The 57,671-nt window shown below is 33.6% G+C and carries 49 protein-coding genes (1 of these 49 running past the window's edge); 43 read left to right on the top strand and 6 right to left on the bottom strand.

The annotated features are described in order from the left end of the window. Positions 1-589 carry the 5' portion of a DegV family protein gene (locus tag T335_RS0113735; protein ID WP_026478059.1) on the bottom strand. Its footprint begins 239 nt before the window's first position, so only the first 589 of its 828 coding nucleotides appear in the window; its start codon is at positions 587-589; its stop codon lies beyond the left edge, outside the window. 669 nt (positions 590-1,258) lie between these two features. Between T335_RS0113735 and T335_RS0113725 the strand changes: the two genes are divergently transcribed. The 12 genes from T335_RS0113725 (at position 1,259) to T335_RS0113670 (ending at position 11,516) form a co-directional block, all read left to right on the top strand. Continuing rightward, entirely contained in the window at positions 1,259-2,164 is a 906-nt protein-coding gene (locus tag T335_RS0113725) for a Rossmann-like and DUF2520 domain-containing protein (RefSeq protein WP_026478058.1), read from the top strand. Continuing rightward, positions 2,157-2,987, top strand: a complete 831-nt coding sequence (gene panB, locus T335_RS0113720) for a 3-methyl-2-oxobutanoate hydroxymethyltransferase (RefSeq protein ID WP_026478057.1) — start codon at positions 2,157-2,159, stop codon at positions 2,985-2,987. The genes T335_RS0113725 and panB overlap by 8 nt, the downstream gene beginning before the upstream one ends. A 14-nt stretch (positions 2,988-3,001) precedes the next feature. Continuing rightward, on the top strand, positions 3,002-3,850 hold the full coding sequence (gene panC, locus T335_RS0113715) for a pantoate--beta-alanine ligase (protein ID WP_330371240.1): 849 nt from the start codon (positions 3,002-3,004) through the stop codon (positions 3,848-3,850). Between the two features lie 5 nt (positions 3,851-3,855). Further along, a complete protein-coding gene (gene panD / locus T335_RS0113710) occupies positions 3,856-4,239 on the top strand; it encodes an aspartate 1-decarboxylase (protein ID WP_026478055.1) in 384 nt (127 codons plus the stop codon). A 640-nt stretch (positions 4,240-4,879) separates the two neighbouring features. Next, positions 4,880-6,268, top strand: a complete 1,389-nt coding sequence (locus T335_RS0113705) for an MATE family efflux transporter (RefSeq protein WP_026478054.1) — start codon at positions 4,880-4,882, stop codon at positions 6,266-6,268. A gap of 87 nt (positions 6,269-6,355) precedes the next feature. Then, positions 6,356-6,613 (top strand): YkuS family protein, encoded by a 258-nt coding sequence (locus T335_RS0113700; RefSeq protein WP_026478053.1) that lies wholly within the window; start codon positions 6,356-6,358, stop codon positions 6,611-6,613. Between the two features lie 275 nt (positions 6,614-6,888). Further along, on the top strand, positions 6,889-7,914 hold the full coding sequence (locus tag T335_RS0113695) for a molybdopterin-binding protein (RefSeq protein WP_026478052.1): 1,026 nt from the start codon (positions 6,889-6,891) through the stop codon (positions 7,912-7,914). A gap of 54 nt (positions 7,915-7,968) precedes the next feature. Further along, positions 7,969-8,685, top strand: coding sequence for an HAD family hydrolase (locus T335_RS0113690; protein WP_026478051.1), 717 nt, complete (start codon positions 7,969-7,971; stop codon positions 8,683-8,685). A 70-nt stretch (positions 8,686-8,755) separates the two neighbouring features. Then, a complete protein-coding gene (locus tag T335_RS0113685; protein ID WP_026478050.1) occupies positions 8,756-9,073 on the top strand; it encodes a hypothetical protein in 318 nt (105 codons plus the stop codon). Between the two features lie 22 nt (positions 9,074-9,095). After that, a complete protein-coding gene (mobA, locus tag T335_RS20800; RefSeq protein WP_034328563.1) occupies positions 9,096-9,692 on the top strand; it encodes a molybdenum cofactor guanylyltransferase in 597 nt (198 codons plus the stop codon). A gap of 35 nt (positions 9,693-9,727) precedes the next feature. After that, the gene (locus T335_RS20795; RefSeq protein WP_051569321.1) at positions 9,728-11,116 is read left to right on the top strand and encodes an urease accessory protein UreH domain-containing protein; all 1,389 of its coding nucleotides are present in this window, start codon (positions 9,728-9,730) and stop codon (positions 11,114-11,116) included. Positions 11,117-11,153: 37 nt separating this feature from the next. Further along, positions 11,154-11,516 (top strand): Asp23/Gls24 family envelope stress response protein, encoded by a 363-nt coding sequence (locus T335_RS0113670; RefSeq protein WP_242837305.1) that lies wholly within the window; start codon positions 11,154-11,156, stop codon positions 11,514-11,516. A gap of 92 nt (positions 11,517-11,608) precedes the next feature. On the opposite strand, the gene T335_RS21710 is transcribed toward T335_RS0113670, so the two are convergent. Together T335_RS21710 and acpP are read right to left on the bottom strand one after the other, a co-directional pair. Beyond that, a complete protein-coding gene (locus T335_RS21710; RefSeq protein ID WP_026478048.1) occupies positions 11,609-12,148 on the bottom strand; it encodes a hypothetical protein in 540 nt (179 codons plus the stop codon). A gap of 156 nt (positions 12,149-12,304) precedes the next feature. Continuing rightward, entirely contained in the window at positions 12,305-12,532 is a 228-nt protein-coding gene (acpP, locus tag T335_RS0113660; RefSeq protein WP_026478047.1) for an acyl carrier protein, read from the bottom strand. Positions 12,533-13,114: 582 nt separating this feature from the next. Here acpP and T335_RS0113655 point away from each other — a divergent pair. The 12 genes from T335_RS0113655 to T335_RS0113600 all read left to right on the top strand — a co-directional run bounded on the left by T335_RS0113655 (position 13,115) and on the right by T335_RS0113600 (position 28,600). Next, complete coding sequence (locus T335_RS0113655) at positions 13,115-13,615, top strand: hypothetical protein (protein ID WP_026478046.1); 501 nt, start codon at positions 13,115-13,117, stop codon at positions 13,613-13,615. A 73-nt stretch (positions 13,616-13,688) separates the two neighbouring features. Beyond that, positions 13,689-15,881: an ABC transporter substrate-binding protein gene (locus T335_RS0113650; protein WP_026478045.1), complete on the top strand. Its 2,193-nt coding sequence runs from the start codon at positions 13,689-13,691 to the stop codon at positions 15,879-15,881. A 20-nt stretch (positions 15,882-15,901) separates the two neighbouring features. Continuing rightward, positions 15,902-16,786, top strand: coding sequence for a carbohydrate ABC transporter permease (locus tag T335_RS0113645; protein WP_330371239.1), 885 nt, complete (start codon positions 15,902-15,904; stop codon positions 16,784-16,786). A gap of 11 nt (positions 16,787-16,797) precedes the next feature. Next, positions 16,798-17,646 carry a carbohydrate ABC transporter permease gene (locus T335_RS0113640; RefSeq protein WP_034328560.1) on the top strand — a complete coding sequence of 283 codons (849 nt, stop codon included), beginning with the start codon at positions 16,798-16,800 and terminating at the stop codon, positions 17,644-17,646. 19 nt (positions 17,647-17,665) lie between these two features. After that, on the top strand, positions 17,666-18,967 hold the full coding sequence (locus T335_RS0113635) for an efflux RND transporter periplasmic adaptor subunit (protein ID WP_026478042.1): 1,302 nt from the start codon (positions 17,666-17,668) through the stop codon (positions 18,965-18,967). Between the two features lie 30 nt (positions 18,968-18,997). Further along, positions 18,998-20,341, top strand: a complete 1,344-nt coding sequence (locus T335_RS0113630) for an ABC transporter permease (RefSeq protein ID WP_026478041.1) — start codon at positions 18,998-19,000, stop codon at positions 20,339-20,341. A 227-nt stretch (positions 20,342-20,568) separates the two neighbouring features. Beyond that, entirely contained in the window at positions 20,569-21,498 is a 930-nt protein-coding gene (locus tag T335_RS20785) for a cation diffusion facilitator family transporter (RefSeq protein WP_051569320.1), read from the top strand. Positions 21,499-21,662: 164 nt separating this feature from the next. After that, positions 21,663-23,282 carry a Na/Pi cotransporter family protein gene (locus T335_RS0113620; protein WP_026478040.1) on the top strand — a complete coding sequence of 540 codons (1,620 nt, stop codon included), beginning with the start codon at positions 21,663-21,665 and terminating at the stop codon, positions 23,280-23,282. Positions 23,283-23,471: 189 nt separating this feature from the next. Then, positions 23,472-23,909: a YhcN/YlaJ family sporulation lipoprotein gene (locus T335_RS0113615; RefSeq protein WP_026478039.1), complete on the top strand. Its 438-nt coding sequence runs from the start codon at positions 23,472-23,474 to the stop codon at positions 23,907-23,909. Between the two features lie 67 nt (positions 23,910-23,976). Continuing rightward, a complete protein-coding gene (locus T335_RS0113610) occupies positions 23,977-24,792 on the top strand; it encodes a cyanophycinase (protein ID WP_026478038.1) in 816 nt (271 codons plus the stop codon). A 39-nt stretch (positions 24,793-24,831) separates the two neighbouring features. Next, positions 24,832-27,498: a cyanophycin synthetase gene (gene cphA, locus T335_RS0113605; protein ID WP_026478037.1), complete on the top strand. Its 2,667-nt coding sequence runs from the start codon at positions 24,832-24,834 to the stop codon at positions 27,496-27,498. Between the two features lie 373 nt (positions 27,499-27,871). Further along, on the top strand, positions 27,872-28,600 hold the full coding sequence (locus T335_RS0113600) for an HAD family hydrolase (RefSeq protein WP_026478036.1): 729 nt from the start codon (positions 27,872-27,874) through the stop codon (positions 28,598-28,600). Positions 28,601-28,622: 22 nt separating this feature from the next. Here T335_RS0113600 and T335_RS0113595 read toward each other — a convergent pair whose 3' ends face one another. After that, a complete protein-coding gene (locus T335_RS0113595; RefSeq protein ID WP_026478035.1) occupies positions 28,623-29,672 on the bottom strand; it encodes an FAD:protein FMN transferase in 1,050 nt (349 codons plus the stop codon). 276 nt (positions 29,673-29,948) lie between these two features. On the opposite strand from T335_RS0113595, the gene T335_RS0113590 reads away from it, so the two are divergent. Continuing rightward, positions 29,949-31,712 (top strand): FMN-binding protein, encoded by a 1,764-nt coding sequence (locus T335_RS0113590; RefSeq protein ID WP_026478034.1) that lies wholly within the window; start codon positions 29,949-29,951, stop codon positions 31,710-31,712. 122 nt (positions 31,713-31,834) lie between these two features. Here T335_RS0113590 and T335_RS0113585 read toward each other — a convergent pair whose 3' ends face one another. Then, entirely contained in the window at positions 31,835-32,305 is a 471-nt protein-coding gene (locus tag T335_RS0113585) for a GNAT family N-acetyltransferase (protein WP_026478033.1), read from the bottom strand. 151 nt (positions 32,306-32,456) lie between these two features. Between T335_RS0113585 and T335_RS0113580 the strand changes: the two genes are divergently transcribed. The 3 genes from T335_RS0113580 to T335_RS22855 all read left to right on the top strand — a co-directional run bounded on the left by T335_RS0113580 (position 32,457) and on the right by T335_RS22855 (position 34,217). Beyond that, the gene (locus T335_RS0113580; RefSeq protein ID WP_026478032.1) at positions 32,457-33,299 is read left to right on the top strand and encodes a L,D-transpeptidase family protein; all 843 of its coding nucleotides are present in this window, start codon (positions 32,457-32,459) and stop codon (positions 33,297-33,299) included. Between the two features lie 252 nt (positions 33,300-33,551). Next, the gene (locus tag T335_RS20780; RefSeq protein WP_034328558.1) at positions 33,552-33,920 is read left to right on the top strand and encodes an FMN-binding protein; all 369 of its coding nucleotides are present in this window, start codon (positions 33,552-33,554) and stop codon (positions 33,918-33,920) included. A gap of 165 nt (positions 33,921-34,085) precedes the next feature. Continuing rightward, the gene (locus T335_RS22855) at positions 34,086-34,217 is read left to right on the top strand and encodes a hypothetical protein (protein WP_278246901.1); all 132 of its coding nucleotides are present in this window, start codon (positions 34,086-34,088) and stop codon (positions 34,215-34,217) included. A gap of 426 nt (positions 34,218-34,643) precedes the next feature. On the opposite strand, the gene T335_RS0113565 is transcribed toward T335_RS22855, so the two are convergent. Further along, positions 34,644-36,773: an HD domain-containing phosphohydrolase gene (locus tag T335_RS0113565; RefSeq protein ID WP_026478031.1), complete on the bottom strand. Its 2,130-nt coding sequence runs from the start codon at positions 36,771-36,773 to the stop codon at positions 34,644-34,646. Positions 36,774-37,287: 514 nt separating this feature from the next. Here T335_RS0113565 and pdhA point away from each other — a divergent pair. The 15 genes from pdhA (at position 37,288) to carB (ending at position 57,028) form a co-directional block, all read left to right on the top strand. Further along, complete coding sequence (gene pdhA / locus T335_RS0113560; protein WP_026478030.1) at positions 37,288-38,376, top strand: pyruvate dehydrogenase (acetyl-transferring) E1 component subunit alpha; 1,089 nt, start codon at positions 37,288-37,290, stop codon at positions 38,374-38,376. After that, positions 38,376-39,359, top strand: coding sequence for an alpha-ketoacid dehydrogenase subunit beta (locus T335_RS0113555; RefSeq protein WP_026478029.1), 984 nt, complete (start codon positions 38,376-38,378; stop codon positions 39,357-39,359). The genes pdhA and T335_RS0113555 overlap by 1 nt, the downstream gene beginning before the upstream one ends. Positions 39,360-39,373: 14 nt before the next feature. Next, positions 39,374-40,660 carry a dihydrolipoamide acetyltransferase family protein gene (locus tag T335_RS0113550; RefSeq protein WP_026478028.1) on the top strand — a complete coding sequence of 429 codons (1,287 nt, stop codon included), beginning with the start codon at positions 39,374-39,376 and terminating at the stop codon, positions 40,658-40,660. 11 nt (positions 40,661-40,671) lie between these two features. Then, the gene (gene lpdA, locus T335_RS0113545) at positions 40,672-42,045 is read left to right on the top strand and encodes a dihydrolipoyl dehydrogenase (RefSeq protein ID WP_026478027.1); all 1,374 of its coding nucleotides are present in this window, start codon (positions 40,672-40,674) and stop codon (positions 42,043-42,045) included. A 329-nt stretch (positions 42,046-42,374) separates the two neighbouring features. Further along, on the top strand, positions 42,375-43,589 hold the full coding sequence (locus tag T335_RS0113540; protein ID WP_026478026.1) for a response regulator: 1,215 nt from the start codon (positions 42,375-42,377) through the stop codon (positions 43,587-43,589). Between the two features lie 391 nt (positions 43,590-43,980). After that, entirely contained in the window at positions 43,981-44,250 is a 270-nt protein-coding gene (locus tag T335_RS0113535; protein WP_026478025.1) for an HPr family phosphocarrier protein, read from the top strand. Positions 44,251-44,824: 574 nt separating this feature from the next. Then, on the top strand, positions 44,825-46,774 hold the full coding sequence (locus T335_RS0113530) for a type I glutamate--ammonia ligase (protein ID WP_026478024.1): 1,950 nt from the start codon (positions 44,825-44,827) through the stop codon (positions 46,772-46,774). Positions 46,775-47,192: 418 nt separating this feature from the next. Next, a complete protein-coding gene (locus tag T335_RS20775; protein ID WP_034328555.1) occupies positions 47,193-47,597 on the top strand; it encodes a YtxH domain-containing protein in 405 nt (134 codons plus the stop codon). 35 nt (positions 47,598-47,632) lie between these two features. Further along, positions 47,633-48,085, top strand: coding sequence for a hypothetical protein (locus tag T335_RS0113520; RefSeq protein ID WP_026478023.1), 453 nt, complete (start codon positions 47,633-47,635; stop codon positions 48,083-48,085). Positions 48,086-48,370: 285 nt separating this feature from the next. Further along, positions 48,371-49,417, top strand: a complete 1,047-nt coding sequence (gene argC, locus T335_RS0113515; RefSeq protein WP_026478022.1) for an N-acetyl-gamma-glutamyl-phosphate reductase — start codon at positions 48,371-48,373, stop codon at positions 49,415-49,417. A 17-nt stretch (positions 49,418-49,434) separates the two neighbouring features. Further along, positions 49,435-50,655, top strand: coding sequence for a bifunctional ornithine acetyltransferase/N-acetylglutamate synthase (argJ, locus tag T335_RS0113510; protein WP_026478021.1), 1,221 nt, complete (start codon positions 49,435-49,437; stop codon positions 50,653-50,655). A gap of 28 nt (positions 50,656-50,683) precedes the next feature. Further along, entirely contained in the window at positions 50,684-51,538 is an 855-nt protein-coding gene (argB, locus tag T335_RS0113505) for an acetylglutamate kinase (RefSeq protein ID WP_026478020.1), read from the top strand. 14 nt (positions 51,539-51,552) lie between these two features. Beyond that, complete coding sequence (locus T335_RS0113500; protein WP_026478019.1) at positions 51,553-52,752, top strand: aspartate aminotransferase family protein; 1,200 nt, start codon at positions 51,553-51,555, stop codon at positions 52,750-52,752. After that, complete coding sequence (carA, locus tag T335_RS0113495; RefSeq protein WP_026478018.1) at positions 52,752-53,837, top strand: glutamine-hydrolyzing carbamoyl-phosphate synthase small subunit; 1,086 nt, start codon at positions 52,752-52,754, stop codon at positions 53,835-53,837. Before T335_RS0113500 ends, carA begins: the two co-directional genes overlap by 1 nt. A gap of 11 nt (positions 53,838-53,848) precedes the next feature. Continuing rightward, positions 53,849-57,028: a carbamoyl-phosphate synthase large subunit gene (gene carB, locus T335_RS20770; RefSeq protein ID WP_034328554.1), complete on the top strand. Its 3,180-nt coding sequence runs from the start codon at positions 53,849-53,851 to the stop codon at positions 57,026-57,028. Positions 57,029-57,671 lie beyond the last annotated feature (643 nt).

Here is a 57,671-nt window from a genome sequence, read left to right as displayed (position 1 = left end):
GTTTTCCATCCTTAAGGGCAATAATTGGTTTAATATTCAGTAGAGAACCTATTAATGCACTGGTATTGGAAAGTCTACCACCTTTTTTTAGGTAGTCAAGGGTACCAACAGTAAGATTAATGCCCATTCTTTTCTTTTGAGCCTCTAATTTTTCAACGATCTCATTACGAGATAGACCTTCCCTAGACATCTCTAATGCCATTTCAGCTAAAACCATTAAGTTACCAGCCGTAGCTTCAGAGTCGATTACTGATACCTTGTCTCCATCTATAAGAGAGGCGGCAGTTACTGCACTATTATAAGTACCGCTTAGTTTAGAAGAAATGGTTAGGACAATAACCTCTTTTCCTTCTTTTAAAGCTTCTTCATATACTGTTTTAAAAGTTCCAACTGATGGTTGGGAAGTAGTAGGAAAACTAGCAGAATTAGCTAAACGATTAAAGAATTCTTGAAACTCTCCAGGGTAGCCTTCGTCAGATATAACACCTTCAAAATTTACCGACAAAGGTACAATGGCAATATCGTTATCTTCTGCAAATTGTTTGTTTATGTAAGCTGTACTGTCGGTAACAATTTTAATCTTAGACATATAAAACAACTCCTTTTTCATTTATCTTATATCATTAAATGGATTGATTAATTTTATTCTTAAAGATGAGCGTTAATCAATTTCTTTTTTAAATATTGAAAGGGTATAATATTTCTAAATACAACTTTCCCTTTATAATATAATACCAGGTACTAATACCAGTTGTAAAGAATTTAATTAAAAATTTCAAAAATACTTCTTAGCAAATATTATTTATCATTTCAGATTTTTTTATAGTACATAGGAAATTAGGGTCTTTTAAAGGTTATAATCGCCATTATTTTCTGTAATGTATTTTAACACAACCCTAACACTAAATCTTTGGTAGGAAGGCTTTGTTCTAAAGTAAGTAGACCTTTATAATTTAAGTTTTTATGCCACTTCTGCTGTCTATATATTTCATAAATACAACTTGTTTTTCAAAAAACCTTATGATAAACTGGTCTTAGGATGGCAACCAAATGGTGCTGTACCTTGTTGTTTTATTGATATTAAAAATAAATATAATGCATTTCTGCTCTGAGCCTTGTGGACCGAGACAGAAGAAAAAGAAGGGATTTCTGTGATTTTTTATGCCTTTTTCTATGTCTTTTTTTCTAAGGACTTAGAAAAGGGCATTATCTATTTTTTGAACAATTACAGAGTTGAAAATCAGAAAGGAGGAATTTAATGAAGATTGGTTTTATAGGAGCAGGCAAGGTAGGTAAAAGCTTTGGTAAATACTTAAGTAACAAAGGAATAGCAGTTGAGGGTTATTATAGCAGAAGCTTAAAGTCAGCAGAAGAGGCTACCAAATATGTAGAAGGAAAAGTTTTTACGAGTTTAATGGAGATTACTCTATCTTGTTCAATGATTTTCATTACAACTCCTGATGATGAAATAAAAAATGTAGCCCAAAATATAGCTAATGAATTTGACAAAAACAACATGATTATTGAAGGGAAAATGTTTATTCATATGAGCGGAGCCCATAGCTCTAAAAGTATGGCAATCATTAAAGAAAGATATCCTAATAATTATCTTTTTTCAATACATCCTTTACAGGCCTTTGCTGATGTTACAACTGCAGTAGCAGATTTGAAAAATACAATCTTTAGTGTTGAAGGGGATCAAGAAAAGCTCTCGGTAATAACAGCACTGATTAAAACTTTGGAAAACAAATTTTTTGTGATTAAAGGAGAAGATAAGGCTCTTTATCATGCAGCTGCTTGTGTTGTCTCCAATTACTTAGTAACACTAATGGATTTTGGACTAGAACTTCTTGAAATATCAGGAATAGAAGCTACTGAAGGATTCGATGCCCTTTACCCTTTAATTATGGGTAGTCTTGGGAATATTAAAAAATTAGGTACAAGAGATGCCTTAACAGGTCCCATAGCTAGGGGAGATATAAATACAATTAAAAATCATATTAAGGCAATAGAAGATAAGGCTCCCCATTTACTATCTATATACCAACATTTGGGGGCAGAAACGACTAAATTAGCAGAGGTTAAAAAGTTAAAGAATCCAGATCATACGTCAAGTATTGAACATTTAAATTTATTATGGAAAGAGGGAAAATTACATGAATAAATTTACAACAGCATCCTTTATCAAAGCTAAAGAAGAAGGGCATAAGATATCTATGTTAACAGCCTACGACTACTCAACAGCTAAACTTTTAGAAGAAGCTGGAGTGGATAGTATTTTAGTAGGAGATTCTTTAGGAATGGTAATGTTAGGCTACGAGCATACCCTTCAGGTAACTTTAGAGGATATGATCCACCATACAAAGGCAGTAGCTAGAGGTGTAAAAAGAGCATTAGTGATAGGTGATATGCCTTTCTTGTCTTATCATGTAAGTGTAGAAGAAACCATTAAAAACGCTGGTAGATTGATACAAGAAGGAAATGCCCATGCAGTCAAATTAGAGGGTGGAAAAGAGATTATTGATAAGATAGAAGCTCTGGTTAAAGCTCAAATTCCCGTGTGCGGACATTTAGGTCTAACGCCTCAATCGGTTAATATGATGGGGGGATATAAGGTACAGGGGAAGGATGAGGCTCAAGCAAAGAAAATTATTGAAGATGCAAAACTGTTAGAAGCTGCAGGGGTTTTTGCCATCGTTTTGGAATGTATACCTGAAAAGCTGGCTCAATTAATTTCCGAATCCATTAATGTACCCACTATTGGAATTGGAGCAGGGAAGTATTGTGATGGTCAAGTACTGGTGATACAAGATATGTTAGGTATGTACAATAACTTAACACCAAAATTTGTGAAAAAATATGCCGATTTAGGTAGCTCTATTAAAGAAGCGGTAATCTCCTATTGTGGGGAAATCCAAGAAGGGGTTTTTCCAGAAAAGAAGCATACCTTTACAATTGATGATGAGACAATGAAAAAACTATATTAAGGAGTAAAAATGATATGATTAAAGTAATTACGACGATAGAAGAGATGAAAAAGATCATAAAAGATGAAAAGGCGCAGGGAAAATCTATTGGTTTTGTCCCTACCATGGGCTACTTGCATGATGGACACATTTCTTTAGTCAAGAGGGCCAAAGCAGAGAATGACGTGGTGGTGGTAAGTATCTTTGTTAATCCTACACAATTTGGGGTAAATGAAGATTACGATGTATATCCCAGAGATTTAGAGGGAGATAAGGCAAGGTCAGAGGAAGGGGGAGCCCAATATATATTCCATCCTACTGTAGAGGAAATGTACCCCTATGGTTACCAGACTTTTGTAGAAGTCTTTGGTATAACCGATAAGCTTTGTGGAGCCTCAAGGCCTGGGCACTTTAGAGGAGTAACAACTGTTGTTAACAAATTATTTCAAATAGTATCCCCCCATAAAGCCTACTTTGGGCTAAAGGATGCTCAGCAGGTAGCCGTTATAGAAAAAATGGTAAGAGACTTAAATATAGAGATAGAGGTTGTTCCTTGCCCTATCGTTAGAGAGTCAGATGGATTAGCCATGAGCTCTAGAAATGTTAATCTTAGCGAAACTGATCGGCAATCTGCCTTGGTGTTGTCAAAAAGTTTATTTAAGGCTAAAGAAGCAATAGAAGCTGGTATTCAAGATGCTAAGGCAATCTATTTAATTATAGAAAAGAACATTTCTGAAGAAGTCAGTGTTCATATAGACTACATTAAAATAGTAGATTTTGATACTTTAGAGGATGTAACAGTCATAGAAGGTAGAGTTTTAATAGCTTTAGCTGCAAAGGTAGGCAAGGTAAGATTAATAGATAATATAATTATGGAGGCGTAATAAAAATGATGTTAAACTTTTTTAAATCTAAACTGCATAGGGCAACTGTAACAGAGGCCAACCTAAACTATGTAGGAAGCATTACCATAGACGAGGAGCTGTTGGAAGCTTCAAAGATCTATCCTAATGAAAAGGTACAAATCGTTAACAATAATAATGGTGCTCGCTTTGAAACCTACGTAATAAAGGGGGAAAGAGGAAGTGGTGTTGTATGTTTAAATGGAGCTGCTGCTAGGCTAGTTCAACCGGGAGACCAAGTCATTATCATTGCTTATTGTATGATTGATGCCAACGAGGCAGAAACCTTTAAACCAACAGTAGTAATATTAGGTGAAGATAATAAAATCGTTGAAATGAAATATGAAGAAAAACCAGGTGTAAGTTTATAGGGAATTGTAAGTTTATAGGAATGCAGAAAAGGGTATTTTAAAAGATACCCTTTTTTAAATTTCTATCTAAGGGATTAAGAACTTAAGAAATGGGATAAATTCTTAAAAGATTTACATACAGAGGTTTACATATAAGTGTAGGGAAATGAAAAAAATAAATATTAAATCTTTCAATAAAACCAGATAAAGATAAAAAAATCTCAGTATATATAACTGAGGAAATTGCATAATACCATAACAATGAATTTATATTCGATTTATGCAAAAATAAAAACTAAGTCACCCATTGTGAAAAGCAGATGGCCGAAATCTTAGATTTCGAGGCAGTCGCTTTGTTATAACGAATAGTAAAGTTCTACTTTGATATTATATAAAAAAGAACTTTACGTAAATGAGTTTCAACAACGTCAACCTTTAAATCTTCCTATGAAATACTTTGTTCTAAACTTTAATACTAACTACAAATGTTTATAATATTGAACTGTTAGTATGAAAGTTTCTAACATCATTTATATTACCCGTTGAACACTAAGCAGCGAAGTTTTTATTTTGCATTAATATAAATATAATATCAAATTATGCAATTTCCTCAACTAATAAGGATTAACTTATGAAAAAAGTGATGGTTAGGAGAAACGTAATGAATAGAAACAATAATCTTGATTTATTAGAAGGGAAAATAAGTAGTACCTTTCTTCGTTTAGCAATGCCAATATTGTTCGCCATGATGATGCAGACCCTATTTAATATAGTAGATACCTATTTTGTGTCAAGATTAGGAACTGATGCAATTGCTGCTATGGGACTAACTTTTCCTATTTTTATGCTCAGTGTCTCCCTAGGATCAGGGCTGTCTATTGGGATTAGCTCATTGGTAGCAAGAAGCATCGGTGCAGGAGAGCCTAAAAAGACCAATAATGTTGCTATTAACGGTCTATTTTTGGCTGGTTTCATAGGTGTATTATTTTTATGTTTGGGTATGGTAGTTGTAGACCCAATGCTAACCTTTGTGGGGGCAGAGGGAGAAGTATTTAGACTCGCATGGAACTATATCATGATAATTGTGATTGCTATGCCTATTAAATTTTTATTTTTTGCAATAGATGGGATTTTTAGAGGGGAAGGAAAAACGAATTTATCTATGTATACTTTAGTAGGGAGTTCAATTATGAATATCATCCTCGACCCGTTATTAATCTTTGGTATTGGCATTTTCCCAGCATTAGGTATTGCAGGAGCCGCCTTAGCAACCGCCCTCTCTTGGTTTGTTGGTTTAACCGTGGGTATCATTTTTCTATTGAAAAAGAAAAGTGATATTCAGATTAGGATGGAAAACTTTAAATTTAGGTGGGACCTCCTACTGGAAATGCTTCAGGTAGGGCTACCTTCTACAGTTGCCCAAGGTTCTATTGCCTTCACAATGGTTTTTGTCAATCGTTTCGCTATGGATTTCTCTCAAGAAGCCGTTGCTGCCTATGCCCTCGGTTTTAGGATAGATTCAATTGGTATACTGCCGGGGGTTGCCTTTGGGGCAGCAACCATTGCTATGCTAGGACAAAATTTTGGGGCTAAAAAATTCCAACGGATGAGAATGATCTATCGTCAAGCATTGGTGGTAGTAATAGTAGCGATGGGAATTATGGCTACTTTTGTTTTTGCTTTTCCAAGTCAATTATTAAATATTTTTTTGGATGCCAGTGAAGGGAAGACAGAAATTGTTTTAAGGCATGGAATTGAGTATCTAAGAATTATGGCCGTTAGCTATATTTTTGTAGGGATAGGAATGGTGTCAAATTCAGCCTTTCAAGCGATAGGAAAAGGCTTACCTACCTTCATAACAACAGCCATACGCTTTTTTGTTCTGGCAATACCCCTTACCTATGTATTAGCCTATTTAGTAAACTTAGAAATTACAGGGATTTGGATTGGTTTAGCTATTTCTAATTTGTTTTTTGGTATTTTTTCGAAATTATGGTTTGATTCTTATTACAGAAAGACCTATGAAAAGAATAATCTTTCAGACTCATAATTTCAATTAGTAACCATAGGTTAGGAAACATAGAAATGAGCTCTCTTGTTCATAATAAGTAGGAGAAAAAAACATGGAGGGATGGCTTTGAAAAAAAGAGTTGTTATTGAAAATCGATTACAGGATGTTAAAAATTATTTTGCTGATAGGGGATATGATGTAAGGGCCTTACATTTTAATAATGAAATCCATGATATAGACCCCAATCTGTATGATGCAATAATTGTAAATGACATGAATAACGCTAATCTGTCCAGTCAAACAAAAAAATCCGGTAAGGTAGTAGAAGCAATGGGATTGGTTCCCCACCAAGTCTACGATAAAATGACAGAAAGGGTACGATAAGATAATTTAAATTGATTATTAAAAAAACAGTAAATCTGTTTGATAATATGTTCCGATATGCTCCCCTTATAGTAGGTAGACAAAGGAGGTCTCTTACTTAAGGGGAGCATATTACATTATTACTAGTACCTCCCAAAGTTGGTTTTTTAAAAATTCAAAAATTTTAAATGCCGAAGAGACGTAATATTACCAATATGATATAATAGTTGAAACAGTTCCCGTAAATGTAAGCATTTTAACCAACGATAGGTAGAAAAATGTATTGGAGGGGTTCAATGAAGATTATTCCAACAGAAAAAGCAATTGGTAAGGTAATTGGTCATGATATAACAGAAATTGTACCAGGAATATTTAAAGGAGTCGCCTTTAAAAAAGGACATGTGATACAAGAAAATGATATCGAAAAACTATTGAAGATAGGAAAAGAACATATTTATGTACTTGAGATAGAAGAAGGCCAATTACATGAGGACGAAGCGGCAATCATATTGGGTAAGTTATTGTGTGGTGCAGGAGTAAACTTTACATCTCCTCCTAGTGAGGGAAAGATAAATTTCATTGCTCAATATAAGGGGCTTCTAAAGGTAGATCGAAATCTTTTGGAAGAAGTAAATGATTTAGGCGAAATTAGCATTGCAACGATTCATGGTAATCGTAGTGTTGAAGAAGAAGGATTAATTGGTGGATGTCGAGTAATTCCATTGATTATTTCTAAGGAGAAGATTAAAGAAATAGAAAGTATTCTAAAGGATGCGCCCCCCATCTTACAGATAAAACCCTTTCAAAAATTAAAGACGGCGTTAATTATTACAGGTAGCGAGGTATATAAAGGAAGAATTGAAGATCGCTTCGGACCAGTTATTGAAGAGAAGCTTAAAAGTTATGACTCAAGTATATTTTATAAAAAAATTGTGCCTGATGAGCTAGATTATATTAAGGAGACAGTCTTAGAGGCAAAAGGGCAGGGGGCAGAGCTAATTATTGTGACAGGAGGAATGTCTGTAGATCCCGACGATAAGACCCCTGGTGCCATCAAGGCTAGCGGTGCAAATATTGTAACCTACGGTACACCAGTTTTACCAGGAGCAATGCTTATGTTTGCTTATATAGAAGGAATACCGCTTTTCGGCTTACCAGGATGTGTTATGTTTGCCCATACAACCGCCTTTGATATTCTTCTTCCACGGGTTTTTGCTGGGGAAGAGATCAAAAGACGTGATATTTCTCAATTAGGCTATGGAGGACAATGCCTAAAGTGTGATGTGTGTACTTTTCCAAATTGTCACTTTGGCAAGAGTTAAAATAATTTAGTTTTCATTTAGATAAACATAGAAATCACTAAGGAGGAACATAAATTGATTAATACAATATTATTTGACTTAGATGGTACTTTGTTACCAATTAATACAGAGGACTTTTTGCAAAGATATTTCTATGAGTTGGGGGTTAAATTTAAAGATTATTTCTCACCTCAGGAGCTCAGTGAAATGATTTTAGCATCTACTTACTATTCAATCAAAAACAACGAGGTAGATAAAACCAATGAAACTGTCTTTTTTGAAGATTTTTTTACAAAGACAAGCTACCCCAAGGAAACCATTATTCCTATTTTTGAAGATTTCTATGAAAATGACTTTAGAAAGATTAAAGATACGGTTCAACAGAATCAGTTTGTTATTAAGGCTATAGAAAAGCTGAAGAAAAAGGGGTATTCCCTTGTAGTAGCCACAAACCCAATTTTTCCTAAGTCCGCAGTTGTTCAAAGACTCCATTGGGCAGGGTTAGATGAAAAGGATTTTCAGTTACTTACCTCATTTGAGATGATGCATCATTGTAAGCCAAAACTAGAGTATTATAATGAAATACTAACTAAAGTAGGTAAAAGTCCAGATCAATGTATGATGGTTGGCAATGACGTTGAAGAAGACATGATAGCTAAAAAATTGGGTATACAAACATATCTCATCGAAGATTACATGATTAGTCGCAATGAAGAAAAGGAAAATATTGATTTTAGAGGTAATTATGAAGCTTTTTATAGTTTTGTAGATGCCTTGCCATCGGTAAAATAAGTCTAAGGAGAAAAAAATAAGAATATTATCTAACATAGAATAAATATTATTTGGAATAGGAGGGAAGTAGTTGTCTAATTGTGGTGGTTGCAGTAAAAAGATTCAGGAGGCTACGAAGAAGTGTCCTTTATGCCATCGGGAATCTGACTATCTTCATTATTTGGTGGTTAAATCAGTTGTTAAAGAAGATTTAAAGAAGTTGGTCATTAGTGAAAAGTACTATACCTGCAAAAACAGTGAATGCGAAGTTGTTTTTTTCAATGGAGTAGAAGATGTAGTCTATTTACTACAGGATATTGATTTATCTTCGGATTTTAATGGAGTAACGAAAACAAAGAAACCCCAATGTGGGGGATGTAGTGGAAAATGTCAAAGGCCCAACATTTAAAAATGCTATTGAGGTGTAATTCATGAAGAAACAAATGACAGCTGTGATTTTAGCAGGGGGAGCCAGTAGTAGAATGGGAGAAAACAAGGCTCTAATCAAATTAGGGAATAAAACAATGATTGAGCGTGTTGTGGAACCCCTAAGACCTTTGTTTGAAGAAATTCTGATTGTTACAGATACACCAGAAGTATATTCCTTCTTGGGGAAGGTTTCATTTACCGATGATCTATTTGAAACTAATTATAAAAGTTCATTACTAGGGATTTATTCGGGTTTAAAGGTGGCAAAATATTCAAGTATCTTTGTTTTTGGATGTGATATGCCCTTTTTAAATCAAGCACTAATTACCTATATGCAAAATCAATATCAAGGTGAGGATCTGGTGATTCCTTACCTCAAACCCTATTACGAACCCCTCCATGCAATATTTAGTAAAAGCTGCTTACCCTTAATAGAAAAGGCTTTAGTGAATAAAACATACAAAATAGTGAGTCTAATATCACAATTAAAAGTGAGAAAAATTTTAAAAGGTGAAGTGTTGAAGTTTGACCCTCTTATGAAATGCTTTTATAATGTCAATACTAATGAAGAATACTTAGAAATAAGTAAGGAATTTTGACATTTTAAATATTTAGGAAGGGGATTAAGGGTGATATGGAGAAGTTAGTAGTATTGAAGGTTAGCGGGATGCATTGCTCCAATTGTGAAGAACGAATAAGAAGAGCGGTAATGAAGCTAGATGTAGAGCAACTAATAGTATCCTACAGCTTAAGTAAAGTACAATGTAGAACAAAAGATGTAGCAAAGCTAGTTAAAACGATAGAAAAGTTAGGTTATGAAGCTGTATTAATAGAAGATGTAAGCAATTCAGCTAAATTACCCTATAAAGGAGTAATTGTTGCTCTTACAACAATGCTAGGGCTTTACCTCATAATTAATAATACGGTTGGTTTTAATTTTATTCCGGAAATAGATGAAAATGTAACCTATCCGATACTTTTTGTAGTAGGTTTACTGACATCACTTCACTGTCTTTCAATGTGTGGAGGTATTGTCTTATCCCAAAGTATTGCCTTTATAGAAAAAGGTAATAAAGGAAAGCCTCTAAAAACCCTAAAATCTGCCCTACAATATAATGTTGGAAGAGTAATAGCCTATACTCTAGTAGGGGGTATTGTTGGCGGTATTGGCTCTATCATTAGCTTTTCTTCTCAATTAAAGGGTACCATAACAATATTTGCTGGTGTTTTTATGATTCTTTTAGGACTTAGCATGTTGGAGCCCTTTGCTTTTTTAAGAAATTATGTTAAGTTGCCGAAGTTATTTAAAATGCCGTCATTTAAAGGGAAGAAAAACACGCCATTTTACGTTGGGCTTTTTACAGGACTAATGCCCTGCGGCCCTCTTCAAACAATGCAAATATATGCATTAGGTACCGGTAGCATAGGTCGAGGAGCTTTATCTATGTTTATTTTTAGTCTTGGGACAGTACCCTTGATGTTAGGGTTAGGAAGCATTAGTGCATACATAGGTAGTAATTTAAATCGGAAGTTGTTAAAGACCAGTGCTGTACTAGTAATGGTTTTAGGTCTAGTTATTATAGATAGAGGACTAACACTTCAAGGAAGATCCCTTAAGAATCAAATTTTTTCTACTAACAGACAACAGTTACTTATTGGTGTTGAAATGATGCCAGTAATAATGGATGAACTTCAAATTATTGAAACTTATGCCAATAACAGTGGTTACCAACCAAATTTTTACATATTACAGAAGGGTAAGAAGGTAAAATGGATTATAAATGGTGAGACGATTAATGGCTGTAATAATGAAATTATTATTCCTCAATTAGAGATTCGGCAAAAACTTGAATCAGGAATCAATATTGTTGAATTTGTACCAGAGGAAGAAGGAGAGCTTGTCTTCAGTTGTTGGATGGGAATGTTAGGTGGAAGCTTTCATGTCGTAGAGAATGTGGAAAACCTACCAAATAATCTAACGATACCAGAAAATAAGCGAACACCTGCTTGTTGTCAAACGTAGTATAATGGAAATGTTATCGAAAGAGGAGGAGATGTAAATGTCTAAAAATGCAATGGAACTGTCAGCGGAAGAAGGTAAGATTAAAATTTCAAATGATGTAATCATGGTAATTATTCAAAAGACGATAGAAGATATTAAAGAAGTTGTCTCCTTTACAAGTGGTCTATCTAAAGGGATTTCTGAGGCCTTTAGTAAAAAAAATAGTAGTAAAAAGGCAATTAAAATTGACAATGAAGAAAAGCAAATTGAAATTAATATTTCTGTTACAGTGGAGTATGGTGTGATTATTCCTGATTTAGTACAGAAACTACAAGAAAAGGTAAAACAAGCAATAGAAGTTATGACAGATATTGACGTCGGTAGAGTTAATGTCTATGTACAGGATATCAAAATTCCCTAGATCAAATTTGATAGAAAAAAAAAATTCATGTTAATGTATCAAAATAAAACAGGTCAAATTTTTGACCTGTTTTATGTATATTGGCTTGGGTTTTAACAGTCTCGATCATGATCATAATCATAATGGTGATCATGGTGATCGTATTGCATCATCTTATAACGATAGGCTTCTGCTTTATTCATTGCAGCTATATACATATGCATGTAATACAGTTTCTTCATATGTTCATGACGATGGGGTGGATGATCTACGTCTATGGGCATTGGTAATGGTACAGGTAAAGGCATAGGTAAAGGCATAGGCATTGTTGGACATGGCATTGATACTGCTGGGAAATATCCTGGTAGGCAACCATGTGTTGGTGGCATTATCCCCATATCAGGCATAAAACCAGGCATTTGAGGCATCATCCCCATATCAGGCATAAAACCAGGCATTTGAGGCATCATCCCCATATCAGGCATAAAGCCAGGCATTTGAGGCATCATCCCCATGTCGGGCATAAAGCCGGGCATTTGAGGCATCATCCCCATGTCGGGCATATAACCATAGCATGGTGGCATTGCTGGATGATGACCTAAATGTTCATCAGGTCTAGGGGCTGTTGTATGATTGTTTTGATTTACTTCCACAGAAAAAAACCTCCTCACTTATAATTTATAAAAAGCCTTTCTTATATACAGTATGAAGGTTTAATCTATTTTGTTACTTGTCATTAAAAAATGGGCAAAAAATAAGATGAGGAGATTTAATCCCTCATCTTTCATATTAAAATGGTTTTAACTATACTATTTATTACTTTCAACAAAATCTACAATATCACCAATGTTCTTAAAGTTTTCAGCTTCTTCGTCTGGGATCTCTACTCCAAACTCATCTTCAATAGCCATTATGATTTCTACAGCATCTAATGAGTCAGCTTCTAGGTCATTCATAAGAGAAGTAGATCTCTCAATTGAATCTACATCATCAACACCTAATTGTTCTGCAATAATTTCTCTTACTCTTTGAAACATGTATGTACGCCTCCTTAAATATTTATTTATTTAATTTATCAAAATATCATTTTTAATATACCATAAAACAAAAAAAAAGTATATGTATTTGATTTGAAAAATAAATAAATGTAAAGATATAAGAATAAGTTGTAGCAGTAAACAATTTATTAAAGAAATTGTAGATGCAGTATTGTAAAAAAAATGAAAATATGTTAATATAATATCGGCTATATGGTAATATTTACTAAATTAATGAATTTCTAAAATTACAAATAGTAGACTTAAATCTTGAAGGTTAATAAATCGATAAGCAAATTGGTCCAAGTATATTTGCCTTCAACTTTGTAATGTATTTATTTCTGTGAAAGGAGGTGAAGTTTATGCAAAAAATCAGACCGCCAAATAGCAAAATAAGGCTCAAAATATATCCTATATCCTAGACCTGAGAAATCGTAGATAGTAAAAATATATTGGAGCCTTATTATTACAGGATATATTGTTTAATGAGATTAGTCAATAGAATACCTATGTTAGTTTTGCATCACTTTACTAAAAAATAAACTATTCTTGAATAGAACACTACAAATGGGAGGAATTAAAATGAAAAGAACAATGATTATAACTCTAGTATTACTACTTTTACTAAGTTTACCGGTAGCTTATGCACAACAACCTGGTTTTGCTAGCTGTTGCTCTGATAATGAGATTAGTGAGGCTTGCTGTATAGATGGTGATTTGTGCGATTTTACAGATGGAGATTGCTGTTTAAATGAATTAGATGCTTATTGTGATGAAGCTAGATTAGAATTTGGAATACTTGCATTCCCATGCGGTGTATGTTCAGATGGGTTAGTTACCACAAGTTACACTGCACCTACTTGTACACAATGGGGAAGAACAACTTACTCTTGTGGTAGTTGTTCATATCAACAAGTACAAAATCATGCTCCAATAGGGCACAATTGGTCTCCACGTTCGCCCCATTGGTGTAATGAGACAGCTTCATGCACTCGGTGTGGTACTACAGCAAGAGGTTATACTCATGATTGGACGACAGGTACTAATCCATATTGTAGAAGATGCCATACACCTAGACCATAATTTTAAAATTACGTACTTATTTTTATAAAAAGCCAAGGGACAAGTTGTCCCTTGGTATTTTAGGAGGATAGTAATGCAAAAAAAAATTACAATTGTTATGTTAATCATTCTATTGTTTTTAACACTAACTTCATGTAAAAGTGAGACAGCGGATAATGCTTTGAAACAAAGTAGTAATTTAAATTATAGAGCAGTAGAACTTTTTAGGAACATAGAACTAGACGGGCTGTATAATGCCATACCCTTACCTAATGGGAAGTATTTAGTGTATGGATATAAAGATATATTAAAAGAATTAACGGAAAGAGAAAATGAAGTTAATTTTGAATATCTTATTGTAGATGAAAATGGCAATACAATTACAAAATTAGATATAAATAGCCAAATAGGGACTAATATGACATTAGGGGCTAATGGTAAAATAGTTTTTGGAAATATATATGATAATTTAAAAGAAAAAAAAAGGTATATGGCTTTAGAATTCTATAACTTTGAGGGCGAATTAATCAATAAAGAACATAAAGAAATTGACGAAAAAACAGAATATTATTTTAAGAAAATTCGAGTTAATGGTCAAGGTTTAATTTATGCCCTTACTAACAAAGGAGAAATTCTAGTATTAGATGATTATTGTAATATTATTAGTAGAATCAAGGGTACAGAGAGTATTATTGTAGACTTTGATATTATGACAGAAAACAAAATAGTTTTTGTAGAGCATAATAGGCATCTTGTTAAATATGATACTAATGAGAATAAGATGATAGAGAGAATTGAATTAGATAGTAATTTATTAATCAATGAGCTTAACTATAACAAAGTAAATAGTCTTATTTATGTAACCGATAAAAACAATTATTTAACTGCCGTAAGAGAAGATGGAGAAGTAGTTGAAAAGCATTTTTTTGATTATATACTGAATACCACGATTACAGAAATTGTAAATATATATGAAATTAACGGTATCACCTACTTGCACGGATTAAATATTAGTAAAAATAATGTATTTTATAAATTACTAGAAGTAGATGACAATGATAAAAATGATATAACGGAAAGTAATGAATTGGTGTTTGCAGTACTTGATGGACAAATAAATGAAACTTTGAGTCAGGCTTTACAAGTTTTTAAGTCCATTAATCCTGATATAAAGGTGAGGGTAATGGAAGTTGGTGATCTTTCTACAGAACAATTTCAGCAAAAAATAAACACAGAAATGTTAGCAGGAAAAGGGCCAGATGTATTTTTAGGAAGCTTCCCCTTTGATGCCTATATGAAGCAAAATTTGTTGGTGGATTTACAAGAATATATCCAGCAGGATCAGAACTTTAATAAAGAGGATTATTTAGAAAGTATCGTTGAACTGGTAAAGTTCAACGACAAACAATTTGTTATCCCAATAAATTTTAACTTTTCTAGGCTATATGTAAATACTCAGATATTAGAACAACATGGATTAACTATTGATGATGACAAATGGACAGTTGAAGAATTGATTAAAATTATTGAAGAAGTTGCAAGTAAAAATCAAAGTCATTACATTTTACCAGATTATGGGGCAGAAGAGTTAGGTGTATCCATTATCAAGAGTAATATGGACTCTTTCCTTAATGTTGAAAGTCAAAGAGAACGGTTTGATACTAAAGAATTTACCAAGCTAATTCAATCTATACAGAGTATTAGAGACTATGAAGCACCTTCTAATTCTGAACTTAGCAATATATTATTCATACCTTACCCTTATGGAAATTACAATTACAAGTTATATCTAGAATCAAGAGTAGATGATATCAATGATTATAGATTAATTAAAATGCCCAAATGGAATCAAGATAGCAAAAATAGGTTTGAAGCTACCTTGATAGGTATAAATGCTAACTCCCAATTAAAGGATGAGGGTTGGGAACTAGTCAGGTATTTTATTTCAGAAGGCTATGGAATAAAACTTGGAGATTCAGGTACATTTAGTATAAATAACGAAGCTAATAAATGGATGGAAGAATTGTATATTAAAGGTAGTAATGAACCAAAAACCGATGAACATAGGTTGTTTGATGTTCAGACAACAAATATAAGAAGTGATGATTTAAAAGTATCAGTTGAAGAGGTGGATAAGATTAATAGGATGATTAAAGGTCTAAACTACTATAGTTTTCTAAGACTGCCAATATATGAAGACTTAAATAAGTTCTTCAATAACCAGCAAGACATAGATCAAACTATTAGATCAATTGAAAATAAATTAGAATTGTTTTTGGGTGAGTAAAATTCTATAAGAAAAAGGGGGTGCTGTATATTATTGTTAAAAAACTTTTGATAAAAAAGAACAAAAGCCATTGGCTATATCTAATTCCAAGTATAGTTGGTCTATCAATATTTTATTTACTACCCTTTATTTGGATGATCTACTATTCCTTTTTAAGTAATCCTGTAAATGGTAGGTTTGTTGGTTTTCAAAACTATATAGAATTAATAAACAATAATGTCTACCGACTTGCACTTGGGAATACAGCCCTCTTTACTCTTATAAGTGTACCGTCGATCATTCTGTTATCGTTACTGGTGGCATTATTGCTTAATAAAAATATGTACTACAAGGAGAAATTAAAGGCATCTTTTATTATCCCATTAGTTGTTCCGGTTGCTTCTATAATCCTATTTTTTGATCTTCTCTTTGATACTCGAGGAGTACTGAATAACTTTTTAACAAGAATGGGAGGAAATCCAATTGATTGGTTGAACTCCAATTGGAGCATGTTGGCTATCATAATAATTTTTATATGGAAGAATATTGGCTATAATATTGTTTTGTTTATGGCAGGCTTAGCAAAAATACCGACAGAATATTATGAAGCCGCTAGTATAGAAGGGGCAAATTCACTTCAAAAGTTTCTAAATATTACTATTGTGTACTTATCACCAACTATGTTTTTTGTTTTAGTAATTTCCATCATTAATTCCTTTAAAATATTTAAAGAAATATACCTTTTAGCTGGGGAGTACCCCCATAGAAGAATCTACATGCTTCAACACTATTTAAACAATATGTTCATAAAATTAGAATATAACAAGTTGGTAACGAGTGCCATATTGTTTGCTTTAATTATATACATTTCCCTATTCCTGCTCTTTAAATTACAAAGAAAAATAGGAAGAGATATTAATTGGTAGGGAGGGTTAATATGAGAAAAATTTACATAACAATATTCACGATGATTTTAGCTATTATCATGGTTTTTCCACTAATCATAACAATCACCAATTCTTTTATGGGAGATCAAGAAGTGTTAGGGAACTATGAAACTGTAAAGAGCGGAGAGGTGGCACAAACAGAAAAATATATTAATTTTCAAATTATACCTGAAAGGGCAACTTTATATCAATATTATAATGTATTGGTTGTTAAAAATAAGTATATTAAAATGTTTTGGAACACCACATTTATCGTATTACCTTTGGTTTTAGGACATGTATTGGTAGCTTCTAGTGCCGCCTTTGCCTTTTCGAAACTAAAATTTAAATATAAAGATACTTTGTTTTTCTTATATATTGTTGTTATGTTAATGCCCTTTCAAGTTACATTAGTACCAAATTATCTTATATTAGATCGACTTAATTTAATCAATAGCTATCAGTCAATTATCCTTCCAGGGATTTTTAGTGCTTTTGGTGTTTTTCTATTGAAACAGTTTATGGATGGTATACCTAATGAATGTATCGAAGCCGCCGCCGTAGACGGATGTAATACTTTTCAGATATTTTATAAAATTGTCTTGCCCTTATGTAAAGAAGGGATTGCTGCCTTAACAATTTTATTTTTTATAGAAAACTGGAATATGGTGGAACAACCATTAGTTTTTATTAAGGACATCAATAAATATCCTTTATCACTATATCTATCTAATGTTAATCATTTTGAACTGGGGATTGCATTTGCTTCAGGTGTAATTTATATGATTCCAATGCTACTTATTTTCCTCTATGGAGAAGAGTATATAACAGAGGGAATAAAACATTCAGATATAAAATAGAAAAGGAGGTAGTTTTACCATGACACTTCAATCTAGCTTAAATAATAAGGTGACAACAGAGAAACAGAAGGTACTAAAAGTTGGAAAAGTTTTTCTACTAACAATGTTGTTTTTTACCTTCTTTTCAAAGACAATTATCAACTTAACACTTCCAGAAGTAATCGTCACAAGTCCATTTTCAGGTGAGATTTCTAGACAAATCAGGTTTAGTGGAGAAGTAATTCCTAAAAAAATAAATGAGGTCTATGCTAAATCAAGATTTAATGTAAAAGAGGTCATGGTGAAGATAGGCGATGAAGTTAAAAAAGATGATTTAATTATTAAATTAGACGATGCACCATTGAAGGAAGAATTGATTGATCTAAAATTTTTATTGGATACCTATCAAAATGAATTAAAAGTCATGGAACTAGAGTTAGAAGCTCTTATGAAAGAAGACTTTTTTCATTTAAAACATCACTTAAAAACATCAGAACTACAGCTGAATGGTGAAGAAAATAAATATAAAAATAATAAACAACTTTTTGATGAAGGAAAGTTATCTAGTAGCCAGTTAGAGGATTCAAGTAGGGCCTATACACTAGCCCAAAGGGATTATGAGTTGCAAAGAGAAGATTTAGTAAGAAAAGAAGAAAATTTAAGAAGAGAAATTGAAATAAAAAAACTTAACATAAGGAACAAAGAATTAGATATTGAAAAAACTTCCATGAAAGCACTGAAAATAGAAGAAGAAATAGCCCAATGTAATATTTATGCAATAGAAGATGGAATAATAGGAGACTTAAATGTTTCCATCGGAATGGAGATTAATAATTTAAGACCAATATATAGACTTCATATAATTGAAGATGGTTATCATATTGTGGGGCATACAGAAAAGGAATATAGTACGTATCTTGAGGTGCATGATGAAGTTATTGTATTTATAGAAGGTCTAGAAAGGGATGTTTCAAATCTCAACATTAGTAAATTACTAAATACAGAAAATAATACTCAAATATTTATAGATATTGATCAAGGTGTAGAGCTAGAGGGCAAGGAAAAAGTAGAAGTTAGTATTAATAAATCTCAAGGGTATTATCAAGCTATCATTCCTAATCATGCAATATACAAGGATTTTGAGGGAAACCACTATGTGTATATAGTAGAAGAAAAGAATGGGTATTTAGGGAAAGAATTTTTTGCAACAAAGAGAAACATTACTATAGGGGATTCTAACTTAATTAATACAGGCATTAAGAGCGGTTTGATGGGAAATGAAAAAGTTATTATTAGTTCTAATAAGCCACTTGAAAATGAAGTTCGCGTTAGGATTAGATAAAAATAGAAACCTATAAAAAGAGGTGTAATGATGAATAGTAGAAAATACTATTGGATCCTTTACTTTAGCTTTTTTATTTTTATATTTACGCTGTTACTTAACAATGCTATTTATGAATTTAATCATTATTACGACAACACCAATGGAAGTAAAATTTCAATATATTTTAATGAATATATAAATGAAGTATGGATAGATATTGAAGCTGTCATACAGGCCTTTGGGTCGATTCCTACATCCTACTATACAATGATTAACCAGCAAGTATTGTCTAGTAGAGGATCAAGTAATGTTAATGTATATGGAGTCGGGGGGAGTTTTGATACATTTTATCGTTTTTATTTAGAATATGGAGGGTTTTTAAGAGAAGAAGACTTAATTAATCAAGAATATATAGTAGTGATAGATCAGAGGACAGCTTTCCAATTATTCAATAAAATTGATGTGGTGGGGGACACTTTAACCATCTTTGGGAGACAATTTACAGTAGTAGGTGTCATAAAAGAGGAAGCTACACTATTAGCTGAGACGATAAATAACGATCAAATGGCGGTATTTATCCCCTATACATTAATGGAAGTTTTATATGAGAAACCTCTTGCTATTAAGGCAATAGAAATATTTAATAAAGATTTATCTGTCTATGATGTAGAAGAGAGATTAAAGTCAGTAGGACTGGGTTTAAGTGGACTACATATAGAAAGTAAAAAAATAGAAAATTATAAGGTTTTACAAAGAAACAAAATAACGCTTTTTTTTATGACAGGAATAACGACAATATATATATTAAAATTTATTAAGCATATCATTAAAGGGTTAATAAACTCAATAAAAGAGCAATTGAAAAACAATTATCCATTAGAAACCTCTAAGAAAGAGATAAAGGGGATAATGATAGGTTTATTAAAAATAAGTTTATTGATAGCAATGCTTTTTTTCTTATGGAATAGAGCATCCTTTGATTTATATATAGAACCAAGCAAGATAGCTAATGACCCCACAAATTTTAAAGAGGCATATTTAATTTTTTTAGAGGCACTAAAGGCAAGGTTACATCCACAGAAAAATGTATTATTACCACCAATTTCAGTACAAAATTACTATAGAAACTTAAGTAGCTCTAGTACAATGTTTAGCTTAATAAGTGGATTAGTAATATTTAATCTATTAATAAAAGAACGGTTTGTAAGCTTAGAATTATGGCTAGTACATTTTAGTAAAATTACAAAAATAATTATTATAACAAGTGGGTTAACAATAGCTACTTTACTTTTAATAGGCTTGCCAATAAGTATATCTATATCTCAATGGTTGATACTATATTGCTGTCTAGTGTTTATAAGCATTTATTCTCTGCTGGTTCATCCTAATTAAATATGTTTTAATCGGATAATATAACGGAGGTAGTCTTGTGTAAGGCTATCTTTTTTTATATATAGAAATAATCGTTTTAGGCATAAACACGGGAGTGAACAGAAGATACCATAGTAAAATAAATTTACGAAGTTAAATAACTATTTTTAGTAGGGTTTACAAAAATCAAAGGGTGGCATATAATGTCAGTGGGCCACTTTACAATCAATGAAATTTGGAGGTTCTATATGGGGGAAAAAGACTCAAAGAATATAAAAAAAGACTTGAACAATATTTTATATATGACCATGATCATTAATGGCTTTTTAGTAATCATGAAATTAACAGCAGGGATATTGTCCAATAGTAAGGGGTTAATGGCAGATGGATTCCATTCTGCTTCAGATGTTATTACGACAATAGGGGTTTTAATCGCTTTAGGTTTAGCTAAAAAACCCAGAGACCAAAAACATCCCTATGGACATGAAAAAATTGAGACTGTGGTTACTTTTTTACTTTCTATTGTCCTTATTATCGTAGGTTTCAATATAGGATTAAGTTCTTTTAGAGCACTAATGCAAAGAGACATGGTAATTGTTGGTGGGTATGTGTTTTTTGTAGCCATTATATCCATTATTCTTAAAGAATTTCAGTATCAGATAACCATAAAAATGGCAAAAAAAATCAACAGTGATGCATTAAAGGCAGATGCATGGCATCATCGTTCGGATGCTTTATCTTCTGTGGCTGCTTTAATTGGGATCATAGGTGCTTATCTAGGGTACACTGTCATAGACTCATTAATGGGATTAGCAGTATCTTTGATTGTTATTAAAGTTGGATTTGACATATTAAAGGATAGTTTTCATGGACTGATCGATGTATCCATTAAGTCAGAAGAATTAGAAGAAATAAAAGAATTAATACTTAATTTAGAGGAAATAATCCATATTAACGATATAAGAACTCGTAAGCATGGTTCAGTAGTATATGTAGACATAAAAGTCTGTGTGAATCCTTATATGGAAATTCATGAAGGGCATCAAGTTGCTGATAAAATAGAAGAAATCATAAGAAATAGAATTCAACATTTAGAGGATGTCATTGTTCATTTAGATCCATGTATGTTAGAGTCGAAGGATAAGCCTAATTGCCAGAAAGAAGATTGTAATGTATAAAGGCGGATGGAAAATTAATGTAAAATCTGTGTTAAAACTAGGTTAAAAAATTTAACATAGATTTAACATATATATAACATAGCTTTAACTAAAAGTTTGGCTAAAGGAAGTAAGATAGATAAGGAATTAAAAAACCTTTTAACAACAGAAAAGGGAGGATCTTAATGGAAATTATTTTTGGTTTACTTGGAGGACTTGGTCTATTTCTTTATGGTATGAACGTCATGAGTACAGGATTGCAGAAGGCTGCTGGAGACAAATTAAAGTCTATCATCAGCATGTTAACTAGCAACCGATTTATGGGAGTTTTAGTAGGTGCTGGTGTAACAGCTATTGTACAAAGTAGTAGTGCGACAACAGTAATGGTAGTTGGTTTTGTTAATGCAGGAATGATGAAATTAACCCAAGCTGTAGGGGTTATTATGGGGGCAAATATTGGGACAACCATTACTGCTCAAATTATATCCTTTAAAATTGAGAAATATGCTCCCATTATAGTAGGTATTGCTGTAGCAGTGTGGCTATTCACAGAGAATAGAAAGCTAAAGCAATTAGCAGAAGCCTTTATCGGATTTGGAATCCTATTTATCGGGATGCAATTTATGGGAGATGCCTTAAGGCCCTTAAGAAGTTCCCAAGCCTTTAGAGATCTATTGGTAAGCTTTGGAGATCACCAGGCTTTAGGGGTTTTAGCTGGATTTGCTATTACAGTAGCAGTACAAAGTAGTACGGCTTCTACGGGGATTCTATTAGCCCTTGCTACCGAAGGACTTATTCCAATCAACTCTGGTTTACCTATTTTGTTTGGTATAAATATCGGAACAACTGTAACGGCTATGTTATCAAGTATTGGGGCTAATCGTACTGCTAAGAGAGCGGCAGCTTTTCACCTTACATTTAACTTAGTGGGAACATTAATATTCATTCTGTTATTCAGAGACCCACTATATCGTGCTATTAATGTAATCAGTCCCGATAGTATACCAAGACAAATTGCAAATGCCCATACAATTTTTAACATAACTAATACATTAATACTATTACCTTTTAGTGGATTAATAGTGAAGTTTGTGAAAAAAATTATTCCAGGAGAAGAAGAAGCTGCTCAGGGGGTAAAATATATTGATGACCGTATTTTAGAGACTCCATCTATTGCCCTTGCCAGTGCAGTAAAAGAAACATTGCATATGGGGAATGTTGCTAAAGATTCATTAGAAAATGCTGTAGCTGGATTCTTTGAGGATAACCAAAAGAGCATAGATGAAAGTTTTAGAATAGAAAAAGTTGTTAATGAGTTAGAACGTGAACTGGCTAGCTATTTAGTAAAATTATCCAACACAAATATATCTGCCCGTAATCGTGAGACTGTTGATGGGCTTTTTAATACAATTAATGACATTGAACGTGTTGGAGACCACGCTGAAAACATTGCAGAATTAGCCCAATATAAGTTAGACAATCAATTAAATTTCTCGGACACAGCTATGGAAGAGTTAAAAGAAATGAATGAATTAGTTATTAAAGGCTACACCAATGCTTTATCTGCCATGAGAAACCTAGATGGAAGTTTAGCCATGAAGGTGATTGAAATAGAGGGAAAAGTGGACTTAATGGAAAAATCCTTAAGGGCAAATCATATTAGCCGTTTAAATAAACAAGAATGTCATACGAGCTCAGGTGTGATCTTCTTAGATATTATTAGTAATTTAGAAAGAATAAGTGACCATTCATCAAATATAGCAATGGCAGTATTAGATGAAATTAAAACCAATGGACATAAATAGAAGAAAGATTAAATAAAGATTCTTAATTTATAGTGCACCCCCAAAGTTAGACGAAAATTTCTAGCTTTTGGGAGGTGTTTTTTTATACTTATTTTTTAGATTCTACATAGATTTCTTTAATTGAATTAGTTCTAAATTATTTAACTTTGGCCAATAATAATGTAAGGACAAGGAATGGAGGCTGATAAATTGAAGAGATTCGTTGCCTATATAATGCTGGCTATATTCCTTTTTAATTTTACTGCTTGTAGACAAATACGCAGAGACATACCTGAAGATGAACTTAACCCATATATCTTATCAGACGTAGGTGATCTAAAAAAATTTGAAATAATAGAAAAGCGAATTGAAGAAGAAACAGGATTGACGGAAGTAATTGTCGTGATTAGAGGACAAGAGGTTTTTGTAGGTATAAATTTAAATGATAATAGAAATTATGGTTCAAATATTGTGCAAAGAATTGATGAAGTTGTGAGGAAAGACCCAAGGTATACTTATGTTTACATTTCAAATGAAAACAAAACAGTAGAATCCTTAAGGGTGATTAGAGAGGGAATAAGTAATGGGATTGAAGCAGAATACTATAACCAAGAACTTAATAAGATTAGAGATTCAATGACAATATAACGAGCTTCTGAATATTTAAAAAAGATGAGGAAATAATAGAAGATAGTTGAGTTGGAAGGAGCTAACTATGGATAAGAGACAAGATACTAAACTAATTATTATAGGTGGCGGTGAAGATAAAAAAGCAGATAAAGAAATTCTAAGGGAAGTTGTTGCGTTATCTGGTAAAAAAAATGCTAGGATTGCCGTCATTACTACGGCAACCAATTACCCCTTAGAAGTAGGTGAAGAATATAAAGATCTATTTTATGACCTAGGGGTAGATAAGGTCGATACCATTAATATAAGAAATCGCCAAGAAGCAAATAGAAGGCAAATAACAAAAAGCTTAGATGGAATAACCTGCATTTTCTTTGTAGGTGGAGACCAATTAAGAATTTCAAGTATTCTTGGGGGAACAGACTTTCATAAATATATTTATGAATTAATGGAAAAAGGCGTAATTATAGCAGGCACCAGTGCAGGAGCATCAATGATGAGCGAAATTATGGTGGTAGATGGTAGAGAAGAAGATGCCCCCAAAAAAAGTACTATTCGTTTAGCTCCAGGGATGGGTTTTTTAAATGGTGTTATTATTGATCAGCACTTTAATCAGAGGGGGAGAATTGGTAGGTTGTTAGGTGCTGTAGCCCAAAATCCTTATCCTTTAGGCATGGGTATTGATGAAGATACAGCGATTATTGTAAATGATAAAGATGATATAAAAGTCATTGGTTCGGGGGTAGTCACCATCGTTGATGGTAAAGAAATCGAATATACTAATATATCAGAACAATATCCTGATGAGCCATTAGTTATTACTAATGTTAAAGTTCATATTTTACCCAACTCCTATGGATATAGCATAAAAAGCAGAAAAGCCATAATTCAAGAAGAAAAATAAAACTAAACTTGAAGATAATGAGATTAAGGAGGACCATTGATGAATCTGAAGAATATTAGGGTATATTCAGGAAGAAATATATATAGTCATTGGCCAGTTATTAGGGTTGATGTAGACTTAGGTGAATATGTGGATGTACCCTCTTGTGATCTTGAAGGATTTAATGATAAATTACTAAATTTATTACCAGGGCTATGGAAACATAAATGTAGTCCAGGTTATGAAGGTGGTTTCTGTGAACGTTTGGAGAGGGGGACATATCTAGCCCATATACTAGAACATGTTGCTTTAGAAATTCAAATTATTTTGGGATATGACCTACGCTTTGGTAAAGCCCGCTATTTAGAAGATGAAACTGTTTATTGTGTAGTTTTTTCATATGAAAATGAGGTAGCAGGTTATGAAGCTGCTAAATTGGCCTTCGAATTATTAATGAGTATTATCCATAAGGTTGACATAGATATAGAAAATAGAATTAGTTTAATAAGAAATAGAATTAAAGAAAAACAACTAGGACCAAGTACAGCTGCAATTGTTGAAGAAGCAAGAAAGAAAAAAATACCCGTTATGCGTTTAGACGACAATAGTTTAATTCAATTAGGTTATGGAAAGTATTCGAGAAAAATACAAGCCACACTTACAGATCAAACCAGTTGTATAGCAGTAGATACCTCATGTGATAAAGAACTTACAAAACTTATGCTAACAAAATTTGATATTCCTGTTCCTGAGGGTCGGGTAGTTGATTGTCCTTCAGACGCAATTCAAGTAGCAGAAGACTTAGGTTATCCTGTTGTGGTTAAACCCCACAATGGAAATCAAGGTAAGGGTGTTTCTTTAGATTTACGAAAACCCAATGATGTAAAAAAAGCCTTTTATATTGCTAAAGAATATAGTGAACGAATTATTGTTGAAAAATATATAAAGGGAAAGCATTATCGCATTGCTGTGGTAGGAGATAAGGTAATTGCAGTAGCCCAGAGACTAGCTGCCCACATAGTTGGTAATGGTAATAATACGATTAGAGAGTTAATCGAGCTTGAAAACTTAAATCCATGTAGGGGTGATGGTCATGAAAAACCCCTTACTAAGATTAAAATTGATAATGTAACACAGTTAATTTTAGAAAAGCAAGACTTGACCCTAAGTTATATTCCATCAGAAGGTGAAATAATCTATTTAAAGGAAAATGCTAATTTAAGTACAGGGGGAATAGCAATTGATGCAACCGATGAAATTCACCCTGATAATGCTTTATTAGCCATTAATGCTGTGAGAATAATAGGCCTAGATGTTGCTGGGGTTGATATAACAATTGAAGATATATCAAACCCTATAGGGAACACAAATTTAGGTGCCGTAATTGAAGTAAATGCTTGTCCTGGAATTAGAATGCACCATTATCCATCAAAGGGTAAAAGTAGAAATGTGGCAGAAGCAATCATTAATTTAGTCTATCCCGAAAATGCAAAACATTCTATACCAATTGTTTCTGTGACAGGGACAAATGGCAAAACCACTACCAGTAGAATGCTAAGCAAAATATTGCAAAAAAATAATTTAGTAGTTGGATTAACCAGTACAGGAGGGGTTTACATTCAAGATGAGTTGATCTTGAAGGGAGATACGACTGGCCCTAAAAGTGCCCAAACAGTACTAATGGATAAAAGGGTAGAAGCAGCTGTATTAGAGACTGCCAGGGGTGGAATAGTCAATAGAGGGTTAGGTTATGAGATAGCTGATGTTGGAATCATAACTAATATTGGAGATGATCATCTTGGGTTAGATGGTATTAATACATTAGAAGATATGGCTGATTGTAAATCCTTAGTTGTAGAAGCTGTTAAAGACGAGGGTTATGCTGTATTAAATGCCGATGATTCCTTTACGCCACAAATTATGGAAAGGATAAAAAGTAAGTTAATCCTATTTTCTGTAGAAGCTAATAATGAGCTTTTGCAGAATCATATAAAAAATGGAGGAACAGCTGTCTACCTTTTCGATGGTCAAATATATCTTTACAATGGTAATGAAGGAATCCAATTACTTGATGTAAAAGAAATCCCTGCAACCTATAATGGAGCTTTAAAGCATAATATCGAAAATAGCTTGGCAGCAATAGCTGGAGCCTATGGAATAGGAGTAGAACTGTCTGTAATTTGTGCAGCACTACGAGAATTTAATAATGATTATGAAACAAACCCTGGAAGATTTAATGTGTTCGATTTGGATAGATTTAAGGTCATTGTTGATTATGGCCACAACATAGATGGTTTTACTAGAGTATTAGAAGGATTGAAAGAAATCGAAATTGGGCGATTAGTGGGAGTAATAGGTGTACCTGGCGATCGTACTGACATTAGTATATTGAAAATTGGAGAAATTTCAGGTAAATATTTTGATTACGTCTATATCAAGGAGGATAAGGATTTAAGAGGAAGAATGCCTGAAGAAGTGGCGAAGATTCTAAAAAAGGGATGCCAATTAGCTGGGCTTTCAGAGGATAAAGTGATTATTGAAGTTTGTGAAATTGAATCATTAAAACTGGCAATGGAGAATGCACAAGATGGAGATACAATTGTTGTATTCTATGAAGACTATGAGCCCCTTATTGATCTAATTGAAGATTATAAAGAAAAGATGGTTCAAGAACCTAAAACCTTAGATATAGAAATTGCAAAAGCAGCAGGCGGGGGAAAAGTGTAAATCAAAAACTGATAAGGGTAAGGGACTCTTATCAGTTTTTTTTGGGGCATAAAATCATCTGTGTCTTAAAAACAGGTTTAATACTTCACATAATGCGATGATTTCTTAGCAGGCTTTTATGGGTAAACCCCAAAAAGGTTAATCATTTAACAACATAGCTGGAAAATTTAAGTCACAAATGGTTATGTTAGTCAATAAAATATATTAATCTAATTAATAATTTATGGTATAGTGTAATAATATAGAGAATAAATTAGAAATTACATAAATGTTTTTAGTAATTAGTGGAAGGTTAAATATGTTTAAGTCTTATAAAAAAAGTGTATAAATACTAAATCACTGTAGCAATACTTTATGGGGGAAGGTGATACTGATGAGACATGTGGGGGTTTTTATTGACATTGATGGAACCTTATATAGACATTCATTAATGCTTGAGCACTTTAAAAAATTATTAAAATACGAGATAATAGACCCTGCTATTTGGCATAATATTGCTAAAAAAGCTTTTCATGATTGGGATAAGAGACGAGGGAATTTTGAAGACTATCTATTGGAAGTAGCAGAAATTTATTTAAATTCTATGAGGGGTCTTAATCGTAAAGAAATGGAATTTACAATTAGTCAAGTAATTGAATTAAAGGGAGATCGGGTATATCGTTATACTAGAGATCAAATTGAAAGACATAAGAAGCAGGGGCATAAAGTGTTTTTTATTTCTGGCAGCCCTGATTATCTTGTATCTAAAATGGCAGAGAAGTATGGTGTCACCGATTACCGTGCAACAACTTATTATGTTGATGAAAAGGGGAATTTTACAGGAGAAATAGCTCCAATGTGGGATTCAGTTAATAAAGAAAAGGCCATTAGAGAGATTGTCGAGAAGCATGATATAGATTTAAAGATCAGTTATGCCTATGGAGATACTCAAGGAGACTTTGCTATGTTAAAACAAGTGGGGAATCCAGTGGCAATAAATCCTGCACAGGAGTTATTAACCAATATTAAAGGAGATCCGGAACTCCTGAAGACAACAACAATCATTATTGAAAGGAAAGATGTTATTTATAAGATTCCTGCTGATGTAGAGATTATTGAATAGAAAAGGGAGCATGCGCTCCCTTTTAGTTTGCCATTCTATAGGCTTTGTCGAGTATTTCGATTTTATCGTCTAAACCAGAAGAAATATGAACTAATTTATCACTGGTGATGATGGCCACTTCAACATCTTCAAGGGTTTCAATTAAAGCTAGTCCCTCTTCTAGGCCTAATATAAACACAGCAGTAGAAAGAACATCACCATCAATAGCTTTATCAGAAAGAATCGTTACGCTTATTACACCAGAATCTGATGGATATCCTGTTGCAGGATCAATGATATGGTGATATCTCACATCTTCTTCTATAAAATATCTTTCGTAATCACCAGAAGAAACGATAGATTCATTTGACATAGCTATTCTTGCCATAACAGAACTAGAATTTAGCTCTGGCTTTTGAATTCCTATATACCATGGAGACTGGTCTGGCTTTTCACCAAAGACAAAAATGTCTCCACCTAGATTAACAAAACCACTTTCAATGCCATTGGCTTTTAGCACTTTAACTGCCTCGTCAACAGCATAACCCTTTGCAATACCACCAAGATCCATTAACATATTAGGGTCATTAATTTTAACATTGTTACCCTCTACTTCTAATTGATTAATGTCGATATGCTTTTGGGCTTCAATGATTTCTTCTTGCGCAGGGATCCTTTGCCAATCCTTACCAATCCCCCAAAGTTCAATTAAAGAACCAAGGGTAATATTAAAATTGCCTTTAGTGATATTTTTGTATTCGATTCCTTTTTCAATTACGTAAAGGGTATCATCACTAACTTTTACAGCTGCTTGCCCTGCATTCTGATTGATATTATAAACATCACTATTCTCGATTGAGGTGCTCATGGTATTTTCGATATCTCTAATTCGCTGAAAGGCTTTTTCGATTGCTTTATTTCCTTTAGATTGAGAAGGAGCAAAAACCCTTATTTGACCATAGGTTCCTAAAACAAAAGCCTCGCCATCCACCTGTTGCAAAACCTTTTCTTGGCAGGCAGTTAAGTTAAATACCATAGTTATTAATATCAGAGGGACAACTATAAACTTAATATATTTTTTTGCTTTTTTCATTGTAAACACTCCTCTTTTAAAGTCCCATTCATTATAACAATTCAAGAAATAAAAGTAAAGATAAGTACTAGACATAAATGAATAGAGATAATGATGAATATTTTTAGTAATCTTGGTAAATCTTGATAAAATCTTAAGTAATAAAAAATATTTATTAAAAAACAAAAAAAAAAGAAGGATTTTTTGAAGTTGTGTTAAATATTTATTAACGAGCAATAAATTTTATTTTGCTTTAAAAAGACATAAGTCTTTAAAGGAAAAGGGAGGAAGATGTAAATGAAAAAAATGCTGGCTATCTTACTGATTGTAGCATTGGCATTACCATTAACTGTATTTACTTTTGCCAATGAAGTACAAGAGTTGCCAACTTATGGTGGAAGTGTATTCTTCAATGGAGTTAGACAAACTGCTTTTGAAAATGCACCGCTAAGTGTAAAGGGAGATCTTTACATAGCTTTAGAAGAAACTGCTAAGTTAAAAGAAGTTACTGTTAATGTTGAACAATTTACAAAGGTAGAAGAATTCAATGAGGTAACTTATGTAACTGCAAAAGAATTTGCTCAAGTTACAGGTTTATACTTCTATGAAAACAAATTAAATGACCAAGCATACTTAATGGACAACTCTGTTGCTTTAGTTGATGGAGTTTACAAAGTTGCAAGTACACCACAAGGAAACGCAGCTGATATTGGATACCTTTCATTAACAGTTGAAGGTGGTAAAATCACTGCTGTTACTTTTGACGAGCAAAGAGGTACAGGCGAATGGAAATTTGGAGCAGGTAACTCTGAATATACAACTAGATGGGCTAATTCTAGAAATTTAGAGCCAGGTACTCCAGATGTACTTAAAGCTAACATCATCGAAACTTTAATTGCTAATCAAACTGCTTATGGAATGAATGTAGACGTTTTCACAGGAGCAACAAGTAGCTTTAAGAAAATTCATGAATTATCAAATGCTGCTATAGCTAAAGCAAAAGTTCAAACAATTCAACATGCAGCTCCTAAGGCATATAGAGATGGTAAATATGAAGTTGTTGGATTAGAGAACAACGGTTATACTCCAGTATTAAAAATGTCAGTTGCTAATGGAAAAATTACATCTGTTTTCTATGATGAAATTAATGCAGAAGGCGTTGGCAAAAGAGGATCTGACTACATGACTCGTTGGGCAAATGCTAGAGGTGTAGATGCTGAAGCGATTATCGCTAACGCAGAAGCTCAATTAGTTTATAACCAAGACCCAGCTTTAGTAGATACTTTAACTGGCGCTACTAGTGTTGGTAAAAACATGCTTATGATGGCAGCTGCAGCATTAGACCAAGCAGCTAGATTAGATTTTGAAGTAGAAGCTCCGGCATACAACGACGGATTATATTGGGTTCGCGGTGAAGAAGCAAGAGGATACATTCCTGTATTAAAAGTACGCATTGTTGATGGCGAAATCAGTGTTGTTGAACTACATGATGTAAGTACAACTACTGGATTAAGCAAGAGATATAATAGTGAGTATTTAACTAATTGGGGAGATCGTTTTGAAATCAAGCCACTAGAAATACTTATTGATATGGAAGCATATGTAATCGAAAACCAAAGTTTTGACATTGATGTAGACGTAAGTACAGGAGCTACTAGATGGGCTGAAGCAATTGAAGAATTAGGTCAAGCAGCTTTAGTAAATTCTAGTCAAGAAACTATCTATGTATTTGTTGGAAATAGCCAAGGTAGTGCTTACAGAAGACAATTCCTTGCTGTAGAACAAGCTGGTGAAATATTAGCTATTGATTATTTAGAATATCAAAACAGTAACTATATTCCTAAAATGCATAACACTGGTTATGTTGGACCAGATGCACGTTGGGTTGAGAGTAGAGCTGACGAATTAGGTGGTAGATTACCTTTAGAAATCCTAGAAGAAATTATGGGAATGCTTTGGGAGAATAAATCAGTAGAAGGCATCGACTCTATTACAGGTGCAACTAACTGGTTAGATGGAATCAACAAATTAGCTCCTAGTGCTTTTGAATTAGTTAAATAATTAAATCATGTTTAAAAAACTTCCTATCCTTTGGATAGGAAGTTTTCATTTTTTGAAGAAAATCCACTAATTGTAAGGTGTAAAACATAAACATAAACATAAAACATTAAATCTTTAAAAATCTAGAAGTAATCTTTTCCATAAATTAGTTCCATTTCACCTAATTTAAGATGATCTTTTAATTCTGCAAGAACACGAAATCCATTTTTCTTATAGATATTTCTACCAGCAATGTTATTTTCATTGACACTAATAAAGATTCTACGTAGGTTATAGCCTTTTGACTGATAGAAATTTTCAATGTCTTCAATACAGTGCTTTACAAGAAGTCCCCCATATCCTTTACCACGATTCTCTGTCTTGGTAATAGACATTTGAAAGATAACGACTAAGCCAGCTTGTATCCCTTCTCTAATTGCCCAAGTAACACTTCCTATAATTTCATCTTCACTATGTATAACAATTGAACGATGAACATCAATACATACGATGGCATGTTTTTTTGCCATTTCCATATCCTTGCCATAACGGGTTAAATAGTCTTGAATGAAATAATCACGATCGGAAGCTACAGCTAATCTAACTTTTGCCAAAATTTTCACCTCCATATAAAATAAGAGAATTTTAATGTATATATAGATTATAATATATCTCAAATAAATGTAAATCATTCCAGCTTAAATTATAACGATTGTAGCACCTTTTTTAAATTTCAGCGTAAATTGTATTAAGGAGGAGTGTGATATGATATTAGCTAGTAGATATTTAAGGTTGTTGGACCCCTATATGTTTGGGCCAGATGTAATGCATGTTCAGGAAAGACTTACTGAATTAGGTTATTATGATGGACCGATAGATTCCATCTATGATGAGGAGATCTTTGAAGCAGTTAGGTCTTATCAAGCAGATTATGGACTTAGTCCAGACGGGATTGTAGGTCCAGACACATGGAATTCTATTGGTTTAAGTCCTACTGTGGACTACCCTCTTCCTCCAGAAGGCTATTCAATTGAAATTGATCTGGAGAGTAAAATTCTTACATTAAAGCAATTTACGGAAATAATTGAAACATATCCTGTGGCCGTTGGTAAGCCTTCCACTCCTACACCTCCAGGTGATTGGAAAATTATTCAAAAGACCCTTAATCCTGGTGGGCCCTTTGGTACTAGGTGGATGAGATTAAATATACCTTGGGGTGGCTACGGAATACATGGAACAAATGCTCCTGAATCTATAGGCACAGCCGCAAGTAATGGTTGTATTAGAATGTTTAATGAAGACGTAGAAGTTCTTTACGACATTGTTCCTTTAGGTACACCAGTAAAAATTATTGGCAATGTATTTACTGGTAGAATACTAAGTGTTGGAATTGAACCAGGTCCCGATGTATTCGAGGTAAAGACAAATTTAACTCAGCTAGGCTATTATGATGGAGAAATAGATGGTATATTTGATGAAGAATTACGAGAGGCTGTTATAGCTTTTCAGCAGGACTTTAACATAGTTGCTGATGGCGTGGTAGGGGTAGATACCTACAATGAGTTAAGATTAGCAGTAGATCAATATCTTAATAATCGAGAACCATAGAACAAAAACTCCAGTTTAGATCTGGAGTTTTTATTTTAGGATAGAATTGAATAATTAATTTAGAGTTGTTGAAAAGACGCGATCATCTTCTCATATATAAATTATATAATAAAGTTGACAAATATTTTTCTTTGTTATAAAATAATCAGTGTTAAATAAAGGATTACGGGACATAAAAAATCCCACGATGTCCTTTTGTCTTTTATCAGTATTTGAATATATTTTAGAGATTTTGTGAAGGAGGAAATAGAAATGAGTTTAAAGAAAAAGTTATTAGTAGGTGTACTTGGTTTGACGATGGTGGCATTAACTGCCTGTGGAGGATCAGACGATGTTAATTCAACAACTGGTGGATTAAATGACGGTACATATGAAGGTACTGGTCAAGGTTTTAAAGGTGATATTAAAATCGAGTTAGTTGTTGAAGATGGAAAAGTAACAGACTTAAATGTATTAGAGCATGGTGAAACAGAAGGAATCTCTGATGCTGCTTTTGAAGGAATTACTGAGCAATTATTAGAGAAACAATCAGCTGATTTAGATGTTATTACAGGTGCTACTATGACAAGTGAAGGGTTAATCGAAGCAATTGAAGAAGCTCTTCCAAAAGCTAGTAACTAATTATTAAATATAATTTAATAATAAAAAGAAAAAGTATAGGTTGTTAAAGCCTATACTTTTTCTTTCTATTATTGACAGCTTATAAAAAAAGATATAAAATATAATTAATGAATTAATATTCATATTACGGTATAAAAATTAAGTGATGGATTGGAGGCTAAAGTAATGAAAAAAGAAAACATTGAAAAAAAGCTTAGTAGCCAAAGCCAAGAAAATAAGCAGACTCAGCAGGAATTAGAAAAAGCATATCAAATCTTATTAGAAAATAGACAAAAGAAAATTCAATTATGGAAATAAAATGAGGCATCTTTGTTCTAACGAATAGGGAAGTTCTACTTTGAATTATTTTAATATAAAAGAACTTTACGTAATGAAGTTTTAAAATAACCAGATAACATTATTTAATTGATTAATAAATTGTGAGGGTCCCTTGGTATTCGCCTAAAGTCATCCATTAAATCTTCATAAGAGAGACTTTGGTCTTTTCAAAAAAAAATTGAAGAGATTACATAATATTAGAACTAAACATATTAGTCAATGAATACAGATTAGAAATGTTTTCATTTTGAACTTAATATAGTCTAATCGTATTATGTAATCCCTATTTATAATTTACTAAAGTATTGTTTAATATAGCATAAGAAAAAAATCATCATACCTGACAATAGCTTTTTCAATAAGTCTTCCTATGGAAGGCTTTGTTTTTTGTGTAATCTGTTTTTCTTATATTGAAGCAGATTTAATAAAAACATCTACAACTTCAGGATCAAACTGAGTACCACTACATCTCAGTAGTTCTGAAATGGCCTCTTCATGGGTTTTTGAGTAACTCCGATAGGGTCTTCTAGTAGTCATAGAATCATAAGCATCTGCAACAGAAACAATTCTAGCTAATAGAGGAATATCAGTTTCTTTTAGCCCGTATGGGTAGCCTTCACCATTATACCATTCATGGTGATGTTTGATGATGGGAAGTATATCCTGTAACTTAGGTATAGAACATAAGATATTTACACCATGGAGGGGGTGTAACTTAATATGTTCTATTTCTTCTTCAGTTAACTTACCTACCTTGTTAAGTAATACGCTACCCAACTGTAATTTACCAATATCATGTAATAACGCCCCATACTTTAGTTCCTCCATCTGATGGAGGGGTAAAGAAAGTTTCATACCTATTTCTAAAGCATATCTAGTAACATTTTCGCTATGAAAAAGAGTATATTGATCCATAGAATGAATGACTGATAGCAGTATTCTTATAATGGAATAGATATCTTCATAACTATTGAAGTCCCTGTAGAGATTACCGTGAAGAATTGAGAAGTAGCTACCAATTTGCTGAAGGGTAAAGGCTTTAGCATTATGTAATTTTTCTTCAGTCAATTTTAAAAGCAAATCTTTTGATTTAGCTTCTTTAGGGAAGGCTGAAATTCCAGCTGAGACGCTGATTAAATCAGGTGGAAGATGAGCTTTGCCTTCAAAATTCAAAAGATTAATACTTTTTTGAAATTGTTTAACCCATTTAGTAGCATAGCTAATATCATTGTTGTTAAAGATTACTGCAAAAGTAGCGTCCGATAGTCTAAAGGCAATAGGTGCCTCTAAATCCTCGATTGCGTTGCCGATCTCCTTCAACAAACAATCGGCTTCATTTCTTTTAAACAAATTTATATAGGATTTCATGAAATTAATTTCTAATATTGCTAAGATAAAGGTTTTCTCAAGTTGGATTTTACCGTCTAAATACTCACTGAAATATCTTGAGTTATAGAGAGAAGTAATATCATCAGTAAGGGCTAATTTTTTTAAATGTTCATGTTGCTTATTAATTTCCAAAGCTAATTCATTAAAGGATAGAGCTAATTCACCAATCTCATCATCGGAGTAGATGTTAATGGGGATAGGCTTCTTTGTAAGCTTAATCTCTGTAATGACTTCTCGAGCATGATTTATTGGATCTAATAAATACTTTTTCATAAAGTAATAGGCTAAGGTAAAAAAGACTAGTACTAATAAAAAAGTCGAAATCTGATACCCTTTTAAAGTATTGAATGCTTGACGATAGAAGCCATAGGGTATTTCTAAAATACCATAGGCAAGGAGATCACCATTAAGATTTTTAATCGGTATATAGTGATACAGACTCCCCTCTAGTAAGTGGTTGTCAAAATCATTTATAAAAGTATTTTCAAGATGCTTTTCTAGATTAGGGTTTGATTTAACTAATCTAGCGTTAACATACATATTGGTAGTTAGATTTGGAAAGCTAATATGTTCAAGTAAAAAAGCTTCGTCAATTTTTTCCAGTACTATAATGCTCCCAGAAATTAAGTTGTTATTTTCCTCTGATTTTATTGGCTGTAGCGTCATCATGTATAGTTCATCATTTAATAAAATAAAATCGCTAGTATTTTGAAGTTTGAAATTTGTGTTTTCAAATACTTCAATCATACTGGTTATATTATAGAAACCCTCAATATTTTCAAGAAGTAAGGAGCCAGAGGGGTTAATAACAGCTGTATATGAAAAATTAAAATGACTCGGTAGCCAGTCTACAATATTATATTTAAGCCACTCAATATCTTCTGTAGCAGTTTTTTCATAGGATTCTTCCCAGTAACTATAATCATAGACAATTAAATTAATATGATCTTGATACTTTCTTAAGTTAAAGAGGAAATGCTCTTGATAATGATTGATTTCTTTTTGCTTATACTGACCTAGTTGATTTTCCATAGATATTTTGGTGACATTCACCAGTGATATTATTGGAATAAATGAAGTAAGAATTAGGAAAATAAAGAGCTTATGACTTATTTTTTTATGTAAGTGTCTATATCTATTCAGCACAGGTAGCCCTCCTTAACAAGATCTTTCATTAATATTCGACTTTCGACAAAATAATACCTTTTTTTCATCAGTTGAAAATTAAATTATGTTTATTTTGGTTGAGTTAGATTAAATTATATTAAGTCCTTTAGTTTCTTTATCTAATGTCATTCCTAAATCTTCCCAAGAAGGACTTTACTCTAAACTGGGATACTAACTATAAATGTTTATAAGCTGAATTGTTAGTATTTAAGTTTATAACCTCATTTATATTACCCATTGAATACCAAGTAGCGATGTTTTCATTTTGAATTAATATTAATTTGATGTTAGTTATGCAATTTCCTAATTAATTTAATCGACGAACTCCTAGGAGGAAATTAGTAAGAAGTTGGTAAGTGTACAAGTTATCAAGCATAGTTTTGATAGAGGAAGTAAATATTAATGTGATATAAGAGGAGTTTATTTACATCCATAATGGATATAAATGTATAAATGTACCAATTATTAATCTTAAAGAAATGGAGGGATTAAATTGATCTATGAAGACTACAATCCTATGAAGAAAAAAATGTTTCAAATTATGAACGAGGAAGGCGAAATTATTCAACCTCAATTGATGCCAGACCTAGGCAAAGAAGAATTACTGAAAATGTATAGATTAATGGTGCAAACTAGAGAAACTGATAAAAAAGCATTACTGTACCAAAGACAAGGAAGAATGTTGACCTATGCACCAAATTTGGGACAAGAAGCTGCTCAAGTTGGTAGTGCCTTATCTCTAGGAAAAGAAGATTGGATGGTACCAGCCTTTAGGGAGCTTGGGGCATGGTTGGCTAGAGGAATAGAAGTCAATATGGTATATCTATATTGGTATGGTAATGAGTATGGAAGCAAGGTACCAGAGGGAATTAAGGTATTACCCGTATCTGTACCAATTGCCAGTCAATTACAACATGCAGTAGGAATTGCGTGGGCATCTAAACTTCAAGAAAAGGATGAAGTCGTCATGACATACTTTGGAGACGGAGCCACTTCACAAGGGGACTTTGGGGAGGCAATGAACTGGGCTGGGGTGTACCAAACCCCAACTATTTTCTTCTGTCAAAATAACCAATTTGCCATCTCTGTTCCTAGAGGGTCCCAAACAGCTTCAGAGACCATTGCTCAAAAGTCTATTGCCTACGGAATGCCTGGCATACAAGTGGATGGGAATGATATATTTGCTGTTTATGTAGCTACAAAAGAAGCTGTAAAACGAGCTCGCAATGGCGGCGGACCAACACTAATTGAAGCCTTTACCTATCGTCTTGGTGCCCATACCACAAGTGATGATCCTACCCGTTATAGAAGTGACCAAGAGGTTGAAGCGTGGAAGAAGAAAGATCCAATTGATCGGATGAAAAAATACTTAATGAGGGAAGGTTTATTAACTGAAGAAGAGGATGAAAAAATAGCTCAAGAATATATCAATATTGCAGAAGATGCCTTTAAATATGTAGAGGCTAATGGGGAGATTGAATTAGAAGATATTTTTAAATATCAGTTCAAAGAAATGACACCTCAATTAAAGGAACAACTAGAAGAATATAAAGAATTTTTAAGAGGAAGAGGTGAAGCATAATGCCATTAATGAATGTATTACAGGCTGTGAATGAAACTTTAAAGCAGGAAATGCGTAGAGATGATAGAGTCGTTGTATTTGGAGAAGATGTTGGCCATGAAGGTGGGGTTTTCCGTGCAACAGTAGATTTACAAAAGGAATTTGGTAAAGATCGTTGTATGGATACTCCTTTAGCAGAGTCAGGTATTGTTGGTGTAGGCATTGGAATGGGGTTAAATGGATTAATTCCAGTAGTAGAGATCCAATTTATGGGGTTTGTCTACCCTGCTTTTAATCAAATTATCACCCATGTTGCAAGAATGAGAAATAGGTCGAGGGGAAGATACACTGTCCCTATGACAATTCGCATGCCCTATGGTGGTGGTATTAGAGCCTTAGAACACCACTCTGAAAGTACAGAGGCTCTGTTTGCCCATATTCCTGGGCTTAAGGTTGTGGTGCCTTCAACACCCTATGATACGAAGGGTTTACTGGCATCGGCTATTAGGGATGAAGACCCTGTCATTTTTTTAGAGCCAAAGCGAATTTATCGAGCTTTTAAGCAAGAGGTTCCAGAAGAAGAGTATTTAATCCCCATCGGAAAGGCAAAGGTAGTTAAAGAGGGAGAAGACATCACAATTATTTCGTGGGGAGCTTCTATGAGGGAGGTTTTAAAGGCTACTGAAATGGCAGAAGGCAAAGGGATTTACCCAGAAGTAATTGATTTAAGAACTATTGCACCGATAGATCGGGAAACCGTCATCCAATCAGTTAAGAAAACTGGGAGAGTATTGATTGTCCATGAGGCTCCAAAAACTGGAGGTGTAGGAGGAGAACTAATTTCCATCATAAATGAAAAAGCATTTTTACACCTTGAGGCTCCTCCCAGTAGATTAACAGGATTTGATACAGTATTCCCATTACCTAAAGGGGAGCATCACTATATTCCAAGTCCTGAGAGGATATTAAAGAAAATTACTGAAACAGTAAATTATCTTACATAGGGGGAATAGAGAAAATGATAGAATTTAAACTTCCGGATATTGGAGAAGGAATCCACGAAGGTGTACTTTTAAAGTGGTTAGTAGCTGTAGGTGATGAAGTTAAAGAAGGGGATTCCCTTTGCGAGATAGAAACCGACAAGGTTAATGCAGAATTACCAGCCCCGGCTACTGGAAAAATTGCAAAGCTTAATGGGGAAGTTGGAGAGACCATCTATGTAGGAAATGTGTTGGTGGTAATCGACACTGGTGAAGGTGGAGAAGTCTCTCAGAGAACTGAAGAAAATAAAGCTGAAGCAGGAGCAAAAACAGAAGCAGTTGAAGAAGATAATGCAGGTGTTGTTGGTGCTTTAGAGGTTTCCAATGAAGTTGTTTCGATTAGTGAAGAAGGACGTTCAGATAAAGTGAAAACCTCAAGCAAAGGAAAGGTATTAGCAACACCAGTGGCAAGGAAAATGGCCTATGACCTAGGGATCAAAATAGATGAAGTAAAAGGTACAGGACCAAATGGTAGGGTGATGAAGGAAGATATTCAGAAAACCTACGAAAATAAGAAGTTATCTTCTGTTGAACCCTCTAAAAAAGAGGGGGATTCTACTATAGAAAATGAAGAAATAGTCAAGCTTACTACCTTAAGAAAGACAATTTCTAAAAAAATGACAGAATCCTTTTTTACGATTCCCCATTCGGTTGTCATGGCGGAAATAGATGTATCTGCATTAGTGGAATACCGAGAGGCCATTAAGAACAAGTTTTTAGATGATCAAGGGTTGAAAATTACCTATCTTCCCTTTGTTATAAAGGCACTAGTTCAATCATTGAAGGAAAACCCTAAGTTTAATAGTCAATTGTCGGAGGACGGCCAACATCTAATATTAAAAAATTATTATCATGTAGGAATGGCCGTTGATACAGAAGATGGATTATTAGTGCCTGTTATCAAAAATGCAGATCAAAAGGGGATATTGTCCCTAATGAAGGAAATTGATCGTCTTGGTGAAGGGGCTCGAGAAAGAAAAATAAAAATAGAGGAATTAAAAGGCAGCACCTTTACCATCACAAATTTTGGTTCATTAGGTGCAAGTTTGGGTACACCTATAATAAATTACCCAGAGGTTGCAATTTTAGGTTTGGGTAAAATAGAAAAGAAGCCAGTAGTTATGGAGGATGAAATTGTTATTCGTTGGATGTTACCAATCTCAGTTGCCATAGATCATAGGGTACTAGATGGTGGAGATGCAGGAAGATTCTTAAAATCCTTTAAAGGATACATGGAGGATCCCCATAGCTTACTATTACTATAGGAGGCGATTTAATGATCTACGATATAATTGTAATAGGTGGTGGTCCAGGTGGGTATGTAGCCGCTATAAAGGCAGCCCAACTTGGTGGTAAGGTTGCTTTAGTAGAAAAAGAGGCCTTAGGCGGTGTCTGTTTAAATTGGGGTTGTATCCCAACTAAAGCCCTATTAAAAAATGCAAAGGTTTATCAAGAAATTTTAAAAAGTGACTTTTATGGCATCGAAGGAATATCAAAAAAAGAATTAAAAATCAACTGGAAAACCATGATTAAACGAAAGGATAGCGTAGTTAGAAGGTTGGTTAGGGGTGTAGAGAGTCTATTAGTTAAAAATAAAGTTGAAATTATCAGGGGGTTTGCTAATTTTATTGATAACAACATAATTGATGTAGAAGGACAAAAAATAGAAGGTAAAAAGATCATTATTGCTACTGGAGGCAAACCTCAAATTCCTAACATACCAGGACTTAGAGAAGCCTACGAAAAGGATTATCTTTTAACCAGTAAGGAAATTTTAAATCTTAAGGAATTGCCAAAAAGTTTATTGATCCTTGGTGGGGGTGTTATCGGGGTTGAATTTGCAACTCTATTTAATAGTCTAGGAGTAAAGGTGACGTTACTACAACGTTCTGAAAGAATTCTATCGGGTGTAGAAACTGAAATGGCCGATACTTTAACGAAACATTTAAAAAAGAATGGGTTAGTTATCCAGACTAACTGCCAAATTAATAGAATCCAAGGAAACACTGTTGTGGCAACTGTTAATGGGGAAGAAAAGATATTTGAAGGAGATAAAATACTGATTGCTCTTGGTACTAAGCCAAATCTTAAGGGGTTAGAAGGATTAAAACTAGAGACCGACAATAGAGGAATTGTTACCAATGAGAAACTAGAAACCAATATCGAAGGAATCTATGCTATAGGGGATGTAAACGGTAAATATCTATTAGCCCATGTAGCCAGTGCAGAAGGCCTTGTGGCAGCCAGTAATGCAATGGGTGGCGATGAAGTGATTGATTATAAGGCAGTCCCGTCGTGCATTTATAGTTTTCCAGAAATAGCTTCTGTTGGCTTAACAGAGGAAGAGGCTAAGGAAAAAGGCCATCAAGTAGTGGTAAGTAAGTTTCCCATTAGTGCCAATGGAAAAGCGATGGCAGAGGGAGAAAGTGTAGGATTTGTAAAGGTTATAGCCGATCAACAATATGGGGAAATATTAGGCACCCATATCATGGCTGTTCATGCCACGGATATGATTTCTGAAGCCGTTATATCCATGGAGCTTGAAGGAACTGCTGAAGATGTGGCTAAGGCAATACACCCACATCCAACCCTTTCAGAAATTGTAATGGAAGCAGCCCACGGCATCACAGGTCATCCTATTCATATATAGAAGGAGGGACTTAGGGAGGAGAGCCTCTTTAAGTCCTTTTTTAGTTTATAACAGAAAAACTAAAACCTACCATATAATTTAGTAGCTTAATAGTAGTTTATGGGCATGCCTATTAGGTTTTCCATCTATGTATCTATAGAAACTTTCCACGAAAAATTATATAATTGAGATATAACCTAAATTAAGTCTATGGGATATAAATTTTACAAAAAGTTTCAAGTATTTCAGTAGGAATTCTGTAGATAGATGAAGAATATATCTATTATTGGTGTAAGATGTGATTGTATCCTATGAAAGAGGAATTGACCATATAGATAGGAGTAAACCTTATGATGCTAAATAAAATCCTAATATTAAGGCCTACAGTTAGTCGTAAATGTCTTCTAAAGAACTTATTGCGTCGATATGGGTATCAGGTGGTGGAAGAACTGCTCGCTACTGATATTAGCGAAATTGTAGAAAACACTAAACCTAATATCATATTGATAAATGCTTTTCCTAATGAAGAAGAAAGCTTTATTGGGTGTAAAACACTAAAAAATGATTCTGAAACAAAAGAAATTCCTATAATTGTGCAGCTCCATGATTTCTCAGAAGAAGAAAAATTAAAATTTATTCAAGTAGGTGTAGATGATTTTATTCAAATACCCTATCATGAAAATGAATTGATGCTTAAAATTAAGAATCAGTTTAAAATTAATGAGTTAAAGAAGAGATTAAATGACTCAAATAATGCCTTAGAAGAAAGTTTGTCTAGAATCGCTAATCAAAAGTTAGAATTAGATAGAAATCTTACTATGGCAGCTAAAATTCAAGAAGCACTAATACCTAAGACCTTAGGAAATATACCGAACTGTTCTTTTTTATGGCATTTTCAACCTTCTGGTAAAGTAGGTGGAGATATATTTGATGCCTTTATGTTGGACGAGGATCATATGGGTATGTATATGATAGATGTCATGGGACATGGAATCGCATCCTCTATGTTGGCGGTTGCCCTATCTGAATCTCTAATTTTAGATATTGAGCGGGGCTCCCCACTAAAACGGAAAATAAACGATTATCCATACTATGAAATCATACCTCCCATAGAGGTAATTCGATATTTGAATAAACGTTTTCCATTTGCAAAATACAAACATTACTTTACTATTTTTTACATGGTATTAAATGTAAAAACAGGGGTATTAAAGTATGTTAGGGCTGCTCATCCTGCACCTTTTCTAATTAAAAATAGTGGCGAAATACAAGAATTAGATGGTTATGGGACACCTATTGGTTTTGAATTTGCTGAGGATCATGAAGAAAAGACGGTATGCTTAGATTCAGGTGACACAATTATAATTTATACTGATGGATTGTTGGAAATTAAAGATGAAGAGAATAAAGTATTAGAATATGAAGGGTTAGTTGATTTCTTAAAAGAAGAAGTTAAATGTGAAAGCCACCATTATACCCTTGCTTTAAAAAAACTATCAAGAAATCAGCCTAAATTAAAAGACGATCTATCAATTTTTGAAATGAAATGGATTAAGTTTGTATAAAATAGAGACAAAGATTAAAAATAGTATTAATCTTAAAGCTTTGTTAAGGATGAAGAAATAAATAAGTATTTGAAAATAGATAAATAGTCTTAGAAATTATTGTTGAAATTCTGGTCAAAACCAAGTATATTAGTTATAAGTATATTGTATACAAAGCATTTTTATCATCTTTTTGTCATACATAGAATTATGTTGGCAACAAGACAGTCTATTAGACATTATGTAGATACTATTTTATGTATACAATTAATCATTATAGTGATCTACTGATTAAAGCAAAACGCTATTTATATTTTTAAAGAGAGTTAGTTTGAAAACAATATGAAAATCAAAAAGTATAATACTAAAATAATGGATAATAAAAGTAGAGAAAAATATGGGGGGATCGGTGATGTTGGAGAAAATGGTTGTAATTAAAAATGCAATAGGGCTTCATGCTAGGCCTGCTAGTTACTTAGTTAAGGAGGCTACCCGTTTCAAATCTGAAATAATGATTATTAAAGGTGGAAACGAATATAATTGTAAAAGCATCATGAATGTATTAAGCATGGGTGCTAAAAAAGGTGATGAAATTCTCCTTAAGATAGAGGGTAGTGATGAAGCAGAAGCAATGGAAGCTTTGGTAGATTTAATTGAAAATACTTTAATTGAACATGATTAGTTAGAAAAAATCTTTCTTCGAAGAAAACAAAGATGATTTTAGGTGAAGAAAACAAGATATTACATCAATTTAATTAAATTAAATTGCTTGCTTACTCTTGAATCGCATTTACCAATGTTCTTTTAATAAATTTCAAAGTAGGACTTACCTATGTTATGGAAAAGAGAAAAGAAATTTTCTCTTTTTTATTTTTTGAAGAGTAGGTTTTAAGTTTAACGGAAAAAATAGCTCTAGAAACTGGGGGATCAAAATGTTAACTTGATAAGAATGATAAATGTTAAAAATAGAGTGGGGTAAGAGAAAATAATAATATATTTATAAAAAAAATATCTTTTTAGAAATTGAAACGTTTTCCTAAATCACAAAATTAAAAGTAAGTAAATACAATGATATTATCCTGTTATATTTTTAAAAAATAATTAATATTTTTGCAGTATTCTATTTACTTTTTATCAAAACTCTTGTATAATCATTATTAAAATTTAAAAGATTATAATAATGTAGGGAATAGCACGAATATTAAAACGGATTATCAATTAAATATTCGTGTTACAAAATGTAAGGAGGTATAATTATGAAAAAAAGTTTGGAAGACATTTTATCAGAACCAATGGTCTACTTTTTACCACCATGGACCCACAAAAAGGAGATTTTAAAACAAATTTTAGAAGCCCACACTGCAATTAAATTTGTTTCATTAGTAGGTGTGGACTTAGGCGGAAATAATACTGATGAAAAAATTCCTATTTCTTTGTTTTTAGAGGATATTGATGGTTTTCTTAAAACGGGAGTACAAACCGACGGATCTAGTGTTATGCTTCATGAAATTGCAACTTTAAATAATGCTAAGGTGGATATTATACCTGACCTTGATGTTACTTGGTTTGTAGATTACAATTATGAATTATTAGATGAAGAGACTCAATTACCCATCGGAACATTAAAAATACCTGCTTACTTAGAACATAATGAAAAATGGGTAGATTCTAGAGCCATCTTAAAAAGAACTGTAGAATATTTTAAGAAAGAAATGTTAGAACTCCTTACCAATAATCCCCACGCCCTTAAAGACTTAGGCATTGATTCAGTTGAAGACATTGAAGATGTAAGCTTAACTACAGCAACAGAGCTAGAATTTTGGGTAAAAACACCTGAAGACTTGGCAGATGAAGAAAAATTATCGACATCACAAATGTTAAAGGAACAATACTGGAAAAGAACAAAGGGTTCAGTTAGATCTGCTTTAGAAGAAACAATGTTAATCCTAGAAAAGTATGGTGTAGAGCCTGAAATGGGTCATAAAGAAGTTGGAGGAGTAAGATCTACAATTTCGATATCGGGAAAATTAAATCATGTAATGGAACAGTTGGAAGTTGACTGGAAGTACAGCACAGCCCTACAATCCTGTGATAATGATTTATTCATCAGAGAATTTATTGAAGAGACTTTTGAAAGATATGGATTAGAAGTTACTTTTATGGCTAAACCAATCGAAGGTGTAGCAGGAAGTGGAAAACATACCCATATGGGAGCTGGATTAAAGTTAAAAAATGGAAAGTTTATAAATTTATTCGCTCCTCAAAACATGACGGAAGAGTTTGTTAACTCTATGGGATGGGGAGCATTAATGGGGATTCTAAAAAACTATGAAGTTGTTAATCCCTTTGTAACTTCTACAAATGATGCCTTCAATCGATTGAAACCAGGATTTGAAGCACCAGTGTGTATCGTTGGATCCGTTGGTCATACACCAGAAAGTCCTTCAAGAAATCGTACAGTATTAATCGGTTTAGTTAGGGATATCAATAATCCATTAGCCACTAGATATGAGTTAAGAGCACCTAATCCAACTTCTAATACTTATTTATTAGTAAGTGCTTCTTATTTAGCTATGCTTGATGGTATTAAACAGGCAGTAGAAAGTAAATTGACCAGTAAAGAATTAGAAGTAGAAATTTCTAAAGATGCTGGAGAAGATAAATTTTATCTAGAAAAAGATAGAGCCTATAGAAGTGAGCATGATGTTTTTGAAGATTATACTGAAGAAGAAAGAAACAGATTATTTAGTAAACCGCCTGCAACTGTGTGGGAGAATCTTCAAGGTTTTACAAAGTGCCAAGATAAGAAAGCAATTTTATTTAGCGGAGAAGCCTTCGATGAAAAAATTCTTAATTCCTATGAACTTGCTACATTAGATCATTGGGTAACAGAATTATTAGGAAGAATTATTCCAAATAATATTGCAATCGTACGAAACTGCAAGAAACTTCATATTGTTGATCAAGCAACTGATTTAGATGTTGTAAATTGGGAGAAGATTAACAATCTAAGAATTCACTTAATGAAGGATAGCTTAGAACGAAAATCATTATTTACCGAAATTAGAGAAGCTTTAGAAGGCAAAGAGTATGAATTAGCGTCAAGACTTCAAATGGAAATGGCAGAAAAAATCGCTTCATTAAAAGCGATGTACAATGTATATAAGAGAAACTTAATGGAAGAAGTAAATGGCTATTTAGGTTAGGATAAGCTTAATCTAATCACCAGCATACCTATTGTATATTGATGGGCTATGCTGGTTTTTTCATAGCATAAGGAAATTGCATAATTGATATTAGATTTATTTTCATGCAAAAAAAAGTATTTAAGTAATAAGCCAAATTTCCTATTTTTCAAGAAGATAGTTATGTAAAATACTGTGGGAAGATTGATTCACACTTCATTCATAAGGCGGTCATCAATCGGTTATTGACTATAAATAGCTAATTTTCAAAGTTATAATATTGAATTATAAAAGTGAAGTATTGCATTTGATTTTAATTAACATAATCATGAAATAACTATTTTCCTTAAGTAATATAAGGAATAACTTGTTTCTCAATGGAGACATAGGGTATAATTACCATATAATGTGTTGAAAATATTATAAAGGGGGAAGAAATATGGACAGAAGAGTTATTCAAGAAAGAGTAGAACACATAAGAAGTCTACTAGATCCTGAAAGGGCCAAAAGAGAAAAAAGAGTGGAAAGAAGTAGAGGGATAGCAAAAGGAATTGCTGTAGGGACCCTTTTAGGGGGATTAGCAGGTATCTTTTTTGCCCCAGATAAAGGAAAAAACACTAGAAAGAAAACAAAGGAAGAATTAGAAAAAGCTAAAGAAATTCTAGAGACAAATATCCAAGAGGGTAAAGGAAAGTTCAGTGAATTTATGGAAGAAAGAAAGAGTCTGTTAAATGGAAAAACAATTCTTGTAAAGGACCATTCTGCCCATACCGCTGATCAAGTCGAGGAAGATGACGATTATATCTATGATGATGAGGAAGATTTAGCCAAAGAAGAGGCTTAAGTAGTAACAACCATGAGAAGAGGGTAGGTGGTATAATGGAATTTACAATTAGTCTAGAGCATATCTTACTTTTAGTAGGACTTGCTGTAGCGGTTTTACTAATCATGACATTAGTAAAGGTATATGAAATACTAAAACAGTTGAAACAGATCTTACTAAGAAATGATGCTAATATTAACCAAACGTTAGATTCGCTACCAAAAGTAATACATAATGTAGAAGAAATCACTAAAGCAGTTAATGGTGAAATGAAACATATTGATGGAACCATTAAGAATGTTGAAGAAATTACGGGTACTGTTAATGAAGAGATTAAGCACTTAAAGGGAGCAGTAAGAAATATAGAAGAAACCGTAGAATATGCAGCTGCTACTGCCCAAACCCTTACAGAGGATTTTGTACTTCCCATAAGTGATTTAATGAGTATCGTATCCTTAATAAAAAGCCTATTCGTCAAAGAAAAGAAAAAAGGTTTCTTTAGTAAATAAGCAATCCCTTAAATATCTGAGTATAATCAAGTAAATATACAACAAATAAATGGAATACAGCCTCAATATAGAGGCTGTATTTTTTATGGAAAAATTTAAAGGGAAGACTGTAGACAGTAAGGTTGAGTGCTAAGAAGGGGATAAATTTTTTTCTTAGAAATTAATGAAAAACTATTGTATTTTTATACAAAATAATGTATTATTAATAACATGATAAACTAGAATAAATATTCATCTTTAATACATAAATATACACAAGGTGAATATTGCTAAGGAGTGAAGTGTATGATTAAGGCAGGAATACTAGGATCTACAGGTTATGCAGGTTCTGAATTAACAAGGTTATTAATGAATCATCCAAAAGTTAAAATAGAGTTTCTAGATTCAAGGAGTTATGAAGGAGACACCTACAGTAATATTTATCCCAACTTAAAGGGTTTAGTTGATATAAAGTGCAGTTCAATTGATTTAGCAAATCCAGTTGAATTAGATAACATAGATGTTTTATTCTGCGCCCTACCCCATGGGTTAAGCCAAAAGGCTGTTCAGGAAGGGGTAAAGAGGGGGATTAAAGTAATTGATTTATCAGCAGATTTTAGAATTTCCAACCCCAGTGTCTATGAAGACTGGTATAACGTAGAACATAAAGCCCTACATGAACTAAAGACAGCAGTTTATGGATTAACAGAAATACATCGAGAAAATATAAAAACCACTCAATTGGTGGCAAATCCAGGTTGTTATCCAACTAGTATTCTATTAGCTGTATATCCATTACTAAAGGAAAAGCTTATTTTAACAGAAATGATAATAGCTGATTCAAAATCTGGAGTCTCTGGTGCAGGTAGAAACCCGATAGATGCTACCATATATGCCCAATGCAATGAAAGTGTTAAGGCCTACAGCCTTGGTACCCATAGACATACACCGGAAATAGAGCAAGAACTATCTCTGATGGCAGGAGGGCAGGTCTTGATCCAATTTACTCCTCACCTCATTCCCATGACCAGGGGAATACTGAGTACGATTTATGTTATGAATAGTAATAATCTAAAGGAAAAGGACCTAGTAGAAATCTATCACAACTATTATAAAAATGAGAACTTTATTAGAGTCTTAACAGGTGGTCAACTGCCTCAAACGAAGGCAGTAGTAGGTTCTAATTTGTGTGATATTGGTTTTAAAGTAGATGAGAGAACAGGGAAGATTATTCTTGTAAGTGCAATTGATAATTTAATTAAGGGAGCCTCTGGGCAGGCTGTTCAAAATATGAATGTTATGTTTGGTATAGAAGAAATGATAGGACTTCAACAAATGCCATTATGGCCTTAGGAAATGGGGGAAAGGAAATGAAAACTTTTGAAATTATTGAAGGGAATGTAACAACACCAAAGGGTTTTAAAGCCAGTGGAATCCATGCAGGGATTAAAAAGGCAAAAAAAGATATCGCCCTAATCGTTAGTGAAGTCCCTTGTGAGGCTGCTGGTGTATTTACTACCAATAAGGCTTGTGCCGCACCGGTTATTGTATCAAAGGAGAATATTAAAGACGGTAAGATTCAAGGGATCATTGTAAATAGTGGAAATGCCAATGCATGTACAGGTGAACAGGGGATCCTGGATGCAAAGGAAATGATTCATAGAACTGCAAAAGCCCTAAATCTCTCGGAAGAAAGTGTTATTGTTTCTTCAACAGGAATTATTGGAGTACCAATGCCTATGGAGGTTATTAATAATGGAATTGAAAAAGCAGTAGAAGCTCTTTCCTATGAAGGAGGCGCCGATGCAGCAGAAGGAATTATGACCACAGACCTAATCCCAAAGGCAGTGGCGGTAAAATTAACGATAGACGGTAAGGAAGTAACCATCGGTGGAATAGCTAAGGGATCGGGTATGATTCATCCTAACATGGCAACAATGCTTTCTTTTGTTACCACTGATATTAATATAGATGGTAGTTACCTAAAACAGATATTAACTGAAACCACCAATCAAACCTATAACATGATCTCGGTAGATGGTGATACCAGTACAAACGATATGGTGGCTGTAATGGCCAACGGCTTAGCTAACAATAAGATTATGGACGAAAACCATCCAGAAAAGGAGAAGTTTTTAGAAGCCTTTTATTTTGTCCATGAATATCTAGCGAAAACAATCGTCCGTGATGGGGAAGGTGCTACTAAGTTCATTGAAGTTGAAGGGATTAATGCACCTAAAGTAGTAGATGCTAGAAAAGCAGTCAAAAGTATTTTAAATTCAAGCTTAGTTAAAACTGCCTTCTTTGGTGAAGACGGAAACTGGGGAAGAATTCTATGTAGTGTTGGCTATTCAGGAATGGACTTTGAAATGGAGAAGATAGAAATTTACTTAAGCAGTGAAGGTGGAGAAGTTAAAATTGTTGAAGCAGGCCAAGGCACAGGCTTTTTAGAAGAAGATGTAGAGAAAATTCTAAAACACAAAGATATTAAAATTACAGTGGATTTTAATATGGGGATTGAAAAAGCCAAGGGATGGGGTTGTGACTTGTCCTACGATTACGTAAAAATTAATGGAGCCTATCGAACTTAGGATATGGAGTAAATAGGAGGAAGACAAGATGGAATTATCACCGCAACAAAAAGCCCACATCTTGGTGGGAAGTTTAGCATATATTAAAAAATTTCATAATCAAACAGTGGTGATCAAGTATGGGGGCCATGCTATGATCAATGAAGAACTGAAGCAAGGGGTGATTAAGGATATTGCCCTGATGAAATATGTTGGTATGAACCCAGTAATTGTCCACGGTGGCGGGCCAGAAATTACAGAGATGATGGAGCATTTCGGTAAAACAGCAGAATTTGTTGATGGGTTAAGAGTTACAGATGAGAAGACAATGGAAATTACTGAGATGGTTTTATGTGGTAAGATTTCTAGTCAAATTGTTTCTCTTTTAAATTTCAACGATGTAAAGGCTCTAGGGCTAAGTGGTAAAGATGGGTGCATTGTAAAAGCCACTAAAAAGAATGAGAAATTAGGTTATGTAGGGGAAATTACTGAGATTAATGCAGAATTAATTAATACAGTGATCCAACAGGGATATGTGCCAGTAATTTCACCAGTTGGTGTGGGAGAGCATGGAGAAAGCTATAATATTAATGCCGATGAGGTGGCTGGAAAATTAGCTGCAACCCTAGGGGCAAAGAAGCTTGTATTAATTACCGATGTAGAAGGTGTTTTAGAGGATAAGGATGACCCAACTACACTGATTTCAGCAATTAAAACGACAGAGGTGGACGAATATATAGCAACTGGCGTGATTAAGGGAGGAATGATTCCTAAAATCCAATGTTGTATGGGGGCAGTAACCCAAGGGGTAGAGCGTTGCCATATTATAGATGGAAGAAAGAATCATTCAATGTTGTTGGAGATTTTTACCGATGATGGTATCGGTACAATGATTACAACTTAAAGGAGGTAGGAAGGATGAAAATAGAAGAATTAGTAACAATGGGTGAAACCTACTTAATGAATAACTATAAAAGACTTCCCATTTCCTTTGTAGAGGGAAAGGGTTGTTATGTAACCGATACAGAAAATAATAAATTTCTAGATTTTATTGGAGGAATAGCAGTAAATAATTTAGGGCATTCTCCAGAAGCTGTCGTGACGGCTATTAAAGAACAAGCGGAGAAATTAATGCATGTATCTAACCTATTTTGGATTGAAAGCCAAGTCACCTTAGCCAAAATTTTAGTAGAAAACTCTTTTGCAGATAAAGCCTTCTTTTGTAATTCTGGGGCAGAGGCCAATGAAGGAGCCATTAAACTAGCAAGAAAATATGCCTATAAAAAGTTTGGAAACCATAAACATGAAATAATTGCTATGACAGGCTCTTTCCATGGAAGGACCCTTGGAACGTTAGCCATCACCGATAACAAAAAGTATCAAGAAGGTTATGGACCAATACCAGAAGGCTTTAAATTTGCAGAATTTAATAATATAGAGTCGGTTAACGCATTAGTCAATGAAAATACCTGTGGGATACTAGTTGAGCCTGTCCAAGGTGAGGGTGGTGTCACACCTGCCACTAAAGAATTTTTAGAGGCATTAAAGGTCCTTTGTAAAGAAAAGGATATATTATTAATCTTTGATGAAATTCAATGCGGTATTGCTAGAACAGGTAAGCTATTTGCTTATCAGCACTTTGGTGTAGAACCAGATATCATGTCTTTAGCAAAGGCGTTAGGTGGGGGATTCCCTATAGGGGCAGTAGTTGCTACAGAAGAGATAGCGGCTGCATGGCAACCAGGAGACCACGGAACAACCTTTGGAGGAAACCCATTGGCTTGTGCATCGGGGGTAGCTACGCTACAAACCGTAATCAATGAAAAACTATGGGAAAAGGCAGAGACAATGGGAAGTTATTTTGCTGAAAAACTTCAAGTATTTGTAGATACCTATCCTTGGGTAAAGGAAGTAAAGGGACTAGGTTTAATGATGGGCTTAGAATTAGAAATTGAAGGGGCTTCGATAGTTCAAAAAGCCTTTAATGAAGGAATACTTATTAATTGTACAGCCGGGAAAGTACTTCGTTTTGTACCACCCCTAGTTGTAGAAAAGGAAGATATAGATATTGTTATTGATGCATTACAGGAAATTTTTACTGAAATGGAGGTGGAATAATGAAGGGATATTTATTATTACAAGATGGAACCCTATTCGAAGGAAAGGCTTTCGGAAGCGAAACAACCAACATTGGAGAAGTGGTTTTTAATACCTCTATGACAGGATACCAAGAAATATTTACTGATTATTCCTACCATGGTCAGGTTCTAGTAATGACCTATCCTATGATTGGAAACTATGGTTTAAATTATGATGATGTAGAGTCTCAAAAACCAATTATAAAGGGATTAGTCGTAAGGGAATATTGTAAAAATCCAAGTAACTGGAAGAATGAAATATCTTTAGATGAATACATGAAGGTTAATGGGATCTTAGGAATTGAAGGAATAGATACACGTATGCTGGTAAAACATTTAAGAAATAATGGAACAATGAAGGGAATCATAACTACTTCTTTAGATAATAGAGAAGAACTACTGGTAAAGATGAAGGAAACAGACCTTACCACTTATAATTATACAGAGGAAGTGTCTACTAAAAGTCCCTATATTATTCCTGGTAAAGGACCTAAAATAGCCCTAATGGATTTTGGTGTAAAACTGAATATCATTAGAATTTTGCAATCCTATGACTGTCAGATTACAGTTTTACCCTATAATACAAAGGCTGAAGATATATTAAAAATGAAGGTGGATGGACTATTCTTATCCAATGGTCCAGGGAACCCTGAAAATTTAATGGTGGCAGTAGAAAACATCAAAAAGCTGATGAACAAACTTCCCATTTTTGGAATTTGTATGGGACATCAATTAATTGGTCTAGCATCTGGAGCAAAGACTTATAAATTAAAGTTTGGCCATAGAGGAGCAAATCATCCAGTAAAGGATTTAATTAATAATCGAGTGTATATTACTTCTCAGAACCATGGTTATGCCATTGATGAGAGCACTTTAAATACTAATTTATTTACTGTTACCCATATGAACTTAAATGATGGCACAGTAGAGGGAATTAAGCATAAATATTTACCAGTATTCAGTGTGCAATATCATCCCGAGGCCTGCCCAGGACCAATGGATTCTAAGTATCTATTTGATCAATTTATAAATAATGTACAACAGTATAAACAGCAAGCAGTATAGGGGGAATAGAAATGCCTAAGGACAATAAACTCAATAAAGTATTAGTCATCGGTTCAGGACCTATCGTCATTGGGCAAGCAGCTGAATTTGACTATTCAGGGACACAAGCTTGTAAATCATTGAAGGAAGAAGGTCTTGAGGTGGTTCTGGTTAATAGCAACCCTGCCACCATCATGACAGATCAAAATATAGCAGACCACGTATACATCGAACCTTTAAATGTAAAGGCATTAGAAAAAATTATTTCCATTGAAAAACCCGACGGAATATTACCTACCCTTGGGGGGCAGACGGGACTTAATTTAGCTATTGAACTATATGAAAAAGGAATTTTAAGTAAGTATAATGTAAAATTATTGGGAACATCGGTAGAAGCCATTAAAAGAGCGGAAGACAGACAGCTATTTAAAGATACAATGGAGCTAATTAACCAACCCATCCCTGCCAGTACCATAGTAGAGACAGTTGAAGAAGCCCTAAGTTTTGCTGAAGAAGTAGGTTATCCCCTAATTATTCGACCTGCCTATACCCTTGGGGGCTCTGGTGGAGGGATTGCCAATAATGAAGAACAATTTATAGAAATAGTTGGAAGAGGGCTTCGTTATAGTCGTATTGGACAATGTTTAATCGAACAAAGTGTTGCCAACTGGAAGGAAATTGAGTACGAAGTAATGCGGGACAAAAACGATAACTGTATTATTATTTGTAATATGGAAAACTTTGATCCAGTTGGGGTTCATACAGGGGATAGTATTGTAGTTGCCCCATCCCAAACCCTAAGGGATGAAGAATATCAAATGCTAAGAAGTGCGTCCATCGACATCATTCGAGAGCTTAAGGTAGAGGGAGGCTGTAATATACAGTTTGCCTTAAATCCAAATAGTATGGACTATATTGTTATCGAAGTGAACCCAAGGGTAAGTCGTTCAAGTGCTTTAGCCTCTAAGGCCACTGGGTATGCTATTGCAAAAATTGCAGCGAAAATAGCAGTAGGACTTACCTTAGATGAAATTAAAAACCCTGTAACAGGAAAAACCACTGCCTGCTTTGAGCCAGCTTTAGATTATGTTGTGGTTAAAATTCCCCAATGGCCCTTTGATAAGTTCAATACTGGTGACCGTAAGTTAGGAACCCAAATGAAGGCAACTGGAGAAGTTATGGCAATCGAAAGAACCTTTGAAGCAGCTTTGTTAAAGGCAGTTAGAAGTCTTGAGGGGAAAAGAAGAGAAATTTATTCTAAGGCAATGGCCGCATGGAGCAATGATTTTATTCAAGATAAACTTTCTTATCCCAATGATCAAAGATTATTTGCCATCTTTGAAGGGATGAGAAGAGGAATGACAATTGAAGAGATTTTTGAGATGACCGCCATCGATTTGTGGTTCTTGTCAAGAATTAAAAACATCATCATCCATGAAGGGTTATTAAAGGAAAAAGGACTTGAAGAAGAATTATTAACCGATTGCAAAAAAATGGGCTTCTCCGATGGCTATATAGCCAATATATTAGATATTAAAGAGGCAGAAATAAATCAATTAAGAAAATCAAAAGATCTAAAACCCGTCTATAAATTAGTAGACACCTGTGCAGGTGAATTTGAATCTGCAACACCCTATTTCTATTCAACCTACGAGATGGATAATGAAGTAGAGCTAACTGATAAAAAGAAGGTAGTTATTTTAGGTTCTGGGCCGATTCGTATAGGGCAAGGAATTGAATTTGACTATTGCTGTGTCCACGGAGCGTGGGCATTAAAGGACTTAGATATTGAAACTATTATTATTAATAATAATCCAGAAACCGTTAGTACAGATTTTGACACTTCCGATAAATTGTACTTTGAACCACTAACTTCTGAGGATGTCATTAACATTGCGGAAATGGAAGGAATTGATGGGGTTATCGTCCAATATGGTGGACAAACGGCTATAAACCTTACAAAACCATTGCATGAGGCAGGGGTAAAGATACTAGGTACTTCTCCAGAATCAATTGATATAGCAGAAGACAGAGAAAAATTTGCAGATCTCCTCAATAAACTTAATATCCCCCAAACAAAGGGCTGTATGGCTCTAAATCATCAAGAAGTAGAGAAGGCTGCTGAAACCTTAGGTTTTCCTTTAGTGGTAAGACCAAGTTATGTAATTGGTGGTCAGTCTATGGAGATTGTTTGGGAAAAGGACGAATTAATGAAGTATGTAAATAATCTTTGGGAAGAGCATCAAGATTATCCTATTTTATTAGACCAATATATACAGGGTAAAGAAGTAGAGATTGACGGAATCAGTGATGGAGAGACTATATTCATTCCAGCTATAATGGAGCATATTGAAAGAGCTGGAGTCCATTCTGGTGATAGCATGAGTGTCTATCCAGTTCAAAATGTAAGTCAAAAGGTTTTAGATGATATTGTAGACTATACTTCTAAAATAGCCAAGGCCCTACAGGTAAAGGGACTAATCAATATTCAATTTGTTGTTAAAGATGAAGAAGTGATGGTAATAGAGGCTAACCCAAGGGCATCAAGAACAGTACCAATTGTTGCAAAGGTAACTCAAGTGCCAATGGTGGCATTAGCAACAGCAATTATGACAGGAAAAACTTTAAAGGAAATGGGATATGAAAATGGAATAGCCCAATATCCTCCCTATGTGGTGGTGAAGGCTCCTGTGTTCTGCCTAGAAAAATTGGCAGAAGTGGATATATCCCTAAGCCCCGAGATGAAGTCTACAGGAGAAGTTATGGGGGTTGGGGCTAACTATCAAGAAGCCCTATATAAGGCCTTTGAAGGAACAGGATTAAAAATTCCTGAAAAGGGAGGGGTTTTATTTTCTCTATCCTCAAGAGAGAAGGAGGAAGCCCTATCTCTTGCTAAAAAATTAGTGGAACTAGGATTTGAAATTTTTGCAACAGAAAAAACAGGGGAATATTTTGTATCAGCAGGAATAAAAGTAACAAAGGTTTTTACCTCCCAAGAGGAAGTGATAAAGGCCTTTAAAACTGAAGACATTGCAATGGTAATTAATACTCCTACTAAAGGAAAACAAGCTGAAAGAAGCGGATTTAAATTAAGACGAACATCTGTAGATTACAAAGTGCCTTGTTTTACATCATTAGATACTGCTATTGGTTTTGTTGATGTAATAGAATATGTTAAGGGATATGTTTATGGAGTAAAGAAGATATATTAAAGAAGATATATTAAAGAAAATATATTAAGATAAGAACGTTATTGTCGGGGGATTGAATAATTTGTAGATAATTTGTGGTAGTTTTAAAATTAGATAAAACTGATTTAAATTCACTGTTATACTATTGTGAAACTCAGTCATTTTTCAAAAAAATATACAGCTTACCCAAAAAGGGGCTGTATATTTTTTTATTCTATAAGATTAAGATATGAGTAGAAGAAAGATAACAGTTAAAGAGATATTGATAAATAGGTATGAGGACTTTAAAAATAGATACTGGTCTAGGGTTCCTAAAGCTATGCGGGAGCATATAGATGTTCTGCAAAAGTAGGTCCCTAGTACTATTTTAATCTTGTTGTAAAAAATATATATTAATAGTAATATTTACAATGGAAAAACAATCCATAATTTATCAATCCATAATATAATGTAAACTTAAAAAAGAAGTAGCTTGTATTTAATAGATTTAGTAAGAAAATAGCAAAATATAAGAGTGGGTAGGTGAGGGAATGGGACAAAAAGTTGATTACAAAAAAATCGAAGCATTATCAAAAAAACTCGACAACTTAAGAAATACAGTAGAAAATAATACAACACCAGCATGTAGAGATACAAGAAATATCCTATCGAGTACACGGGTTAA

Source organism: Alkaliphilus transvaalensis ATCC 700919 (genome assembly GCF_000621485.1).
Taxonomy (GTDB): Bacteria; Bacillota; Clostridia; order Peptostreptococcales; family Natronincolaceae; genus Alkaliphilus; species Alkaliphilus transvaalensis.
This window is presented reverse-complemented; position numbering and strand designations above follow the sequence as displayed.

What these genes read in the sequence shown, in the direction of transcription:
- carB (WP_034328554.1), top strand. Translation starts at nt 53,849, where the DNA reads ATGCCTAAGGACAATAAACTCAATAAAGTATTAGTCATCGGTTCAGGA.
- T335_RS0113620 (WP_026478040.1), top strand. Translation starts at nt 21,663, where the DNA reads ATGGAAATTATTTTTGGTTTACTTGGAGGACTTGGTCTATTTCTTTAT.
- cphA (WP_026478037.1), top strand. Translation starts at nt 24,832, where the DNA reads ATGAATCTGAAGAATATTAGGGTATATTCAGGAAGAAATATATATAGT.
- T335_RS0113610 (WP_026478038.1), top strand. Translation starts at nt 23,977, where the DNA reads ATGGATAAGAGACAAGATACTAAACTAATTATTATAGGTGGCGGTGAA.
- T335_RS0113650 (WP_026478045.1), top strand. Translation starts at nt 13,689, where the DNA reads ATGCAAAAAAAAATTACAATTGTTATGTTAATCATTCTATTGTTTTTA.
- T335_RS0113635 (WP_026478042.1), top strand. Translation starts at nt 17,666, where the DNA reads ATGACACTTCAATCTAGCTTAAATAATAAGGTGACAACAGAGAAACAG.
- T335_RS0113535 (WP_026478025.1), top strand. Translation starts at nt 43,981, where the DNA reads ATGTTGGAGAAAATGGTTGTAATTAAAAATGCAATAGGGCTTCATGCT.
- T335_RS0113520 (WP_026478023.1), top strand. Translation starts at nt 47,633, where the DNA reads ATGGAATTTACAATTAGTCTAGAGCATATCTTACTTTTAGTAGGACTT.
- panB (WP_026478057.1), top strand. Translation starts at nt 2,157, where the DNA reads ATGAATAAATTTACAACAGCATCCTTTATCAAAGCTAAAGAAGAAGGG.
- T335_RS0113590 (WP_026478034.1), top strand. Translation starts at nt 29,949, where the DNA reads ATGAAAAAAATGCTGGCTATCTTACTGATTGTAGCATTGGCATTACCA.
- T335_RS0113725 (WP_026478058.1), top strand. Translation starts at nt 1,259, where the DNA reads ATGAAGATTGGTTTTATAGGAGCAGGCAAGGTAGGTAAAAGCTTTGGT.
- T335_RS20780 (WP_034328558.1), top strand. Translation starts at nt 33,552, where the DNA reads ATGAGTTTAAAGAAAAAGTTATTAGTAGGTGTACTTGGTTTGACGATG.
- carA (WP_026478018.1), top strand. Translation starts at nt 52,752, where the DNA reads ATGAAGGGATATTTATTATTACAAGATGGAACCCTATTCGAAGGAAAG.
- T335_RS0113695 (WP_026478052.1), top strand. Translation starts at nt 6,889, where the DNA reads ATGAAGATTATTCCAACAGAAAAAGCAATTGGTAAGGTAATTGGTCAT.
- T335_RS0113580 (WP_026478032.1), top strand. Translation starts at nt 32,457, where the DNA reads ATGATATTAGCTAGTAGATATTTAAGGTTGTTGGACCCCTATATGTTT.
- argB (WP_026478020.1), top strand. Translation starts at nt 50,684, where the DNA reads ATGGAATTATCACCGCAACAAAAAGCCCACATCTTGGTGGGAAGTTTA.
- panC (WP_330371240.1), top strand. Translation starts at nt 3,002, where the DNA reads ATGATTAAAGTAATTACGACGATAGAAGAGATGAAAAAGATCATAAAA.
- T335_RS0113550 (WP_026478028.1), top strand. Translation starts at nt 39,374, where the DNA reads ATGATAGAATTTAAACTTCCGGATATTGGAGAAGGAATCCACGAAGGT.
- T335_RS0113670 (WP_242837305.1), top strand. Translation starts at nt 11,154, where the DNA reads ATGTCTAAAAATGCAATGGAACTGTCAGCGGAAGAAGGTAAGATTAAA.
- T335_RS0113500 (WP_026478019.1), top strand. Translation starts at nt 51,553, where the DNA reads ATGAAAATAGAAGAATTAGTAACAATGGGTGAAACCTACTTAATGAAT.
- panD (WP_026478055.1), top strand. Translation starts at nt 3,856, where the DNA reads ATGATGTTAAACTTTTTTAAATCTAAACTGCATAGGGCAACTGTAACA.
- argC (WP_026478022.1), top strand. Translation starts at nt 48,371, where the DNA reads ATGATTAAGGCAGGAATACTAGGATCTACAGGTTATGCAGGTTCTGAA.
- T335_RS0113595 (WP_026478035.1), bottom strand. Translation starts at nt 29,672, where the DNA reads ATGAAAAAAGCAAAAAAATATATTAAGTTTATAGTTGTCCCTCTGATA.
- T335_RS0113640 (WP_034328560.1), top strand. Translation starts at nt 16,798, where the DNA reads ATGAGAAAAATTTACATAACAATATTCACGATGATTTTAGCTATTATC.
- T335_RS0113705 (WP_026478054.1), top strand. Translation starts at nt 4,880, where the DNA reads ATGAATAGAAACAATAATCTTGATTTATTAGAAGGGAAAATAAGTAGT.
- T335_RS0113555 (WP_026478029.1), top strand. Translation starts at nt 38,376, where the DNA reads ATGCCATTAATGAATGTATTACAGGCTGTGAATGAAACTTTAAAGCAG.
- T335_RS20775 (WP_034328555.1), top strand. Translation starts at nt 47,193, where the DNA reads ATGGACAGAAGAGTTATTCAAGAAAGAGTAGAACACATAAGAAGTCTA.
- T335_RS20795 (WP_051569321.1), top strand. Translation starts at nt 9,728, where the DNA reads ATGGAGAAGTTAGTAGTATTGAAGGTTAGCGGGATGCATTGCTCCAAT.
- T335_RS0113540 (WP_026478026.1), top strand. Translation starts at nt 42,375, where the DNA reads ATGATGCTAAATAAAATCCTAATATTAAGGCCTACAGTTAGTCGTAAA.
- lpdA (WP_026478027.1), top strand. Translation starts at nt 40,672, where the DNA reads ATGATCTACGATATAATTGTAATAGGTGGTGGTCCAGGTGGGTATGTA.
- T335_RS0113600 (WP_026478036.1), top strand. Translation starts at nt 27,872, where the DNA reads ATGAGACATGTGGGGGTTTTTATTGACATTGATGGAACCTTATATAGA.
- acpP (WP_026478047.1), bottom strand. Translation starts at nt 12,532, where the DNA reads ATGTTTCAAAGAGTAAGAGAAATTATTGCAGAACAATTAGGTGTTGAT.
- mobA (WP_034328563.1), top strand. Translation starts at nt 9,096, where the DNA reads ATGAAGAAACAAATGACAGCTGTGATTTTAGCAGGGGGAGCCAGTAGT.
- T335_RS0113630 (WP_026478041.1), top strand. Translation starts at nt 18,998, where the DNA reads ATGAATAGTAGAAAATACTATTGGATCCTTTACTTTAGCTTTTTTATT.
- T335_RS0113655 (WP_026478046.1), top strand. Translation starts at nt 13,115, where the DNA reads ATGAAAAGAACAATGATTATAACTCTAGTATTACTACTTTTACTAAGT.
- T335_RS0113530 (WP_026478024.1), top strand. Translation starts at nt 44,825, where the DNA reads ATGAAAAAAAGTTTGGAAGACATTTTATCAGAACCAATGGTCTACTTT.
- T335_RS20785 (WP_051569320.1), top strand. Translation starts at nt 20,569, where the DNA reads ATGGGGGAAAAAGACTCAAAGAATATAAAAAAAGACTTGAACAATATT.
- T335_RS22855 (WP_278246901.1), top strand. Translation starts at nt 34,086, where the DNA reads ATGAAAAAAGAAAACATTGAAAAAAAGCTTAGTAGCCAAAGCCAAGAA.
- argJ (WP_026478021.1), top strand. Translation starts at nt 49,435, where the DNA reads ATGAAAACTTTTGAAATTATTGAAGGGAATGTAACAACACCAAAGGGT.